55 protein-coding genes and 1 pseudogene are annotated in these 56562 nt (G+C 54.9%); 21 read left to right on the forward strand and 35 right to left on the reverse strand.

Annotated elements, in window-relative coordinates; all coding sequences use genetic code 11:
- Nucleotides 1–234: 234 nt before the first annotated feature.
- Nucleotides 235–1146 carry an oxygen-dependent coproporphyrinogen oxidase gene (gene hemF / locus RT613_RS14870; RefSeq protein ID WP_313616507.1) on the reverse strand — a complete coding sequence of 304 codons (912 nt, stop codon included), beginning with the start codon at nt 1144–1146 and terminating at the stop codon, nt 235–237.
- Nucleotides 1147–1291: 145 nt separating this feature from the next.
- Here hemF and RT613_RS14875 point away from each other — a divergent pair, with 145 nt between their 5' ends.
- Nucleotides 1292–1567: a hypothetical protein gene (locus RT613_RS14875; protein WP_313616508.1), complete on the forward strand. Its 276-nt coding sequence runs from the start codon at nt 1292–1294 to the stop codon at nt 1565–1567.
- A gap of 15 nt (nt 1568–1582) precedes the next feature.
- On the opposite strand, the gene RT613_RS14880 is transcribed toward RT613_RS14875, so the two are convergent.
- Nucleotides 1583–2041, reverse strand: coding sequence for a tRNA (cytidine(34)-2'-O)-methyltransferase (locus RT613_RS14880; protein ID WP_313616510.1), 459 nt, complete (start codon nt 2039–2041; stop codon nt 1583–1585).
- Between the two features lie 380 nt (nt 2042–2421).
- On the opposite strand from RT613_RS14880, the gene RT613_RS14885 reads away from it, so the two are divergent.
- Together RT613_RS14885 and RT613_RS14890 are read left to right on the forward strand one after the other, a co-directional pair.
- Nucleotides 2422–4287 (forward strand): ABC transporter ATP-binding protein, encoded by a 1866-nt coding sequence (locus RT613_RS14885; RefSeq protein ID WP_313616512.1) that lies wholly within the window; start codon nt 2422–2424, stop codon nt 4285–4287.
- A gap of 120 nt (nt 4288–4407) precedes the next feature.
- Nucleotides 4408–6270: an ABC transporter ATP-binding protein gene (locus RT613_RS14890; protein WP_313616514.1), complete on the forward strand. Its 1863-nt coding sequence runs from the start codon at nt 4408–4410 to the stop codon at nt 6268–6270.
- Between the two features lie 32 nt (nt 6271–6302).
- On the opposite strand, the gene RT613_RS14895 is transcribed toward RT613_RS14890, so the two are convergent.
- Nucleotides 6303–7238: an endonuclease/exonuclease/phosphatase family protein gene (locus RT613_RS14895; RefSeq protein ID WP_313616516.1), complete on the reverse strand. Its 936-nt coding sequence runs from the start codon at nt 7236–7238 to the stop codon at nt 6303–6305.
- A gap of 344 nt (nt 7239–7582) precedes the next feature.
- On the opposite strand from RT613_RS14895, the gene petA reads away from it, so the two are divergent.
- The 5 genes from petA to RT613_RS14920 all read left to right on the forward strand — a co-directional run bounded on the left by petA (nt 7583) and on the right by RT613_RS14920 (nt 11531).
- Nucleotides 7583–8161: a ubiquinol-cytochrome c reductase iron-sulfur subunit gene (petA, locus tag RT613_RS14900; RefSeq protein WP_313616517.1), complete on the forward strand. Its 579-nt coding sequence runs from the start codon at nt 7583–7585 to the stop codon at nt 8159–8161.
- A gap of 14 nt (nt 8162–8175) precedes the next feature.
- Nucleotides 8176–9456 (forward strand): cytochrome b, encoded by a 1281-nt coding sequence (locus RT613_RS14905; protein WP_313616519.1) that lies wholly within the window; start codon nt 8176–8178, stop codon nt 9454–9456.
- A 27-nt stretch (nt 9457–9483) separates the two neighbouring features.
- Nucleotides 9484–10344 (forward strand): cytochrome c1, encoded by an 861-nt coding sequence (locus RT613_RS14910; RefSeq protein ID WP_313616521.1) that lies wholly within the window; start codon nt 9484–9486, stop codon nt 10342–10344.
- A gap of 140 nt (nt 10345–10484) precedes the next feature.
- Complete coding sequence (locus RT613_RS14915; protein ID WP_313616523.1) at nt 10485–10874, forward strand: GFA family protein; 390 nt, start codon at nt 10485–10487, stop codon at nt 10872–10874.
- Between the two features lie 114 nt (nt 10875–10988).
- Nucleotides 10989–11531, forward strand: a complete 543-nt coding sequence (locus RT613_RS14920) for an adenine phosphoribosyltransferase (RefSeq protein WP_313616524.1) — start codon at nt 10989–10991, stop codon at nt 11529–11531.
- A gap of 39 nt (nt 11532–11570) precedes the next feature.
- Here RT613_RS14920 and RT613_RS14925 read toward each other — a convergent pair whose 3' ends face one another.
- From RT613_RS14925 to RT613_RS14935, 3 genes are read right to left on the reverse strand one after another with little or no spacing between them, the layout of a single operon-like run.
- Nucleotides 11571–12188: a class I SAM-dependent methyltransferase gene (locus tag RT613_RS14925; protein ID WP_313616526.1), complete on the reverse strand. Its 618-nt coding sequence runs from the start codon at nt 12186–12188 to the stop codon at nt 11571–11573.
- 58 nt (nt 12189–12246) lie between these two features.
- Nucleotides 12247–12714: a MaoC family dehydratase gene (locus tag RT613_RS14930; RefSeq protein WP_313616528.1), complete on the reverse strand. Its 468-nt coding sequence runs from the start codon at nt 12712–12714 to the stop codon at nt 12247–12249.
- Nucleotides 12711–13169: a MaoC family dehydratase gene (locus RT613_RS14935; protein WP_313616529.1), complete on the reverse strand. Its 459-nt coding sequence runs from the start codon at nt 13167–13169 to the stop codon at nt 12711–12713. The genes RT613_RS14930 and RT613_RS14935 overlap by 4 nt, the downstream gene beginning before the upstream one ends.
- Nucleotides 13170–13342: 173 nt before the next feature.
- On the opposite strand from RT613_RS14935, the gene RT613_RS14940 reads away from it, so the two are divergent.
- Nucleotides 13343–14488, forward strand: a complete 1146-nt coding sequence (locus RT613_RS14940; protein WP_313616530.1) for a hypothetical protein — start codon at nt 13343–13345, stop codon at nt 14486–14488.
- A gap of 77 nt (nt 14489–14565) precedes the next feature.
- On the opposite strand, the gene ychF is transcribed toward RT613_RS14940, so the two are convergent.
- The 5 genes from ychF to RT613_RS14965 all read right to left on the reverse strand — a co-directional run bounded on the left by ychF (nt 14566) and on the right by RT613_RS14965 (nt 20701).
- Entirely contained in the window at nt 14566–15669 is a 1104-nt protein-coding gene (gene ychF / locus RT613_RS14945; RefSeq protein WP_313616531.1) for a redox-regulated ATPase YchF, read from the reverse strand.
- Between the two features lie 140 nt (nt 15670–15809).
- Complete coding sequence (gene pth / locus RT613_RS14950) at nt 15810–16529, reverse strand: aminoacyl-tRNA hydrolase (RefSeq protein ID WP_313616533.1); 720 nt, start codon at nt 16527–16529, stop codon at nt 15810–15812.
- A 68-nt stretch (nt 16530–16597) separates the two neighbouring features.
- A complete protein-coding gene (locus RT613_RS14955; RefSeq protein ID WP_313616535.1) occupies nt 16598–17347 on the reverse strand; it encodes a substrate-binding periplasmic protein in 750 nt (249 codons plus the stop codon).
- A gap of 20 nt (nt 17348–17367) precedes the next feature.
- On the reverse strand, nt 17368–19755 hold the full coding sequence (locus tag RT613_RS14960; protein WP_313616537.1) for an EAL domain-containing protein: 2388 nt from the start codon (nt 19753–19755) through the stop codon (nt 17368–17370).
- A gap of 343 nt (nt 19756–20098) precedes the next feature.
- The gene (locus RT613_RS14965) at nt 20099–20701 is read right to left on the reverse strand and encodes a 50S ribosomal protein L25/general stress protein Ctc (RefSeq protein ID WP_313616539.1); all 603 of its coding nucleotides are present in this window, start codon (nt 20699–20701) and stop codon (nt 20099–20101) included.
- 281 nt (nt 20702–20982) lie between these two features.
- Between RT613_RS14965 and RT613_RS14970 the strand changes: the two genes are divergently transcribed.
- A complete protein-coding gene (locus RT613_RS14970) occupies nt 20983–21942 on the forward strand; it encodes a helix-turn-helix domain-containing protein (protein WP_313616540.1) in 960 nt (319 codons plus the stop codon).
- Between the two features lie 210 nt (nt 21943–22152).
- Nucleotides 22153–23667 carry an aldehyde dehydrogenase family protein gene (locus RT613_RS14975; RefSeq protein WP_313616541.1) on the forward strand — a complete coding sequence of 505 codons (1515 nt, stop codon included), beginning with the start codon at nt 22153–22155 and terminating at the stop codon, nt 23665–23667.
- Nucleotides 23668–23904: 237 nt separating this feature from the next.
- Here the strand turns inward: RT613_RS14975 and RT613_RS14980 are convergent, their stop codons facing one another.
- The 7 genes from RT613_RS14980 to lgt form a co-directional block, all read right to left on the reverse strand.
- Nucleotides 23905–26175 (reverse strand): methyl-accepting chemotaxis protein, encoded by a 2271-nt coding sequence (locus tag RT613_RS14980; RefSeq protein WP_313616543.1) that lies wholly within the window; start codon nt 26173–26175, stop codon nt 23905–23907.
- 152 nt (nt 26176–26327) lie between these two features.
- Nucleotides 26328–27260 (reverse strand): ribose-phosphate pyrophosphokinase, encoded by a 933-nt coding sequence (locus RT613_RS14985; RefSeq protein WP_313616545.1) that lies wholly within the window; start codon nt 27258–27260, stop codon nt 26328–26330.
- Between the two features lie 208 nt (nt 27261–27468).
- Nucleotides 27469–28251, reverse strand: a complete 783-nt coding sequence (locus RT613_RS14990) for a hypothetical protein (RefSeq protein WP_313616547.1) — start codon at nt 28249–28251, stop codon at nt 27469–27471.
- Between the two features lie 102 nt (nt 28252–28353).
- Nucleotides 28354–29505 carry a Xaa-Pro peptidase family protein gene (locus RT613_RS14995; protein ID WP_313616549.1) on the reverse strand — a complete coding sequence of 384 codons (1152 nt, stop codon included), beginning with the start codon at nt 29503–29505 and terminating at the stop codon, nt 28354–28356.
- Nucleotides 29506–29507: 2 nt separating this feature from the next.
- Entirely contained in the window at nt 29508–30302 is a 795-nt protein-coding gene (gene pgeF, locus RT613_RS15000; protein WP_313616550.1) for a peptidoglycan editing factor PgeF, read from the reverse strand.
- Nucleotides 30303–30447: 145 nt separating this feature from the next.
- Nucleotides 30448–31548 (reverse strand): class I SAM-dependent methyltransferase, encoded by a 1101-nt coding sequence (locus tag RT613_RS15005; protein WP_313616601.1) that lies wholly within the window; start codon nt 31546–31548, stop codon nt 30448–30450.
- A gap of 15 nt (nt 31549–31563) precedes the next feature.
- Nucleotides 31564–32412 carry a prolipoprotein diacylglyceryl transferase gene (gene lgt / locus RT613_RS15010; RefSeq protein ID WP_313616552.1) on the reverse strand — a complete coding sequence of 283 codons (849 nt, stop codon included), beginning with the start codon at nt 32410–32412 and terminating at the stop codon, nt 31564–31566.
- Between the two features lie 237 nt (nt 32413–32649).
- On the opposite strand from lgt, the gene RT613_RS15015 reads away from it, so the two are divergent.
- From RT613_RS15015 to RT613_RS15030, 4 genes are all read left to right on the forward strand, one after another.
- Nucleotides 32650–32910 (forward strand): accessory factor UbiK family protein, encoded by a 261-nt coding sequence (locus tag RT613_RS15015; RefSeq protein ID WP_313616554.1) that lies wholly within the window; start codon nt 32650–32652, stop codon nt 32908–32910.
- A gap of 464 nt (nt 32911–33374) precedes the next feature.
- On the forward strand, nt 33375–33875 hold the full coding sequence (locus RT613_RS15020) for a YbjN domain-containing protein (protein WP_313616556.1): 501 nt from the start codon (nt 33375–33377) through the stop codon (nt 33873–33875).
- A gap of 1 nt (nt 33876) precedes the next feature.
- Nucleotides 33877–34695, forward strand: a complete 819-nt coding sequence (proC, locus tag RT613_RS15025) for a pyrroline-5-carboxylate reductase (RefSeq protein ID WP_313616558.1) — start codon at nt 33877–33879, stop codon at nt 34693–34695.
- Nucleotides 34696–34761: 66 nt separating this feature from the next.
- Nucleotides 34762–35103: a tRNA-binding protein gene (locus RT613_RS15030; protein ID WP_313616560.1), complete on the forward strand. Its 342-nt coding sequence runs from the start codon at nt 34762–34764 to the stop codon at nt 35101–35103.
- A gap of 65 nt (nt 35104–35168) precedes the next feature.
- On the opposite strand, the gene RT613_RS15035 is transcribed toward RT613_RS15030, so the two are convergent.
- The 4 genes from RT613_RS15035 to RT613_RS15050 form a co-directional block, all read right to left on the reverse strand.
- The gene (locus RT613_RS15035) at nt 35169–36548 is read right to left on the reverse strand and encodes an ATP-binding protein (RefSeq protein WP_313616603.1); all 1380 of its coding nucleotides are present in this window, start codon (nt 36546–36548) and stop codon (nt 35169–35171) included.
- Nucleotides 36549–36606: 58 nt separating this feature from the next.
- Nucleotides 36607–37320, reverse strand: a complete 714-nt coding sequence (locus tag RT613_RS15040; RefSeq protein WP_313616562.1) for a response regulator transcription factor — start codon at nt 37318–37320, stop codon at nt 36607–36609.
- A 1-nt stretch (nt 37321) separates the two neighbouring features.
- Entirely contained in the window at nt 37322–37819 is a 498-nt protein-coding gene (locus RT613_RS15045) for a MarR family transcriptional regulator (protein WP_313616564.1), read from the reverse strand.
- Nucleotides 37820–38064: 245 nt separating this feature from the next.
- Nucleotides 38065–38676 carry a DUF1236 domain-containing protein gene (locus tag RT613_RS15050; protein ID WP_313616566.1) on the reverse strand — a complete coding sequence of 204 codons (612 nt, stop codon included), beginning with the start codon at nt 38674–38676 and terminating at the stop codon, nt 38065–38067.
- 213 nt (nt 38677–38889) lie between these two features.
- Between RT613_RS15050 and RT613_RS15055 the strand changes: the two genes are divergently transcribed.
- Nucleotides 38890–39534 carry an MBL fold metallo-hydrolase gene (locus RT613_RS15055; protein WP_313616569.1) on the forward strand — a complete coding sequence of 215 codons (645 nt, stop codon included), beginning with the start codon at nt 38890–38892 and terminating at the stop codon, nt 39532–39534.
- A 235-nt stretch (nt 39535–39769) separates the two neighbouring features.
- On the opposite strand, the gene RT613_RS15060 is transcribed toward RT613_RS15055, so the two are convergent.
- From RT613_RS15060 to RT613_RS15080, 5 genes are all read right to left on the reverse strand, one after another.
- Nucleotides 39770–39985: a cold-shock protein gene (locus RT613_RS15060; protein WP_003494703.1), complete on the reverse strand. Its 216-nt coding sequence runs from the start codon at nt 39983–39985 to the stop codon at nt 39770–39772.
- 444 nt (nt 39986–40429) lie between these two features.
- Nucleotides 40430–41326: a DMT family transporter gene (locus RT613_RS15065; protein WP_313616571.1), complete on the reverse strand. Its 897-nt coding sequence runs from the start codon at nt 41324–41326 to the stop codon at nt 40430–40432.
- 237 nt (nt 41327–41563) lie between these two features.
- Nucleotides 41564–42757 carry a PQQ-dependent sugar dehydrogenase gene (locus RT613_RS15070; RefSeq protein WP_313616572.1) on the reverse strand — a complete coding sequence of 398 codons (1194 nt, stop codon included), beginning with the start codon at nt 42755–42757 and terminating at the stop codon, nt 41564–41566.
- Between the two features lie 189 nt (nt 42758–42946).
- Complete coding sequence (locus RT613_RS15075) at nt 42947–43267, reverse strand: hypothetical protein (protein WP_313616574.1); 321 nt, start codon at nt 43265–43267, stop codon at nt 42947–42949.
- Nucleotides 43268–43398: 131 nt separating this feature from the next.
- Nucleotides 43399–44325 carry an EAL domain-containing protein gene (locus RT613_RS15080; protein WP_313616575.1) on the reverse strand — a complete coding sequence of 309 codons (927 nt, stop codon included), beginning with the start codon at nt 44323–44325 and terminating at the stop codon, nt 43399–43401.
- Between the two features lie 252 nt (nt 44326–44577).
- Between RT613_RS15080 and RT613_RS15085 the strand changes: the two genes are divergently transcribed.
- Together RT613_RS15085 and RT613_RS15090 are read left to right on the forward strand one after the other, a co-directional pair.
- Complete coding sequence (locus RT613_RS15085) at nt 44578–45780, forward strand: pyridoxal phosphate-dependent aminotransferase (RefSeq protein ID WP_313616577.1); 1203 nt, start codon at nt 44578–44580, stop codon at nt 45778–45780.
- A gap of 206 nt (nt 45781–45986) precedes the next feature.
- The gene (locus tag RT613_RS15090) at nt 45987–46253 is read left to right on the forward strand and encodes a DUF2188 domain-containing protein (protein WP_313616579.1); all 267 of its coding nucleotides are present in this window, start codon (nt 45987–45989) and stop codon (nt 46251–46253) included.
- A 46-nt stretch (nt 46254–46299) separates the two neighbouring features.
- On the opposite strand, the gene RT613_RS15095 is transcribed toward RT613_RS15090, so the two are convergent.
- The 5 genes from RT613_RS15095 to trxB all read right to left on the reverse strand — a co-directional run bounded on the left by RT613_RS15095 (nt 46300) and on the right by trxB (nt 51294).
- Nucleotides 46300–47241, reverse strand: a complete 942-nt coding sequence (locus tag RT613_RS15095; RefSeq protein WP_313616581.1) for a LysR family transcriptional regulator — start codon at nt 47239–47241, stop codon at nt 46300–46302.
- 154 nt (nt 47242–47395) lie between these two features.
- A complete protein-coding gene (locus RT613_RS15100; RefSeq protein ID WP_313616583.1) occupies nt 47396–48508 on the reverse strand; it encodes an alkene reductase in 1113 nt (370 codons plus the stop codon).
- Nucleotides 48509–48521: 13 nt separating this feature from the next.
- A complete protein-coding gene (locus RT613_RS15105) occupies nt 48522–48815 on the reverse strand; it encodes a metalloregulator ArsR/SmtB family transcription factor (RefSeq protein ID WP_313616584.1) in 294 nt (97 codons plus the stop codon).
- Nucleotides 48816–49397: 582 nt separating this feature from the next.
- Nucleotides 49398–50294 (reverse strand): LysR family transcriptional regulator VtlR, encoded by an 897-nt coding sequence (locus tag RT613_RS15110; RefSeq protein WP_313616605.1) that lies wholly within the window; start codon nt 50292–50294, stop codon nt 49398–49400.
- Between the two features lie 31 nt (nt 50295–50325).
- On the reverse strand, nt 50326–51294 hold the full coding sequence (trxB, locus tag RT613_RS15115; RefSeq protein ID WP_313616586.1) for a thioredoxin-disulfide reductase: 969 nt from the start codon (nt 51292–51294) through the stop codon (nt 50326–50328).
- A 243-nt stretch (nt 51295–51537) separates the two neighbouring features.
- Between trxB and RT613_RS15120 the strand changes: the two genes are divergently transcribed.
- Nucleotides 51538–52005 (forward strand): Lrp/AsnC family transcriptional regulator, encoded by a 468-nt coding sequence (locus RT613_RS15120; RefSeq protein WP_192488443.1) that lies wholly within the window; start codon nt 51538–51540, stop codon nt 52003–52005.
- A gap of 51 nt (nt 52006–52056) precedes the next feature.
- Here RT613_RS15120 and RT613_RS15125 read toward each other — a convergent pair whose 3' ends face one another.
- The 3 genes from RT613_RS15125 to greA are packed head-to-tail and all read right to left on the reverse strand — an operon-like array spanning nt 52057 to nt 54838.
- Complete coding sequence (locus RT613_RS15125; protein WP_313616589.1) at nt 52057–53265, reverse strand: nitrogen fixation protein FixF; 1209 nt, start codon at nt 53263–53265, stop codon at nt 52057–52059.
- Nucleotides 53252–54331 (reverse strand): glycosyltransferase family 4 protein, encoded by a 1080-nt coding sequence (locus RT613_RS15130; RefSeq protein ID WP_313616591.1) that lies wholly within the window; start codon nt 54329–54331, stop codon nt 53252–53254. Before RT613_RS15130 ends, RT613_RS15125 begins: the two co-directional genes overlap by 14 nt.
- Nucleotides 54332–54361: 30 nt before the next feature.
- Nucleotides 54362–54838: a transcription elongation factor GreA gene (greA, locus tag RT613_RS15135; protein WP_313616593.1), complete on the reverse strand. Its 477-nt coding sequence runs from the start codon at nt 54836–54838 to the stop codon at nt 54362–54364.
- Nucleotides 54839–55059: 221 nt separating this feature from the next.
- On the opposite strand from greA, the gene RT613_RS15140 reads away from it, so the two are divergent.
- A complete protein-coding gene (locus RT613_RS15140; protein WP_313616594.1) occupies nt 55060–56292 on the forward strand; it encodes a putative DNA modification/repair radical SAM protein in 1233 nt (410 codons plus the stop codon).
- Nucleotides 56292–56562, forward strand: a pseudogene (locus tag RT613_RS15145) (uracil-DNA glycosylase); the annotation flags it as partial. The gene RT613_RS15140 and the pseudogene RT613_RS15145, both read left to right, overlap by 1 nt.

The raw sequence follows: 56562 nt of genomic DNA on the forward strand, positions 1-56562 counted from the left end.
CGCTCTCGCTGCGACCGTTATCTTCTGGCTATGAGCAATGAGTCCTGACCCTAGGGGTTAGGCTGAAATATTCGTGAGGCTTAACATATATCAATGGTTGTGAAATCCTGTCGCACCATTTTGGGCCTGTTGAACGCAAAAGGGCTGCCGAAGCAGCCCTGAAATTTTACGCGCAAATGCTCTGTTTTATGCCTCCGGCTCGTCTCTTTCTGCCAAAGACTTGCCGTCACTGCGTCAAGGCCAGCGTACAACCGGTGGGAGTGATGATAGAATGGACTCGACATTGCCGCCGGTTTTCAGGCCAAACAGTGTGCCTCGGTCATAAAGAAGGTTGAATTCGACGTAACGTCCGCGCTGGATCAACTGCTCATCACGGTCATTTTCGGTCCATGGCGTATTAAAATTGCTGCGGACAATCTTCGGGTAAACCATGTTGAAGGCGCGACCGACATCCTGGACAAAGGCGAAGTTGGCGTTCCAGTCACCACGTTCTTCATCCGGGTGCAGCCAGTCGAAAAAGATGCCGCCAATACCGCGTGGCTCATTGCGATGTTTGACGAAGAAATAGTCGTCACACCATTTTTTATAATTGATGTAATCGGCAACCGGGTGACGACGGCAGGTGATTTCCATGGCTTTGTGGAACAGCTGGCTGTCGCCATCCTCCTGCGTGCGGCGGCGTGCCAGCATCGGCGTGAGGTCTGCCCCGCCACCGAACCAGTGGCTCGATGTGACCACCATGCGGGTGTTCATATGCACTGTCGGCACATTGGGATTGACCGGGTGAGCAATCAGAGAAATGCCGGATGCCCAGAAGGTCGGGTCTTCTTCAGCACCTGGTATCTGCGAGCGGAAATCGGGCGAAAACTCGCCATGCACTGTTGAGGTGTGCACGCCAACCTTTTCAAACACACGGCCTTCCATCATCGACATGCGCCCGCCACCGCCGGCCCCACCATCGCGTTTCCAGTCCTTGGCGACGAAATAGCCGGGCTCCTGATCGGACAGTGGTCCTTGAAGATCCCGTTCCAGATTTTCAAAAGAGGCGCAGATCGTGTCGCGCAGGCTTTCAAACCAGGCGCGGGCCGCTTCCTTCTTGTCCTCAATGTCTTCTGGCAAGCCCTTGGGCATTTGCGGCCGGTCCATGTCCGCTCTCCTGCATGTTTTGCGCGCGAACGCCTGACGTTGATTCGCCATTAGTGTCGCCGCTTTATCAGGCGCGAGGCTTGCGCACAATTTCGACTCGCCAATCGGCTATTGGCAGAATATCGTAGCGGCAGAGGTGAATGTCATGACGAAATTTACCGGACCGCCACCGCTGGACGGCCTGAAACGGCGTATCAATGCCCACCGCAGGGAACAAGCCCTTGTCGGGGAGGGCGCAAAAAAACACGGAATGTTCGTGCGTCAGACATTTTGTCTCACCCGCGAGGATGCACGTGCAAAGGCGCGGGAATGGTTCGACCGTTTTCCCAAGGCTGCTTACTGGACCGAAGTGGAAAGCTGGCGACAGCTCGAGGGTGATCGCATCGAATTTACCATGCGCCGCCTGCCATCCGCCGACTGAGAGCCCAAAACAGATTTAGAAGCCCACCTGCCGCAGCACTTCGCCCGTAATCATTGCCGCTGACATTGCGACATTGATAGAGCGTTGTCCTTCGACCATAGGAATGATGATACGTTCATCGGCCTTTTCATGCACATGATCAGGCACGCCAGCACTTTCACGTCCAAACAGTAGAATGTCATCTTGACGGTAGGTCACGTCAGTATAGGGCAGGGCGGCCTTGGTGGAGGCCAGAACCAGCCTGCGTCCGGTTGTTGCGCGCCACTCTTCAAAATGTGTCCAGCTTATGTGTCGTGTCAGGGCGGCAACGGCCAGATAATCCATGCCGGCGCGTTTCAGATTGCGGTCGGAAATATCAAAACCGGCCGGTTCAATGATGTCGACGGCAATGCCGAGACAGGCCGACAATCTGAGGATCGTGCCGGTGTTGCCGGGAATATCGGGTTGATAAAGAGCAATCCTGATGTCGGGCATGTCGTTTTCCAAAAGGCGATAAAGGCCACGCGGTTACCACGGTAAATTGTGCCTGAAAAGTCACAACGATGGTTCAGGGCGGTGTCATATTCTCAAAGGTTGTATTCTGGCCCCTAGGCAGAGAACGTTTTTTGATCTAAAAGGTCGCATCTTCAACGCCAAAAAGGGAGGATCATCATGAATATGTCTATTCGCCGTTTCCTCCCGTTTCCTGTGGGCTTTATTCGAGCCTGAGGCGTTAACGCGGGACTTACGCGGTTTCTCTCTCTTTTCAGTATCGTCATGTGGCTGTTGCGGCCGCATTCCATGATTTTCCCGTCCGCGAATCCGGCTTGGTCCGTGGTTTCGCATTTCGGGTGCATTTTCTTCGGAGCTTGGCCATGTTCGGCTGGTTTGAAAAACGTCTTGATCCATTTCCTTCTTCGACGCCGGTTGCGCCGGCCCCGAAGTTGCTGCCCTTCCTGTGGCATTACACGAAACCGGCTGCACCCTGGTTGCTGCTGCTTGGTCTGATGTCCATGGGCATCGCCATTGCCGAAGTCATGCTCTACCAGTTTCTCGGCAATATCGTGGACTGGCTGTCGACGGCAAATCGCGAAACATTTCTGCAGGATGAGGGCTGGCATCTGATTGCCATGGCCGCGCTTGTTCTGGTGGCCCTGCCACTGATGGGCGCGCTGCACACCATGACGATGCACCAGACGCTGGCTGGCAATTTTGGCATGATTGCCCGTTGGCAGATGCACCGGTTTCTGCTGCGTCATTCGATGACCTTTTTTGCCAATGAGTTTGCCGGACGTGTGTCCACCAAGGTGATGCAGACGGCGCTTGCCATTCGTGAAGTGGCGCTCAAGGTTATCGACGTGTTCGTCTATGCGATCAGCTTTGTGGGTTCGATGCTGTTTCTTGTGGCGGCAGCCGACCTCAGGCTGGTGGTGCCGCTGCTGTTATGGCTTTGTTTTTATCTGCTTATCCTGACCTATTTTGTGCCGAAACTTGGACGTCTGGCCAAGGAGCAGGCCGATGCGCGCTCGTTGATGACGGGTCGTATCGTTGACAGCTACACCAATATCTCGACCATCAAGCTGTTTTCGCATGCGGGACGCGAAGAGGTATATGCGCGTGACGGGATGAACATGTTTCTGGAAACCGTGCATCGCCAGATGCGCAAGATTTCTGGTTTCAACATCCTGATCGATATCAACAACGCATTCGTGCTGTTTTCGACCTCGGCGCTTGGCCTCTATTTCTGGCTGAACGGTTCGGTGACGACGGGTGCGGTTGCTGTGGCGATTGGTCTTTCCATGCGCGTCAACGGCATGTCGCAGTGGATCATGTGGGAAGTCACGTCGCTGTTTGAAAACATCGGTACCGTTTATGACGGCATGGGCATGATGACCAAAGCGCATGATATCGTCGACAAGGTAGACGCACCTGCACTGGCAGCACCACGCGGTGCAATCAGCTACGACCGTGTTCAGTTCCACTATGGCAAGACACGGGTGGCTGGTGCGAAAGGCGTGATCGACAATCTGACGCTGGATATCAGTGCCGGTGAAAAGGTTGGTCTGGTTGGTCGCTCCGGTGCTGGCAAGACCACGCTGATGAACCTGCTTTTGCGGTTCTATGATCTCGAAGACGGGCGTATCACCATTGACGGACAGGACATTTCCACCGTCTCGCAAGATAGCCTTCGTTCGCTGATCGGCGTGGTGACGCAGGATACCTCGCTTCTGCATCGTTCGATCCGAGACAACATTGCTTACGGTCATCCCGAGGCAACGGATGCGCAGATCATCGAGGCGGCCAAACGCGCCAATGCATGGGACTTCATCGAAACGCTGGAGGACATGCATGGTCGCAAGGGTCTGGATGCGCAGGTGGGTGAGCGCGGTGTCAAGCTTTCGGGTGGTCAGCGCCAGCGTATCGCCATTGCCCGTGTGTTCCTGAAAGACGCACCGATCCTCATTCTGGACGAAGCAACTTCGGCGCTGGATTCGGAGGTGGAGGCAGCCATTCAGGAAAACCTGTTTGCGCTGATGCAGGGCAAGACGGTGATTGCGATTGCCCACCGGCTGTCGACGCTGACGGAAATGGACCGGCTGATCATCATGGATCGTGGCCACATCGTGGAAGCCGGTTCGCACAGTGAACTGGTCGAAAAGGGCGGCATCTATGCCGATCTGTGGCATCGCCAGTCCGGCGGCTTCATCGCCGACAATGAAGATGATGTTGCAGCTGAGTGATTTTCGTCAAGACTATGAAAAGGGCGGGGTGTTTCCTCGCCCTTTTTCTTTTTGATCATTACCAAAATATAAGGTGGCAGGCCGCTTTGCCTGCCGGTTGAAAAAGCCTATATCCGAAACATGGTGATTTCGAAGCTCTTCAACTTTTTCGAGAACTGGATTCAGCCTTTTGCCCGCAAGGACGATTTAAGGCCACCCGAGAGCACATCCGGTTTCATCTGGTTTTATATTTCTCAGGCTAAGGCACCCTTTATCGCGATGCTGGTGCTGGGAGGCATGACGGCGGCCATTGAGGCTGCACTCTTCTGGTTCGTTGGCCGGCTTGTTGACGTGCTTGCCACGGTCAAGCCCGGTGATGGCTGGGCCGGCCTGTTGAGCCAGCATGGCCCTGAACTGGTTGGCATGCTGATCCTGATCGCCGTTGTCCGATTTGTGGTGGCGCTGCTGACAGCGCTCACCGATCAACAGATCATCACACCCGGTTTCTACAACCTGGTGCGTTGGCAGTCCTACATGCATGTGGCACGGCAATCGCTGAGCTTCTTCCAGAATGATTTTTCCGGCCGCATCGTCACCAAGGTGTGGTCCGGCGGGCAGGCCACCGGCGACCTGGTGACATCGCTGATGGAAAGCGTGTGGTTTGTCGGCATTTATTCGGTTTCGACACTGTTCCTGATCGGCGGGCTGGACTGGCGCCTTGCGGGGGTGATTTTTGTCTGGGTGGGGATTTTCTCGCTGCTGGCACGTTATTTCGTGCCGCGTATTCGCTACCATTCCAAGGAAACGGCCGAAGCCGCCTCCATGTTGAGTGGTCGCATGGTGGATGCCTATAGTAACATCCAGACGCTGCGCCTGTTTGGCCGTGATGATGCCAATGACCGCTATATGCGGCAGGGTTTTGATATTTTCCAGCAGACCACTTTGACCTTTACCCGGTTCATCACCGGCGTGCGCGCTTCCATGGCGCTGCTGTCGGGTGTGATGATCACCTCGATGGCGGCTCTGTGTATCGACCTTTGGCTGGATGGCCGGATAAGCTCTGGGGCTGTTGCATTCACTTTGGCGCTGGTGCTGCGCCTCAACTTCCTGCTTGGCCGCCTGATGACGCAATTTAATGGCATCATGCGCAATTTCGGCACCGTGCAAAATGCCGCCGAACTTATTTCCAAGCCGATTGATCTTGTTGATGCGCCCAAGGCCGCTGATCTGGTGGTGCGTAAACCACAGATCCGCTTTGACAATGTCTGCTTCCATTATGGAAGTGGCAAGTCGGTGATCGACAATCTCAATCTATCTATCGCAGCGGGTGAGAAAGTCGGCATCGTTGGGCGTTCCGGTGCGGGCAAGTCGACGCTTGTCAATCTTCTGCTGCGCTTTTACGACGTCGAAAGTGGCCGCATTCTGATCGATGGGCAAGATATTGCCGAGGTGACGCAGGAAAGCCTGCGGGCCCATATCGGCATGGTGACACAGGATACCTCGCTTCTGCACCGTTCCATCCGGGAAAACATCATGTTTGGACGGACGGATGCTTCCGAGGTACAATTGCAAGAAGCGGTGCGTCGCGCAAAGTCAGATGATTTTATTGCGAGACTGGAGGACCAGCGCGGTCGGCGCGGTTTTGACGCCCATGTCGGCGAACGCGGTGTCAAACTGTCCGGTGGGCAGCGTCAGCGTATCGCCATTGCCCGGGTGATGTTGAAGGATGCGCCAATCCTCGTTCTGGATGAGGCCACATCAGCCCTCGATTCTGAAGTAGAGGCTGCCATTCAGAGCAATCTCGACGAGTTGATGCAGGGCAAGACCGTCCTTGCCATTGCACACCGCTTGTCGACCATCGCAGCCCTCGACCGGCTGATTGTGATGGACAATGGCCGCATCGTGGAGCAGGGAACCCATAACCAGCTGATCGGGCAGGGCGGTCTTTACGCCAGCCTCTGGCAGCGCCAGTCCGGCGGTTTCCTGGCCGCAGATGTGATGTGATAGTTTGCTTCTAGCGCTGCTGGCTCACCGCTTTACTGCCTTTGAATGTTAAATTCAGCCTCAAGACCATAATGGTTGGAGCCCATGGCATCCGGCAGGCGTGTCAGACTGGTCATGGTCGCCGGCATGCGCGAAAAAACATGGTCGATTGGTATTCCGAAATGTCCAGCTTCGATGGGCCAGGTTGCCGGCTCGAAATTCGAGACATGCAAGTTGTTGCGTTGCTGAAAACGGCGCATGTCCGGTGCGATGGCTGATGAATTGAAATCACCACCAACGATCAGTGGGCCCTGCAGAGCACGCATGATGCGTGATGCAACGTGCAATTCCTCTTCATGATAATCATCAAAATACGGTTTGGTCACATGCAATGCGACAAGATTGATGGTGGTGTCAGCTGCGGTGACTTTGGCTACAGCCATACGGTCACGGCGCAAGTCGCTCAAGGTCACGAACCTTGCGTCTTCCAGCGGATATTTTGAAAAGACCAGCAGGTCGCACGTTTCCGTCGCCACCATGCAGCCGATCCTGTGTGGATAGGCTTCTGCGATACGAGCGAGATAAGGGGCGAGTGGCGCACCTTCCATGACATAGACCACATCAGCGCCGGAGCGGGCGATGAAGTCCGCTATACGTGCGCCGTTGACGTAATTATCGCCCAGCACATTAAACGATATCAATTTGAATGGATGTCCAGTGACGGCTTCTCCTGCAGGCGACACGAATTCATAGCGAAGCATTGTTGCGTGGGCCGACAGTGCTATGGCCCAGGCAAGCAGAAACAGCATGTAACGGCTGCGCAGAACCAGAAAAAAAATGATGGCGGCCACAGCGCCGGTAATGCCTATGTGAAGCTGGAAGCTGTAGGTGAAGGAAAAAAGCCAGAAGTCCTTGATGTAACGAAGGCTTCCCGCACCTAAAAACAATGTCAGTAAAACAGAAAAAATACAAATTAACCGCGTTTTCATCAATCATTCCGAGCCGGTGCGCCAAGCGACTGTTGTTAACATGGGGTATGCATGGGCACAATCAAAGCCAGCAGATGTGACGCGTCTGATTCGTTTGGCGCGCACTCCAGCAATGGCATGAGAACGACACTGTCCCAAATAATACGCTGTGAGCGTTTAATTACGGCCGGATTATGGTGTTCCCTCTTGCCAAAGGCTGGGATATTTTGCGATCAAACAATTATGCGTGAATTCGATTAGCGCATATTGGCCAGGACTTTTTGGGATGGAGTTGTCTTGGATCAAATAGCAGTGGGAGGAATCATGCGATTTTCGGCACATTTAGCGCAGAGGATGGTGTAGCGGTGAGCGAACACGTAACAAATAATCATGCGTCGGGTGAACCTACTCGTCGCGATTTTCTTTATCTAGCAACTGGTATGGCGGGTGTTGTCGGGGCTGCGGCTGTTGCATGGCCGTTTATTGATCAGATGCGTCCAGATGCATCGACGTTGGCTCTTGCTTCGATTGAAGTCGATGTGTCCAGTCTCGAACCTGGCATGTCGCTGACCGTCAAGTGGCGCGGCAAGCCTGTGTTCATCCGCAACCGTACGGAAAAGGAAATTGAAGAGGCAAAGGCCGTTGCGCTTGCTGACCTCAAGGATCCTGTTGCGCGTAATGCCAACGTTGCCGCCGATGCGCAGGCGACAGACGTTGACCGATCTGCCGGTGAAGGCAAGGAAAACTGGATCGTCATGATCGGCTCCTGCACCCACCTCGGTTGCGTTCCGCTCGGCCAGGCCGGCGATTTCGGCGGATGGTTCTGTCCCTGCCATGGTTCTCACTACGATACGGCTGGCCGTATCCGTAAAGGCCCTGCGCCCGAGAACCTGCATATTCCGACGTTTGCTTTTGCATCCGATACCGTCATCAAGATCGGATAAAGGGACAGAATATAATGAGTGGTCATTCCAGTTACCAACCGTCCACCGGTTTAGAAAGATGGATCGATTCCCGGCTCCCGCTGCCGCGCATGATCTATGACAGTTTTGTCGCCTATCCGGTTCCGCGCAACCTGAACTACGCCTACACCTTCGGTGCCATGCTGTCGGTGATGCTGATCGTGCAGATCCTGACCGGCGTTGTGCTGGCCATGCATTATGCGGCGGAAACAACGGTTGCCTTCAACTCGGTCGAGAAGATCATGCGTGACGTCAACCATGGTTGGCTGTTGCGTTACATGCACGCCAATGGCGCGTCGTTCTTCTTCATTGCGGTTTACCTGCATATTGGCCGTGGTCTTTATTACGGCTCCTACAAGGCGCCACGCGAAATCCTCTGGATCCTCGGCTGTGTCATCTACCTCCTGATGATGGCAACCGGCTTCATGGGTTACGTGCTACCCTGGGGTCAGATGTCATTCTGGGGTGCAACTGTTATCACCGGCTTCTTCTCGGCGTTCCCGTGGGTCGGCGAATGGTTGCAGCAGTTCCTGCTGGGCGGCTTTGCCGTTGATCAGCCAACCCTGAACCGTTTCTTTGCTCTGCACTACCTGCTGCCGTTCATGATTGCCGGTGTCGTTATCCTGCATATCTGGGCACTGCATGTGACCGGTCAGACCAACCCAACCGGTGTTGAGGTCAAAAGCAAGACGGACACCGTTCCCTTTACCCCTTATGCAACACTCAAGGATGCATTCGGCGTATCGGTATTCCTGATCGTTTATGCATGGTTCGTATTCTACATGCCGAACTATCTCGGCCACCCGGACAACTACATCCCGGCGGATGCCCTGAAGACCCCGGCACATATCGTTCCTGAATGGTACTACCTGCCATTCTACGCCATGCTGCGCGCCATCACCTTCAACATCGGCCCCATCGATTCCAAGCTCGGTGGTGTTCTGGTGATGTTCGGTGCGATCATCGTTCTGTTCTTCCTGCCATGGCTGGATACCTCAAAGGTTCGTTCCGCTGTTTATCGCCCATGGTACAAGCTGTTCTTCTGGATCTTCGTTGTTAACGCCATCCTGCTCGGCTGGCTTGGCTCGCGTCCGGCAGAAGGCCTGTATGTTGTCATGTCGCAGCTTGGAACGCTTTATTACTTCGGCTTCTTCCTGGTCATCATGCCGATCCTGGGACTTGTCGAAACACCAAGGCGTATTCCGAACTCGATTACCGAAGCGGTGCTGGAAAAGAGTGGCAAGTCTGCTGCTGCCCCTGCATCTGCCAAGGCGTAACGGTGACGACAGAGAGGAATTGAAATCATGAAAAAGCTTGTATCAAGCGTCCTGTCGTTGACCCTAGCTGTTGGACTTGGCTTTGGTGCCGCCTTTGCGGCGGAAGAAGGACATGAAGAGGGTGGCACGCCGCATTACCCAATTCACAAGCCTCGCAATGTCGACTGGAGCTTTGCCGGACCATTTGGCAAATATGACAAGGGACAGCTTCAGCGTGGCCTCAAGGTTTACAAGGAAGTCTGTTCCGCCTGCCATTCCATGAGCCTTGTGTCTTTCCGCACACTGGAAGATCTGGGCTATTCGGATGATCAGGTGAAGGCATTTGCCAGCGAATATGAAGTGGAGGATGGCCCCAATGGTGATGGTGAAATGTTCACCCGCAAGGCTGTTCCATCGGATCACTTCCCGTCGCCTTACCCGAACAAGGAGGCAGCTGCTGCTTCCAACAACGGTGCGGCACCGCCTGACATGTCTCTGCTTGCCAAGGCACGAGGAGTCGAGCGCGGCTTCCCAACCTTCATCTTCGATATCTTCACGCAGTACCAGGAAGGCGGACCGGATTATATCTATTCGCTGCTGACGGGTTATGTGGAGCCACCTCAGGGTGTCGAAGTGGCTGAGGGCACACACTACAACCCATATTTTGCCAATGCTGCGGCCCTTGCCATGGCACCGCCGATCTCTGACGATCAGGTGACCTATGACGATGGTACGCCGCAGACGCTTGACCAGTATTCCAAGGACGTTTCGGCATTCCTGATGTGGGCTGCCGAACCACATCTGGAAGACCGCAAGCGCACTGGCTTCATGGTCATGGTGTTCCTGGCGATCTTTACAGCCCTTATTTACCTGACAAAGAAGTCGGTTTACGCCAACAAGGAACACTAAGCTCGATAGAGCAGGTGCAAAGACATCAAAGCCCCCATGGTCCACAGGACTATGGGGGCTTTTTCTTTGCGACCAATTGGACGATTGGATTTGTCGCCAGAATCGGGCAGGGCATTGCTTGCAAATTGATGGAGGATGATATGGCGAAGGTTTTTTTGGGTGGATGCCTGTGTGGCGCAGTGCGTTTTGAAGCGCAGGGAGAACCACAAAACCCGCACACATGTTCGTGTGACTGCTGCCAGCGCCATTCCGGTGCAGCGAGCCTGAGCTGGGTGGAGTTTTCACGTGATGATGTGCGCTGGACAGGTCCAGCAGGGCAGCCTTCCGTGTTTCGATCCTCAGATTATTCGTCTCGCGCGTTTTGCGCGACATGTGGCAGCACGCTTGGTGCCATTGATGATGCACCGACCGTTGCGCTGGTATTTGGTGCCTTCGATGACAAGGCGGATACCGCTTTGAAACCAACCGCTCATTCGTTTGAGGATGTCTGCCCATCCTGGGCCAAGATTGAGGGCATGGCTGCGCAGTGATCTGCATGTGCCATGGCTAAAACCTGCACACGCCCTTTTTAGTTGGTTCGGCCGCATTGAGTTGATAATGTGCGGCCAGTTTTTCGATCAATCTCCCATTCAACTGGACTTGTCATGACCGTCATCGCTTCGGAGCTTACTGCTGCCATTCGTTCCATTCCCGACTATCCGAAGCCGGGCATCATTTTCCGCGATATCACCACGTTGCTGGGTAACCCGCGCGCTTTCCGCCGCGCTGTTGATGAGCTGGTACAGCCCTATGCTGGCACCAAGATCGACAAGATCGCCGGTATGGAAGCGCGCGGTTTCATTCTCGGTGGCGCTGTTGCCCACCAGCTCTCTGCCGGTTTTGTGCCTATTCGCAAAAAGGGCAAGCTGCCACACACCACGGTTCGCGTGGCCTATAGCCTGGAATATGGCGTGGACGAGATGGAAATGCATGTCGATGCCGTTCAGCCCGGTGAAAAGGTTATTCTGGTGGATGACCTGATTGCCACCGGCGGCACGGCTGAAGGCGCGATAAAACTTCTGCGCCAGATGGGTGCTGAAATCGTCTCCGCCTGCTTCGTGATAGACCTGCCGGACCTTGGTGGTCGCAAGAAACTCGAAGATCTTGGCGTTGATGTTCGCACGCTGGTCGAGTTCTCCGGTCACTGATATCTCTTCAATGACCGGCCTGTCACGGCGACGGGCCGGTCATTTGCAAGGCAAGCCCATTTGCAAGGCAAGCCATGTCCAGTGCACGCCGAGTGCGACATTTCCGGCTTGAATGGACCCGGTTTCAATCCGTCTGATGAGGTTGAAACCAAGACCTTCCGCAGAGTTGATGGTGTCGTCCGGCGCGATTGGAAAGACGGGACGATCCGCCGGTGCCGGGCCATGGCGCAAAGACATGACCAGCAAACCGTAGGGTTTGATCATCCCGGCAAGGTTGGCCATCGCCAGTGGGCGGCTGGCTTCATTGATATGCTGCCACACACCACACAATGTCATCATGTCAAAAGGCTCGTGACCACGTGCTTTTTCAAGCCCTGGTAAACTGTCATCCAGCCATTCGATCTGTGCAGATGTGTGTTGGCGAATGCCGGCGTCCCGAAGTTCCTTGACCGGTTCTACGGCAAGAACTGTGTGTCCTTTCGCAGCAAACCAGGCGGCATCGCGACCGGTTCCCGCACCTATGTCAGCGATGCGGGATGGTGTGGTGGGCAGAAGATCAAGAACCGGTGCATAGACCTCTGCGCAATCCAGCGCATTGTAGCGGGCGATCAATTCCGGCGTCGCGGCCTTGGCGTAACCCTTGAGGATGTCGTTCATGGATGTCCTCTTGCGGGTTTTGCCGCCGGCAGGTTTATCTTACCCGGACACCTTATCGTTATTCGAACTCCAGCACATTGCTTTCAAAACAAATGACTGTCTCACCCTTCTGGTTCACGCCTTCATTAAAGGTGGTGTTGAGCAGCAGCCCCGGGCGGGACGCCAGAGGCCGGGTTTCGACAAGTGTGACAAAATAGGTGATGTCATCACCGGCATAGACAGGTTTTATCCATTTCAGTTTTCTAAAGCCGGGTGAGGGGCCAAGTTTCGGCGGTTCTATGCCCTCTGCCTTGAGACGTTTTGTTTCCTTGGCCCAAAAAGCCAGGAAAGACTTCATCCAGCCTGATCCGGTATGCCAGCCGGAGGCACACAGGCCGCCGAGTACGGAATTTCGTGCGGCCTCGGCATCGAGGTGAAAGGGCTGCGGATCAAACCTGGAGGCAAAACGGATGATGTCTTCTGCTGAAAAATGCAGTGTTTCCAGTTCAATGCGTGTTCCAGTCGGGGAAAGTTCGGCCAGTCTCATGCGATCTTGCTCCCTTTGTCACGCATGCCGAACATCACGACATGTTCGCCCTGACAAACGATTTCACCGCGCTGGTTTGTCAGCTCATTGCGGAATTTGACGAGACCGATTCCCGGACGGGATGCCAGTGTGCGGTTTTCAATCACCGTTGAATGGCCAGACAGGGTATCACCGGCCAGCACAGGCCGTTTCCAATCCAGAAATTCGATGCCGGGCGAACCTTGGGACGTTGAGTTGGAAATATAGCTGTCACACATCATGCGCATGGAAAGGGCGCAGGTGTGCCACCCTGACGCCGCCAGTCCGCCCAGAATGCTGGCGCGACCAGCTTCTTCCGACAAATGCATGGGCTGCGGGTCAAACTCCGAGGCAAATTCGACGATCTCCTCAGCACTGACAGTCACCGGTGCGAATGGGAACACCCGCTGCGGCGTGAAATCTTCGTAGGCATACATCACTGCTAACACCCTTCCGTCATTATGCGGTCGATATAAATGCATTTTTCCTTTTACGTAAAGGTAATATTGCCCTTTGCAAACTTGACGGAGCTAGTCTGGATTGCTGGTTGTTTATGCAATAGAGCTTTCAGCGGCAGGTTTTGCGTGGTGAGCATCAGCTTGGAAGGCTGTTGCTCAATCTCACGAACCTGCTGGTGGTGGATCAATACGCAGGGCACACAGTGAGCGAACAGGTTCTTTCAGGTATCAAGCGGGCCACAGACGATGGTGTGATTTCAAATGCGCAGGCCGACAGGTTGTTGCCGTATCTTGTCGCAGACAAAAATGCCGGTGCATTTTTCCGTGATGGCGGCGAGGGACATCTGCCTGCCCATTCGGATACGGAAACACCCCGTTTCGTTCGTGGTTTTCACGATATTCTGATCACAATCGGTGTTGTGGTTGTTCTCTTGGGTCTAGGTGGAATTGGATCAGTATTTGCTTTATTCCCGGCAATCATAGTGCTTGCGGAAATTCTTGTGCGCCGCCAACGTTTGGCTTTGCCGGCTGTGGCATTGACGATAGCAACCGCCGTTTCTATTGGCGCTGTTAATGCCGCTCTCTATGATTATTTTGTATCCAGTATCCCCAGGGAAGCCCTTCAAATCTTCCTGATGGTATTGTTGTTTCCGCCTATCATGGCATTATTCTACTGGCGATACAGGGTGCCGCTGGCGTTGGCTGGCCTGTTTGTTGTCGCCGCACTGCTTGCCCTGACGGGCATTTTTGTGGTGATGGAGCAGGTTACGGGCTCGGCAAATGTGGTGAGTGATTATCGCTTGGCGTCGCTGATGATTTTCCTCATCGCAGCACTGAGCCTGTTTGCGCTCGCCATGCGCTACGATCTGTCGGATCGCTACCGTGTGACGCGACGCTCAGACATTGCCTTCTGGCTGCATCTCGCGACGGCACCTGCCTTGCTTTATGCGCTGTTGGCATTTGTTTTCATTCGGTCTGGCGGCAGTCTGTTTCTGGAAGAAGGAAATGGGCTCTACAGCAGCGCTGCCCTGGTCGTCTGCGTCGTCGTTTTGCTGATGCTGATTGGCATTATCATCGACCGGAGAGCCTTCGTTACATCAGGTCTCGTGTCGTTGATTGCCACTGTTGTGGCTGTGCTGCGGCAGGGTGAAATTTCTGGCGGTAATGCCACATTCGCCGCGTTGTTTGCGGTTGGTGTTTTTGTGCTGGTGATTGGTATCGGCTGGTCGTCGTTGCGCCGTGTCATCGTCGCGCAGCTGCCGTCTGGCCTGCAGGAAAAACTGCCACCAGTCATCTGACCCAAGGTCAATGCCATGGAAAAAGCCCGGACCTTTGAGGTGCCGGGCTTTTTAATGCGACCGAATTCGGTATTGCCTCAGGTGTTGAAGCGGAAGTGGATCACGTCGCCATCGTTGACGATGTATTCCTTGCCTTCGTCACGACCCTTGCCGGCTTCCTTGGCGCCAACTTCACCCTTGAAGGCAACATAGTCGTCATAACCAATGGTGAAGGCGCGGATGAAGCCGCGTTCAAAATCCGTATGGATGACGCCGGCAGCCTGTGGAGCCTTGGTGCCACGAACAATGGTCCAGGCGCGGCATTCCTTTGGACCGACCGTGAAATAGGTGATCAGGTCAAGCAGGTGGTAACCGGCGCGGATCAGACGGTCCAGACCGGCTTCTTCCAGGCCAAGCGCTCCAAGGAATTCCTTGGCTTCTTCTTCCGGAAGTTGTGCGACTTCGGATTCTATGGCCGCGGAAATGATGACGCATTCCGCACCCTGTGCCTTTGCCATTTCGGCAACGGCCTTGGTGTGTTCATTGCCGTCAACAGCGTCGGCTTCGGCGACGTTGCAGACGTAGAGAACCGGGTGCGACGTCAGGAGGTTGAGGCTCTTCAGCACTTCGATTTCATCGGCTGCCAGCGTCTTGAGCAGCAGGCGTGCAGGCTTGCCGTCGGTCAGAAGCTTGATGACGGCTTCCATGACCGGCAACTGCGCCAGCGAATCCTTGTCCTTCAAGGTGGCGCGCTTGCGGGTCTGCTCAACGCGGCGCTCAAGGCTTTCAAGGTCAGCCAGCATCAGTTCGGTTTCAATCGTGTCGGCATCGCCAACCGGATTGATACGGCCTTCAACGTGGGTGATGTCATCATCTTCAAAGCAGCGCAACACGTGGACCACGGCGTCCACTTCGCGAATGTTGGCCAGGAACTTGTTGCCGAGGCCTTCGCCCTTGGAGGCACCACGCACCAGACCGGCGATGTCCACGAAGGAGATGCGGGTCGGGATGATTTCCTTGGAACCGGCAATATCGGCCAGCACCTTCATGCGGGCGTCTGGCACGGCAACTTCGCCGGTGTTCGGCTCGATGGTGCAGAACGGGTAGTTGGCGGCCTGAGCCGCTGCTGTTTTTGTCAGTGCGTTGAAGAGCGTGGACTTGCCGACATTTGGCAATCCAACAATACCGCATTTGAAGCCCATGGCTTGAACCTGTCTCTTTTAAGAATTCCGTTGCCCTGCTTTTGCTGAAACGGCACGGCAAGGTCAAGCCTTGTCGCCGCAAACAGCGCCACGGTCGCCCAATTAGGCTGCTTTTGATGATCTGATGGCCACTTGGCGGCTCAGTCCTTCTTGCCGCCGAACATCTTTTTCAGCATCTCGGCCATCGGGCCGGTCTCGGGCAGCTTCATGGGCTGGGCGTGGTTGCGCGCCTGATGAATGTGGGACTTTGCAGCAGGCTTTGCCGGCTTGGACGGTTTTTCTGCCTCAACCTTGCTTCCAGTTGCCAAGGCAAGTTTGTTCATCAGTTGCGAATCTTCGCCCTTGACCAGCATGCTTGCATTGTCGGCAATGGCATCGAGAAGCGGCTCCAGCCAAACCTTGTCGGCTTTCGCAAAATCACCCAGAACGTGGCCATGCACACGCTCCTTGTCGCCGGGATGGCCAATGCCAAGCCGCAGGCGGCGATAATCCTTGCCGCAATGGGCATCGAGAGATTTGAGGCCATTGTGGCCGCCGTGACCGCCAGCGGTCTTGATGCGCACGCGACCGGCCGGCAGATCCAGTTCATCATGGATGGCGATGATGTTGGATGGCCCGAGCTTGTAAAATCGCATGGCTTCGCCAACCGCTTCGCCTGACAGGTTCATGTAGGTCAGCGGCTTCATCAGCAGAACCTTTTCGCCGGCTATTTCACCTTCGGAAGTTTCTGATTTGAATTTTTTCGACCAGGGCGAAAAAGAGGGAAGGCGCTGCAATGCGTCGACAGCCATGAAGCCGATATTGTGGCGGTTTCCAGCATATTGGTTGCCGGGGTTGCCGAGGCCCGCGATGATGATCATTGTTGTCTCATAGTCCGATGATCACGGGCTACAAATGAGCCGGTGAAATGAATGCGATGCGCAAAGTCTTAGGGCGTCTGGGCCGGAAGATGAAGATCGTTGTGAATAATCAGGCCATATTTTTCATAAATCTTGCGCTGCGTGCCGTCGGCAATCAAGTCATCCAAGCGCTTTTGTAGTCGGGCAATGGTGCTGTCCGGCACCGATTTGTTGCAGGCTACACCCAAGGTCTGCTCTGACAGCGTGAAGACTTTTTCGAAGACCGGTGTGCCTTTGGCGATCTTGTTGAAGGTGCTTTCGGACATCGGCATCATGTCAATGCGTCCGGCAAACAGCTTGTTCAAGGTCAGGTTGAAATCGGCGCTGAGGTCGACATTCGGGAATCCCTTTTGGCGCAAAACCGTTTCAGTATAGTCATTGCGTTGGGTGCCAATCCGGTAACTGAACCCTTCACTGATGTGGTTGATTCGGATTTTGGATGATTTGAGTGCAATCAGCACGTTGCGGTCCGTGTGCAGCGGCACGATCCATTTAAACCTGTTTTCGCGCTCGGCGGTTCTGGCTGCGGCAAATACGCAGTGCATGGACTGGGTTTCGGCAAGTGCAATCGCTCGTGCCCAAGGCATGACGGTTGCCTTATAGTCCATGCCCTCCTTGGCCATCATGATTTCCAGTTGCTCCATGAAGACGCCGCCGGGATTGCCTTTGGCATCGGAGAAAGTGTAGGGCGGGTAGTCCTCGGTCGAAAAGGTAAGACTTTCGGAATGCGCAACGTTGGCGAATGCGAATAAAGACAGACAAACAAGCAATCGTTTCATACCGTCCCCCACATTGATCTCTACACTCCTGCACCGATTGTCGGAATCATGGCCGCGGTTTGTGCCGTAAACATCGGCATCAGAGAGGTCATCGGCTGTGGCCGTGCAAAGAGATAACCCTGACCACAATCAACGCCAATTGCCATCAACAACTCCTGCTGTTCACGGGTCTCGATGCCTTCGGCGATTACCGAACAGTTCATCTTGTGCGAGATGGTGCTGATGCCTTCGACCAACATATGGCTTTTTTGGCTGATATCGGCCTCTGGATCCATGATCGATTTGGTGAAGGACTGGTCGATCTTGACGATATCGACCGGGAAACGGTTGAGGTAGCTGAGCGACGAATAACCTGTTCCGAAATCATCCAGCGCAATACGGCATCCAAAATCATGGATGGTATTGAGGATGGTCCTGATCTGCGGATCGTCATTCATCAATACCGCTTCGGTGATTTCAATCACCAGCCGGCTGGCCTGAATGTTGTAACGATAGAGAAGTCCGGCGATGCGGGTTGGCAGGCCCGGCTCGAATTGTTGCGCCGAGAAGTTCACGGCGACATAACAATCCGACAGGTGCGGAATGTTTGTAATTTCCGCCAGATTGGCCAGTGAGTGCTCGAGAATGAGGTTGCCAATCCGGTTGATGGTGCCGGTTTCCTCTGCCACATTGATGATGCCCGCGGGAGGCAGAATGCCCTTGGTAGGGTGGTTGAGGCGCATCAAGGCTTCAAAACCGATGATTTCGCCGCTCTCAAGCCGGACAATCGGCTGAAGATACGCGTCGAACCAGTCATTGGCAATGGCTTGCTCGATGTCGCTTTCGATCTCGGCGCGCTCACGAGCCTTGTCGGTGATCGACGGGTCGAACATCTGAGCGCCATTCTTGCCGCCGCGTTTTCGGCTATACATCGCCATGTCAGAGTTCTGCAGCAGTTCGGCTGCATTGGACGCATGAGTTGGGTAAAGCGCCAGACCGATACTGGCGCTCAGACGCACATTGTTGCCGTGAGTCGAGAAGGGCAGGTTGAAGATGTCGCTGATCTTTTCGCAGAATGCGGTCGCGCGCAGCTCGGTGTTTTCACCAGCCAGAAGAATGGCGAATTCGTCACCGCCGAGGCGCGATGCGCTGTCGTTGGCGTCCAGCAGCGGTTTGATACGCTCTACAAATTCCTGCAGAACCTCATCACCGGCGGCATGGCCCAAACTGTCATTGATTGTTTTGAAACGATCCAGATCGATGAACAGACAGGCGAGTTCGGTGCGGTTCTCATCGGCCTCACGGATTTTTTCATCCAGCATTGCCTCAAAACCCTGACGGTTTAGCAAGCCGGTGAGGTGATCCGAAATGGCCTGATGTTTGTTGCGTTTCTCGGATTGGCGCAGTTCCGTTACGTCGGTCATAACGCTGAGCGATGCCGTGTGGCGACCGGCTTCGATCGAGGTCAGCGACTTTTCCTGGATGAGGACATCCATGGTTTTGCCATCAGCACATTTGAAACGGATGGTAATGTCCGATGCATTCTCGGCAGACGAGGCTGACAGCTTGCGCAAGATGAAGGTCTTGCGATCTTCATCGTCAACAAGATCGGCAAAAGGTTTGCCGATGATGTCGTCCCTGTCATAACCGGTTCTCTGGCTCCAGTAGTCACTGACGGCTGAAATGCGATCGACCTTGTCGAGTGAAAACAACATGGCGGGCGTCAGATTGTAGATCTCCGTGGTGCGTTTATGCGCCTTCTTGATCTCACGCTCTTCCCGTTCAAGCTGGATCTGCATTTCATTGAAGCTTTTGGCAAGGCGGCCCATTTCATCGCTGGAGCGCCAGTCGACATGATGGCGCGAGCCGAGCTGGCGTGTCGCTTCAATGGCGGCTGTCAAACGCAGCAAAGGCTTGATGATCATCAGGCGGTTGCCAACGATGGCGGTGACGAACACCGTCAGGATGGCCAGAATGAATATCGAGATAAAGGCCACTTCGATGCGGCTGAGCGATGAGAAAATGTTGATCGAGGCGTAGTAGATCGTGACGCTGCCGACCGTTTCCATGCCGTTCAGGGTTTTGTAGCTGATGCTTCGGGTGACGGTTTCCGGCTCTTCCGGCACACCTGTGCCAGCGGTCTGTACCAGGTCAAGCTGGCCCGAGGTGTCCTGCACGCGCACCATACGAATGACGGGGTCGGACACCAATGTACCGGTGATCTGGTTGATCGTGTCGTCGTCCATGTCCCAAAGGGGACGGCTGAGTGCCTGCGAGTTTGCGGCCAGAAGGATTTCGATGTGATCGCGCTGGCTTTTGATCGCTTCCTGATAGGACAGGGCGAGCAACAGAGTAAAAAGCGGAGCGACCACAGCCAGCAAGGCTCCAGAGACGATCGCGATGAAACGACTTTCTACCGAATGGGTCATTTTGTTGTATCCAACCCCCGCAACCCCTTGCAATACCGGCTTCCTCCTAACCGGTTGTTCGTCAGATATAAGTACCCCCCAAGCATGTGCTTAAAAATTCCTTTTCATTTTCAAGCATTCAACTTGATGAAAAATGGCTGTCTTAAAATCTTCCGATCATAGTTCCACATAATCATTAAATGATACTGAAATAACTATATTAAAGGTTGATTGAACGCGCTCTGATTGTTGATTTTTTTCTGATCAATATTGGCGTGTATTGTATAATGTTGCCCTGAAACGAAAACACCCTGCTTTCTCGCGAAAGCAGGGTGCTCAATCTGTCAGAAACAGATACGGCCGATTATTCTTCGGACGCAGCTTCTTCTTCAGCGATGCCAGCGGCAGGAGCAACTATGGTTGCAATCGTGAAGTCACGATCGCCGATAACCGGTGTTGCACCCTTTGGAAGCTTCACAGCAGAGATGTGCAGGCTGTCGCCAACCTTGGCGCCAGCGAGGTCAACTGTGAGGAATTCCGGAATGTCGTTGGCAGGAACGTTCAGTTCAACTTCGTGACGAACGATGTTGAGAACAGCGCCGGTCTTGATCGCGGACTTGTCTTCGTTGATGAAGTGAACCGGAACCTGGACGTTGACGGCAGTGTTGCCCGAAACGCGCAGGAAGTCGACGTGCATGGTGAAGTCGCGGACTGGATCAAGCTGGTAAACCTTTGGGAGTACCTTGATCTTCTTGCCGTCGACGTCGATAGTTGCAATCGTCGTCATGAAGCCGCCAGCGTGGATACGCTTGGTTACTTCGTTGGTCGAGAGCGCGATAGAAATTGGGGCCTGCTTGTCACCATAGATGACAGCTGGGATCAAACCGTTGCGGCGAAGTTCACGGGAGGACCCCTTACCGACCCGTTCGCGCGCCTCGGCCTTGAGCTCGTAAGATTCCTTGCTCATGGCTATTCCTTTCGAGGTTGTATGGAGAGTTCCAGGTTGCCAATGCCGCCTGAAACTGGAAACATCAGTGATGTTTCATCCGTGTTGCCTCCAAGGGTGTCTACACGGACAGCGCGCCTATAGTACAAAGCATGTTGAAAGGCAAGCGAAGTGCGGGTTTATTGCACATTGTCCGATATGTTTACGCCGGTGCTGATGACGTTTTCGCGATATCATGTATTTTAGCGTTGAAAGATGATTTCTCTGCATGCACGATCAAGAAGCTTTGGGAGGAGCGAACAATGCAAAATGCCATAGCTCATGCAGACAGGGTCTATGAAAGTGCACGTCAACGTTCTGCTGCAGCAAGTTCACCCATCGTTGCATCCTGGCGCCGCTGCATGACGATGCATCGGCTGGCGCCGGAAGAGGCGCATAAACCGTTGTTTCTGATCGATTCGGAGTTTCAGCAGGCACGACTTGCCGCGGCTGACCTTCTGGTTGAGAGCGCTGATGAGCTGGACCGAATTTTTCAGGCGGTTGGCAAGGCGGGGTGCTGCCTGATGTTGACGGATGCCAAGGGCGTTGCGCTGGAGCGGCGCGGCGCGGCCGGTGACGACAAGGAATTTCGTGAGCTCGGTCTGTGGTCCGGTGCGATCTGGAGCGAAGCGAGCGTCGGCACCAATGGCATTGGTACGGCACTGGCGGATGAACGGGCTGTTGTCGTCTACCGTGACCAGCATTTTTTCACGTCCAACATCGGCCTTTCCTGCACCACTGCGCCAATACGCGATCATATGGGCCACATTGCCGGGGCGCTTGATATTTCGACCTGCCGCGATGACGTCAACGAATTGACGGTGTCCATTCTCACGCAGACGGTGCGTGATGCTGCCCAACGTATCGAAGGCAACTTGTTCCGTCGGGCATTTCCCGAGGCGAGAATCATCATCGTGCCAAATGCCGGCTCGGCAGCGCTGTCGCTGATTGCCGTTGACCATGATGACATCATTCTCGGTGCAACCCGCGCTGCGCGCCAGGTGCTGCGCCTTGATGATGCGCTGATTGCGCAAGGTGTTCCGGCTGTTGATGCGCTTCAGGAGCAACGCGGTGATACACGATCCGACCTTTTGGAGGCGGAGAGGGCGGCTGTACGGCGTGTGCTTTCGCGCGCCAATGGCAATGTGTCCCATGCCGCGACGCTGCTTGGAATAAGCCGGGCAACCTTGCACCGGAAACTGAAAAAGCTCGAAATTCATTAAATCCAAACCGGTTTGGATGGTGAAACTGTGCTTTTGGTGCCTTCGTGACTTGAACGACGAATTCGGGGTAATCCAGCATCTGCTATTGTAGCAGATATGAAACAGTGTGCGGTGCGATATGCGGTGCATCCCCTATCGTGACATGATTTTCAGGCTCATTCTCTCTGCATCGGTTTGTGAGAGCCGCTTTCATCAGGGAGGATGAACTCAATGAATATCCAGGTTCAAAAGATCACCGATAGTCCGTTTAAAACAAAGTACGGCAATTATATCGGCGGAAAATGGGTTGAGCCCAAATCCGGAAAATACATGGACAACCTTTCGCCCGTCACCGGGCAGAAGCTTTGCGAGGTTGCCCGTTCCAATGCTGCGGATATCGAACTTGCAGTTGATGCTGCCCATAAGGCGCGCGCCGCATGGGGCAGAACCAGTGTCGCCGAACGCTCCAATATTCTTTTGAAAATTGCCCAGCGTATCGAAGACAATCTCGACACGATTGCCCGCGCTGAAACATGGGACAATGGCAAGCCGCTTCGTGAAACGACGAATGCCGATATTCCGCTGACCATCGACCATTTCCGTTACTTCGCGGGCTGCATTCGTGCTCAGGAAGGCTCAATCGGCCAGATCGACAATGACACGGTTGCCTATCATTTCCATGAGCCGCTCGGTGTGGTCGGCCAGATCATTCCATGGAACTTCCCGATTCTGATGGCTGCGTGGAAACTGGCTCCTGCACTGGCTGCAGGCAACTGCGTGGTGCTGAAACCCGCTGAGCAGACACCGGCCTCCATCCTCGTGGTGATGGAGTTGATCGAAGATCTGCTGCCTGCCGGTGTGGTCAACATCGTCAACGGCCTCGGCACGGAAGCCGGCAAGCCGCTGGCGCAAAGCAACCGCATTGCCAAGATTGCCTTTACCGGTTCGACCTCTGTCGGCAAGGAAATCATGCGTTATGCTGCTGACAACGTCACCAACATCACGCTGGAACTGGGTGGCAAATCGCCCAACATCTTCTTTGCCGATGTGATGAATGAAGACGACGCATTCCTCGATAAGGCACTCGAAGGTTTTGCATTCTTTGCGCTGAACCAGGGTGAAGTCTGCACATGCCCATCGCGCGCCCTGGTGCATGAATCGATCTATGACCGCTTCATGGAAAAGGCCGTCAAACGCGTTGAGGCCATCAGCCAGAACGATCCGCTTGATCCATCGACGATGATTGGCGCACAGGCCTCTCAGGAGCAGTTCGACAAGATCATGGGTTATCTTGAAATTGGTCGCAAGGAAGGCGCCAAGGTGCTGACCGGTGGGGACAAGAAGTCTCTGCCTGGCAACCTCAAGGACGGATATTATATTCAACCGACGATCTTTGAAGGCAACAACAAGATGCGGGTTTTCCAGGAGGAAATCTTCGGTCCTGTTGTGTCGGTTACCACCTTCAAGACAGTGGAAGAGGCAATCGAGATTGCAAATGACACGGTCTATGGTCTGGGTGCCGGTGTGTGGAGCCGTGATACCAATCTCGCATACCGCGCTGGTCGTGGCATCGAGGCTGGCCGCGTATGGACCAATTGCTACCATGCCTATCCGGCTGGCGCAGCATTTGGTGGCTACAAACAGTCGGGTATCGGTCGTGAGACACACAAGATGATGCTCGACCACTACCAGCAGACCAAGAACCTTCTGGTCTCCTACAGCCCGAACAAGCTTGGGTTCTTCTAAAACCCGCAGACCAGAAGCACGTTGCGTCGCCTTTCAGGTTACGCAACGTGCAGAATATCCTCCCCGGAAGCCGGTGGCGTCCCCACCGGCGTGCCGCCGGAGATTGCGGTCTCCGGCAGCCCGGTCCAGACCTACGGATCGACAGAGGTTCGTGGTGTGGCAAGAGGACATGTTTCAATGCAAAAAGGCCGGAGTGGATGCTCCGGCCTTTTTGCTGATTGGTCTTCTGATCGCGTTTTATGCCGCGTAACGGCTTTCGTTCTGAGCCTGACGACGCACGGAGAACTGGCTGATCTGGGCGTTGAGGTTATCTGCCTCATTGGCCAGGGCAAAGGCCGACGCCGTTGTTTCTTCAACCATGGCCGCGTTCTGCTGGGTTACCTGATCGAGAGAGTTGACGGAGGCGTTGATCTCGCCCAGACGCAGTGACTGGTCACGCGATGCGGTGGCAATGGCGCCGATATGATCGTTGACCGACTGGATGCGACCCTGAATGTGTTCAAGGCTTTCACCGGTTTTCAGAACCAGCGCCACGCCACCTTCAACGTCCTGAGCGGAGGCCGCAATCAGTTGCGTGATGTCGCGTGCAGCAGCGGCAGACTTCTGCGCCAATTCGCGCACTTCCTGTGCCACCACGGCAAAGCCCTTGCCAGCTTCACCAGCGCGTGCAGCCTCTACACCGGCATTGAGTGCCAGAAGGTTGGTCTGGAAGGCGATCTGGTCGATCACATCGATGATCTGGCGGATCTTGGAGGATGAGGATTCAATGCGTTCCATCGCGACAATGGCTTCACGTACCACTTCGGTCGACTTGTGCGCACCATCCATGGTTTCTGCCGTTGCCTCAACGGCAATGTTGCAGCGGTTGAGGGCGTCATTGACGGCCTGGGTCATGTCACCCAGTGCAGCTGCAGCTTCTTCGAGGGCAGCAGCCTGACGTTCCGTTCTGTGCGACAGATCCTGCGAAGCGCTTTTCAGTTCGCCGGAGCCGGCATGAATGGTGTTTGCGCTGCTGCCAATATTGGCAATGGTGGCTTCAAGACCCGCAACCGAGTTATTGAAGTCGACACGCAGGTGATCGAGAGATGGAACGAATGGGCGGTCGATGCGCAGATCAAGCTTGCCATTGGCAAGGTTGGCAAGGCCGGTTGCCAATGCGGACACGGCATCTTCCAGTTCCTTGGCACTGCGCGCCTTTTCGGTTTCGCGCTGCTGGCGTTCTTCATCCAGTTCTTCGCTCTTGCGGGCCGAATCTTCTTCCATGCGTTCTTTTTCGATCAGACCCTGACGGAAGGATTCGAGTGCCTTGGCCATCACGCCGATTTCATCACCGCGAGAAACGGCCTTGATGTCGATGGACTTGTCACCTTCGTTCAGACGGTTCATCAGCTTTGCAAGCTCGGTCAACGGCTTGGTGAGGCCGGACGACACGAGAATGCCGACAAGGGTCATGATGCCAAGCACGGCCAGTGTGGCGATGAAGGCAGAGAAGGCGAGATGGTTGGCGGAGGCCAGAACCTTGCTTTCTGCCTGACCGGTTGCCAGCAGGTGCTTCTCACCAAAAATGGTGACGGGCGCATAGGCATAGAAGGTGTGATTTTTGCCGTTGCTGGCAAAGACAGAGCCTGTTTCGCCGCTTGCTGCAGCTGTGACCAGTTCCTGCGGTACGGATGCGTCCGCGCCACCTGAGAGAATGCCGGAGCGGAAGGCGCCCTTGTCGTTCAGCAGGAATGCGTCATCGATCGAGGTGCCGATGCCATCCGGTGTAACGACGGAGGCAACACGATCAGCCGAAATGCGAACGATGACGATGCCTTTGCGCAGAACCTGTCCCCAGGACGAGATGGCCAGTGGCATGCCGATGTAGGTGGAGGCTTCAGGGCCAGTGCCGCTGAATGTCGATCTGTGAACGACGCCATCCTGACCGGCGGCGATACGATCATGCAGTTCCTTGATCGCCTCATTGCCCGGTTCGGAAATGTTGGTGAGGAAGTTCTTTTCCTTGGCGACTGAGTAGATGATCAGACCATTCTTGTCGATGACATAGATATCGCTGACCTTGGCATTGCGCCAATTGCTGGCTACGGTGCCGTTGATGGTTGCGTGCTGGATGCCGTAGAGCAGCTTCAGCTTCTCGCCATCGAAAGCAACGCGCTCTTCAACGGGGATGTCGGTACGGCGGAAGGATTTGATGACATCATCACGCTCGGTGGTGATGATGTTGGTCATCGTTTCTGCGGCCTGCGCCAATGCACTGTTCTGGGCAAGTTCGGCAAGCGTCTGTTCTACACGGTCTGTGTAGGCGGCAAGCTGTTTGGCCTGATTTTGCTCGACGGTTTCGAGGCGCAATTTGCTTGCATCAATCAGGCCCGCCTTACCAGTCTGGTAGGACAAAAGGCCGACCGAAAGACAAGAAACCAGCGTTGCACCCGTCACCAATGCTGCAAATTTCGTCTTGATAGACAAGGATTTGCGCTTAGCAGACCCCAGCGATGTGCCAACAGGCATGAACTAACCCCTCCAGTGAGAACACGATAGGGCAAGTCTTGGCAGTAATTGCTTTCGAGTGCGTTAAATAATGCTATATGGTATGATAATTATTCGCCTTTTACGCGAAGGTGCACGCAATGCGCGCACCTTGCGCAAGGATTTAGCTGGTATCAGTCGAACAGGCCGGAAACCGATTGTTCCTGCGCGGTTCTGTTGATTGCTTCACCGAGAAGGCTTGCTGTCGTGACAACGCGGATATTGTGGGCAGACTGCACGGCTGTTGTTGGCTGAATGCTGTCGGTGATGACAAGTTCACGCAGCTTTGAAGACGAAATGCGGGCAACAGCACCGCCAGAGAGAACGCCGTGGGTGATGTAGGCTGTTACGCTTGTTGCGCCGTTTTTGAGGAGCGCTTCGGCCGCGTTGCACAGTGTGCCGCCGGAATCGACGATGTCGTCGATCAGGATACAGTCTTTGCCGGTCACATCACCGATGACGTTCATGACCTCGGATTCGCCTGGACGGTCGCGACGCTTGTCAACGATTGCCAGCAGACAGTCGAGACGTTTTGCCAGAGAGCGGGCGCGAACCACGCCCCCTACGTCAGGGGAAACGACCATGACGTTCTTCAGATCGTAACGTTCCTTCACATCGCGTGCGAGGATCGGAACAGCGAACAGATTGTCCGTCGGAATGTCGAAGAAGCCCTGGATCTGACCTGCATGCAGATCAAGCGTCAAAACTCGGTCAGCGCCAGCTTCGGTAATGAGGTTGGCAACGAGCTTTGCGGAGATCGGTGTCCGGGGACCAGCTTTGCGATCCTGGCGGGCGTAACCAAAATAGGGAAGAACCGCCGTGATGCGCTTTGCCGACGAACGGCGCATCGCATCGATCATGATGAGAAGTTCCATCAGGTGGTCGTTCGCGGGGAACGATGTCGCCTGAACGATGAACACGTCCTCGCCGCGCACATTCTCGCTGATTTCGACGAAAATTTCCTGATCAGCAAACCGCCTTACAGTGGCATTTCCGAGAGGAACATTAAGATACTTGCAGATCGCTTCGGCCAGATGCCGGTTCGAATTGCCTGCGAAAACCTTCATTGCGGCCCGCCTGTTACCATGCCATCGCGTGAAAGATCATGAGGGTATACCTCGTGACCGGTGCGTTATTCAAGGGAAGGGATACCCGGCTCCAAAACGCCGCCGGACATGCCTTATTGCCATGGGCGCCTTAATAGCGCCGTTGCTCATGAATGCAAGAGGTGAAGCGGAATTGCTCACGATTTTCATGAAATCTTTTTGACAAACCTCATCCAGCGTTCGCATTGCGCCATGCCATGTACTCATTCAGTGTCCGATTGGCGATTTTTTCCATGGCGGCCGGCGTGACCGCAGCCCATGGATCACTGCCTTTACCGGGCATGCTCTCCTGTCCTTGCAGACGGTGAAGGCGCGCACCACTGTTATCCAGCACATCCCAGACAAAAACAATGGTGACCTTGCCGCTATCGGGGAAGGCGGAGAAGTATCCTTTGAGGATGTGGTCACTGCTGGTGTCGGTGGAACTGCGGATCGTCAAACCCTGGGCGCGGGCTTCCGCACCCAACTGGCGTGACAGTGGGGTGACAGCCTGAACCGGTGCGCCAATGATCGGCAAAAAGCGGATACTGCCAGTTGACGATGCCGGCGCAAGGGATGCGCTTTCCTGTGGTGCCTGCATCTGTGGGGCTGGCTGTGCCTGTTGCATTGGCGGCGCCTCGGCAATCGGTTGCGACTGCACCATGGGCTGCTGATACTGTCCGGCACCAGTTGCCAGAGCATGCGCCTGCGCATCGAGCGTGTTTTGTGGGCGGTAGGTCTGGACGTGTTGCGGCTGATAGGCTGTCTGAGTGTCTGCGGCAGCAGACGCGCGATCGAGATCGTTTTGTGTCAGGGGAGAAGACGCCGGCTGTAGGCCTTCGCCAATACCGACCTGCGGCGTGAGTGCGTCTGATGTATTGCAGGCTGCAAGAGCGCATGTAAGGCCGGGAATGGCCAACAGGGTCGTCAGCCGCCTCATACGCGGTTTTTCCTCATCGTCTGTCTCCGTCATCTTTGCTTCGGCGGATACTGGTGAAGATATCGCAACGAAGCACATCAGCCCGGCGGCAATGTAGGTGTGTCGGGCCGGCTATGTCAAATCGGCAAGTTGTTGTCACACCGCAATCAGGTCCAGCTTGTGGCGGGACAGCGATATCGGAGCATCGGTGGTCGTCAGATAGGTCTGGCCCAGCGTCATTGCCGTTCCGCTGTCGGAATCCATAATGATCATGTGCACGAACAGGGTCATGTCGGGCAGGATTTCCTGGGTGTTTCCGGCATGGAACATCTGGTGTTCCATCCAGGAAGGCGAGAAGCGGGCGCCGACCGAATAACCGCAGGCATTAAGGCGGTGGCGTGTCAGGCCACGCTCATCCATGATGCGGGCATGGGTATCAAAAACATCGCCAAAGGTTTTGCCGGGACGCAACACCTCTTCAATGGCAATGATGTTTTCGTACGAGGCGCTGTAAAGCTCCTTCTGGCGGAAATCGGGTGTTCCGATGACGATGGTGCGCATCATGGCCGCGTGATAATGCGCGCTCACCCCGGCCCACTCCAGCGTCAACTGGTCTTTTTCTTCCAGCGTCCTGCGTCCGGCCTTGTAACGGCACAAAAGTGCATCCTGTCCTGAACCGATAATGAACTCGTTGGCAGGGTAGTCGCCACCACCAGCGAAGACGGCACCCTGCATGGCAGCCAGAATGGCAGCTTCATTGCCGCCGGCACGGATCAGCGGCAGGGCTGCATCCAGTGCGTCATCGGCCAGTTCGCCGGCGCGTTTGGCATAAACGACTTCCTCGGCGCTTTTGACCAGACGCAGACCGCTGACCAGATAGGACGCGTCGCTGATCTGGCAGAAGGTGGCAAGCTGGTTGTCGAGCAGTTTTGCCACGCGTCCGGTCATGCCATGGGTGTCATATTCGATGCCGATTTTTGCACCGAGCAGGTCCATTTCGCTCAGCAGGTTTTTCAGATCAAGCGTCGGGTCGGCATTCAGCCTGTCGACCCAGATGGTAATGTTTTCGATGTTGGAGGTCTGGCGGGCCTGACGCAGATCTGCCGAACGGGTCAGCAGCGTCATGGTGCCATCGGATTTCACTATCAGGGTCTGGAAAAAGCAATACCCGAACGTGTCGTACCCGGTCAGCCAATACATGCTTTCCTGCGCAAACAGCAGAAGCGCATCGAGATTTTCCTCCTTCATCCGCTCAATGAGGCGGTTGCGGCGGTTTTCGAATTCCCCTGTCGTGAAATGCAGTGCCATGATTAGCTCTCCGTGATTGCAATTGCGGAAATCTGCCGGCCGTAATCCGGTTCGGCGGCATGTGTCGTGCGGCGATAGGAAAAGAACCGTTCCGCATCGGGATAGGTGCAGATACCAAGGGAATGGGCCTTCACACCGGCATTCAATAGCCTGTCGACCGTCAGCCTCTGCAGATCGAACATGGCGTGGCCGGTGTTGTGCGATTCTGCAAAATAGGTCTGGTAGGCCGGATCGAAGCTGAGGAAACGGTCAATGAATTCCGGACCGACTTCGTAATTTGCCTGGCTGATGGAGGGGCCAAGGCAGGCCATGATATGCTCACGCCGGGCCCCCAGCTTCTCCATGGCCTCAATGGTGTTTTCCAGAACGCCACCTAGCGCACCTTTCCAGCCGGCATGGGCAGCACCAATAACGCCAGCCTCCGGATCGGAAAACAGTATGGGTCCGCAATCGGCGCTGAGCACACCCAGAACGATGCCAGGTGTGCGGGTGACCAGTGCGTCGCACTGGGGGCGAGCGCCATCATAATTGCTCTCAACCGTGGTCACGTCAGGGGAGTGGATCTGATGCACCGTGGCCAGTCGCTCAAGCGGCAGACCAAACCAGTTGGCAACGCGTGTGCGGTTCTCAGTGACGGCATCTTGGTCGTCATTCGAGCCAATCCCGACGTTCAGCCCCCGATAGATGCCCTGTGAGACGCCACCTTGTCGCGTAAAGAAACCATGGCGTATGACGCCGTTCGACCCTTGCCAGAGCAGGGGGCTTTCTATCGGCAGCGGCATATGCTCATCCTGCATGATATCGGATTTCCTTGATTGAATGCGATTGAAACGGGATGGGGTGACCCGGTGATGACAAAACTCCCTGAAATAACCCTGGCGGGTTCTTGTGCAGCTTTTACTGCTTCGTTGTGGCGATGTTGACCAGCGCGCGCCCTGACTGTCAATCCACCGCGCGGAATGGAAGCAGATGAAGGCCTGGGCTTGAAATGGCGAGAACCTTGAACAGCTCTCCCATTTTTCCGGCGCCTTCGCCTGCCAGACGCGATACGGATTCGGTGATCGCTGTTGCCTGCTCGGGCGTTGCGCTGCGCGCCAGTGCCGAGGCGCGTTCAGCCAAGCCTAGCCCATAGAGAAAGTCGCCCTGATGCAGGCAGCCATTGATATGGACACCAAGATCGCGGGCGGTCTGCGCCAGATGCTGGAAGTCGACATGGCTTGTCAGATCGGCTTCGCCGGGATGGGCAAGGGGTGGGTCGAACTCATGCATGCGCAGTGCCTGCAAGGTATCACCAAAGCCTGTGATCATATGGCCGTAATCGATGATCAGTGCTGTGCCATTATCTCGCTTCAAGCGTTCGCAGATGGTGATCATCACGCTTTCGCGGGCTGGCGAATATTCAAAAATTGAACCGGTGGGTTCTTTTTCCGGTGCGGGTGGCAAAAGATCAGGATCAATGCCCGCAGCGCCAATCGTGAAGGCAAGATTGTCTTCCGTATCCAGGCCGACAAGCCGTTCCCGGAAACCGTGAGCGGTTTTAATGAACTGGCGGATCGGAATGGCATCGAACAATTCATTGGCGGCAATAAGCGTGTAACCGGCGGGCACCTCATCAAAACTGTTGTGCCAATTGACCTTGCCGTCATGGGCCTGCAGGGTTTGCTGCTGGATCTCGGTGAGCCGTGGACTTGTTTCCACCAGATGAACCGTGCAGGTCTCGTAAAGCGGTGGCGCTATGCGGGAAATGACACGCAGCATATCCGCCATCATCGTGCCGCGCCCAGGGCCAATTTCAATCAGTCGCACATTGGCCGGCGTGCCGTGTCTCTGCCAGGCATGCACCATGAACACACCAAGCATTTCACCAAAAAGCTGGCTGATTTCGGGGGCGGTAACGAAGTCGCCGGTCGGCCCAAAGGGTTCACGGGTCTTGTAGTAGCCATATTGCGGATCGGCCAGGCACAGCGAAAAATAATCCGTTACGCTCAACGGGCCGCTCATGCGGATCATGGACTTCAGGCGCTCTGCGAGTTGCGTCATCAGTTCTGCCTTTCCGCTTCACACGTTGGCCGTTGCCAGACGTGCGCGCAAGATGGCCCAGATGCCGAGTGCCACCATGGGTGTGGAAAGAACCATGCCCATGGTCAACCAGTTCCCTGCGAGATAACCGAGTTGCGCATCCGGTTCGCGGAAGAACTCGACGAGGATACGCGAAAGGCCGTAACCGGTGACGAAGATGCCAGTGACGATGCCCGGGCGTTTCAGGGCTTTAAAGCCATGGATGGCAATCACCAGCACGATAAACAACACGAGTCCTTCGAGAGCCGCTTCGTAAAGCTGGCTTGGGTGGCGCGCAAAGGGTCCACCGGTCGGGAAAACAACCGCCCAGGGGGCGTCGCTCAATCGGCCCCACAATTCGCCATTGATGAAATTGGCGATGCGTCCGAAAAACAGACCAATCGGTGCAGCGGCGGCAATGATGTCGAACATGCTCCAGACGGGGATCTTGTTGCGCCGTGCAAACAGGAACATGGCAATGGTCGTGCCGGTCAGGCCGCCATGGAAGGACATGCCGCCATTCCATATCTCGAAAGCACGCAAGGGATTGGCTGCAACCGACGGAAAATCATAGACCAATATGTATCCGAGGCGACCCCCAAGGACGATGCCTGCCGTTGCCCAGACAATAAAGTCATCAAGGTGGGTGATGGTGATTGGTGAGGTGTCGCCAGGCCACAAGTTGTTCTTGCGGGTGAGGTGGCGTGCATAAAGCCAGCCAAGCATGATGCCGACGACATAAGCCAGCCCGTACCAGTGGATGGCCAAAGGTCCTATGGAGATAGCAATCGGGTCAATCTGCGGAAACGGCATGATCGAAAGTGATGTCACGGCTGGATACAATATCATGTCCCATCAATTTGTTATTGTGCGGCAGATTACCTGCGTGGAAGTGCATCCATCTGCCGGGAGCCGGAAGATGGCGATTGAATAGGAACGGGTCAAGGCGATTTTTGGGCACAGGTTTTCCGTGATGAGGAACCGTGTTGCACCTTTCGATTTTACTTGCATAGCGGCATGGGAGTGCCTACCTGAAATTCATGGTTTTTGCTGGCCGCTGCGGCCCGGAAGGAAGGATGTTTCGCCATGAGTACAGGACCGAATCGTATTGTGGATGAATTCGCCAAGCTGGTGACGGATGCTGCCGGTGCAGCGCAGAGCGTCCGCAAGGAAGTCGAGACCGCGTTCCATGCGCAGGCTGATCGCTGGTTGAGCAGCCTCGATCTCGTCAAGCGCGAAGAGTTCGATGCCGTGCGCGAAATGGCCATCAAGGCACGCGATGAAAATGACGCTTTGCAGGCGCGCATCGAAGCGCTTGAAGCGAAAATCGCAGAGCTGTCCAAATAGTCCCTTCGAGTCATTACTTGTTGATTCTGTTGAATGCCGGGCCGTTTTGGGTCCGGCATTTTTGATTCAAGGTGCCTTTGACGCGGGGCGAAGTGTGCCGTTTTGACATTCGAATCTGTCATTTGCCGTCAATAGAGAAAAAATTATGAAAATTTTCGGGTCTGTGGACATTGGCGAAAAGTTCAATTTCCAGAGTCGGTTATGACTCTGAACTGATATTGCGTCACAACTTCTATCCACTGCCTATTCCGCAAATTGGCAAACGAGGGGGTGGCAGCCGGACTCGGTCGTTATACACTGATTTTAAATGATGATTCGAAACGAACCTGGTAAGCTCCAGACAGGGTGACTGCGTTATTCTGGCGGCGTCGGGCAATCGTCCCAAATGTTGTGTCGGGTGTATGTGTGAGTTTTGTTCCTTGTGTACGAAACTGCGCAATCCATTCCGGTTGAGAAGGTGCCGTATGAGCCTAGTGGAAATTGAAGCTGAACGTCAGACGAACCCGGTTGATATGATCGAGTTCGTCGCCTCCTTGAACGACTGGTCGTTCGAGCGATCCGGTGAAGACGAGATTGCCATGACGGTGGAAGGACGCTGGACGGATTATCACGTCTCGTTCTCGTGGATGGAGCACTTTGAAGCGCTGCACCTTGCCTGCGCTTTCGACATCAAGGTGCCTGAGAAGCGTATCAATGAAGTCATTCGTCTGTTGTCACTGGTCAACGGTCAGACATTGATGGGTCACTTCGATTTGTGGCGTCAGGAAGATGTGGTCATCTTCCGTCAGTCGCTGTTGCTTGCTGGCGGCGCCGAGCCGACCAACCAGCAGGTTGAAGTGCTGCTGTCGAGCGCGCTTGATGCATGCGAAGCCTATTTCCAGGCGTTCCAGTTCGTTGTGTGGTCCGGCATGGACGCCAAGCAGGCCATGGATGTGGCCCTGTTCGAAACGGTTGGAGAAGCCTGATATGGTAACGGCGGCAAACAGCCCTCTGGTTCTTGTTGGGGCAGGCAATATGGGCGGTGCGATGCTGTCCGGCTGGCTCAAGAAGGGTGTGGCAGGGGCATCTGTCGTCGTTGTCGATCCCAATCCATCCGATGCCATGAAGCTGATGATTGCCGAGGCAGGTGCAACCCATGCGGTTACGCCGCCCGATGGCATGACGGCCGGTATTGTTTTTCTTGCGGTCAAGCCGCAATTGATGGATGCCGTTCTGCCGGCGCTGAAAAAGCTGGTGGGTGCTGAGACGGTGGTTGTTTCAATCGCTGCCGGCAAGACATTGTCCTATCTCGAAGCGCAACTGGGTGCCGCCGCCATGGTGCGCGCGATGCCCAATACGCCTGCCATGGTCGGACGTGGCGTGACCGGCGCTTATGCCAACGCTGCCGTTAGCGAAGAGCAGCGCGCGCAAGTTCACAATCTTCTGAAGGTCAGCGGCCCGGTTGAATGGGTTGCTGCCGAGGGCGATATCGATGCGGTCACTGCCGTCTCAGGCAGTGGTCCGGCCTATGTGTTTTATCTCGTGGAATGCATGGCGGAGGCTGGTCGAAAACTTGGCCTGCCTGCGGACCTCGCCATGCGTCTTGCGCGAGAGACTGTCGCGGGGGCTGGTGAACTTCTTCATCAGTCCCCCGAAGACGCTTCCCGTCTGAGACAGAACGTAACATCGCCGGGCGGCACGACCGCTGCTGCCTTGTCTGTTCTGATGGCGCCTGAGGGCATGCAGCCGTTGTTCGATGAAGCTATCGCCGCTGCCCGCAAACGGGCCGAAGAACTGGCCAACTAAAAAGCTGCCTCAACCCAGCCTTGGCGAGGGCGCGTTTTTGCCGTGAAGTATTTGGACCCAGATTTCATGTCTCAAGAGATAAGTTACGCAGATTTTGAAAAGGTCGATATTCGCGTCGGGACCATTGTTGAGGCAGAGCCGTTTCCCGAAGCGCGCAAACCGGCATTCAAGCTGAAAATAGATTTTGGCACCGAGATCGGCATCAAGAAGTCGTCGGCGCAGATCACCGTGCATTACACTTTGGAGAGCCTTGTCGGTCGGCAGGTACTGGCGGTGGTCAATTTTCCGCCGCGTCAGATTGGCCCGGTACGCTCCGAGGTGTTGACGCTTGGATTCGCCGATGCCAATGGCGACATCGTGCTGGCTGCGGTTGAGCAGCCGGTGCCGAATGGCCAGAAGATGTGCTGAGGCACATTAGAGCGCGTTTACAAATCACGCGTCCATGTCGACGGCAGCTGCGGCGCAGGTCCGGGTCAGGCCGGTATTCTGACGATCACGCGAAGGCCGCCGAGTGGGCTTTTGTCCAGCGTGATGTCACCGCCATGGCTGATGGCAATATCCTTGACGATTGACAGGCCAAGTCCTGTCCCAGATGAGTTGAGATTGCGTGCCTCATCAAGCCGGAAAAACGGTTTGAACACGTCTTCTCGCAATTCGTCGGGAATGCCGGGGCCATCATCATCAAAGGTCAAAATGACGGATTTTGGCGCGTGCCTGACATCGACATGCAAAGTGTTGGCATAACGCTGGGCATTGGCGGCGATGTTGCCTATCAGTCGTGCAAAGGCGTTTGGGCGGGCGGCAATGACGTCGTTGCCATAGATATTGTAGGTCATGACTTTGTCGTGCAATTCGAAATCGACACGCAGCTTTTCCAGCACCTGCGGTAGAGCCAGCGTGCCGAAATCTTCTTCCGCGCCGTCCCTTGCGAAGGCGAGATAGGCTTCCAGCATGGATTGCATGTCATCGACATCGCGGTCCAGCTCTTCCAGCCCGGCACTTTCGCCAGCCAATGCCAGTTGCAGCTTGAAGCGGGTCAGAATGGTGCGCAGGTCGTGGCTGACACCGTTCAGCATCGCTGTTCGCTGTTCAAGCTGACGCTCAATGCGTTCCCGCATCAGAATGAAGGCAAGGCCAGCGCGGCGTACTTCATCAGCTCCACGCGGCGTGTACTGGGTAATCTTCTGTCCCTTGCCGAAACTTTCTGCAGCCTGTGCCAGCGACAGGATCGGCCTGATCTGACCGCGCAGGAACAGCACCGAAATGCCAACCAGAACCAGCGAGGCGCCAACCATCCAGACAATGAAGATATGGGTGTTGGAGGCGTAGGCTTGATTGCGGCGTGTGAACACGCGCAAGGTATGGTCTTCGAGCTGGATGCGGATCTCGACCAGCGAGCCATTGCCATAGGTGTCGATCCAGAATGGTTTACCGATCTGCAATGTGATCTGGTCTTCCAGGATATTGTCGAGAATGGAAAAATACTGACGCGGCAGAGGAGCGGGCAGTTCCTGCTTCGGTTCTATATAGATGCTGAGGTCCAGCTTCTCCCGGGCGATGCGCACAATGCGCGCTTCGTCGGCCTCATCCTCTTCGGTTTCCAGTATTTCGATAATGGCGGCAATATCGCGCGTGACAGCAGCAGACAGGCGCTCTGTTACCATTTGCCAGTGTCGCTCCATGACAAGCGTCACGACAACGGCTTGCAACAGGATCATTGGTAGAAGGATGATCAACAGCGAGCGGGTATAAAGCCCCGTCGGTAGCCAGTGTCGCAACCAGCGGGCGGCAAAACGCCACCACGACCAGATATTGCTGTTTTGAACCTTGCTGAGAAAATCCATGCTCGCCATGGTCGTCATAACCTTTCCGGCGTTCAGATAGGACTGGCGTCGAGGGCCGGTCTGTCTGTCAATCGATGCTCAAACGATAACCGATACCACGCACGGTCTGCAAATAGACGGGATTGGCCGGATCGTCCTCGATCTTGCGACGCAGACGGTTGATCTGCACGTCGATCGTGCGCTCTCCGACATCGGCATCGGTATCGACCAGCTCGTGACGCGGAATGGTTTCTCCAGAGCGCAATGCAAACAGCAGCATGATGTCCTGTTCGCGATCGGTCAGCCTGATGGTTTCCGGTCCACGGCGCAGTTCCTTGCGCGGAATGGAGAAGCTGTAAGGACCGAACATTACCTGTTCGATCTTTGGTGTATCGGGTGTCGCGTTGCGACGCAGGATGTTGTTGATGCGCAGCACCAGTTCACGCGGGTCGAAGGGCTTGGCAAGATAATCATCCGCGCCTGCTTCAAGGCCTGCAATACGGGCATCGGCTTCAGACCGAGCCGTCAAAAGAATAACCGGTACGGACTTGTTTTCATTGAGAGAACGGGTAAGGGAAAGACCGTTCTCACCCGGCATCATCACGTCGAGGATCAGAAGGTCGAAGCGGATGCCGTCCATCTTGCGCCGGGCTTCTGCAGCATCTGCCGCCACCGTGACACGGTAGCCTTTTTCGCCGAGGAAACGCTGAAGCAGTTCGCGGATGCGGGCATCGTCATCGACGATCAGCAAATGGGCTGCATCGTCGGCTGCTAAGTGCTGCTTTTGCTCGGCCTTCGGCATGTCATTCCTCCGCTGCTGTCGGCGCTTGTGTCCGCATGCGTTTCAGAAACTCACGTATGAAGGTGCGTGCTTCCGGCTTCATTCCATCAAGGGCGTGATCGATCCGGCGCGATTGCGGTTCGCTGAGCGCAAGGGCCAGCTCCCGTCCCGTCAGGGTTGGGTAGAGCCTGCGCTGGCGGCGATCTTCCGGCCCGGTCATCTGGCGAATATAACCGTCGTCAATCAGTTGTTTGAGGACGCGCGCAAGACTTTGCTTGGTAATCTGCAGCGTGTCGAGCAGATCGGCAACCGTCATGCCCGGATGGCGGCTGACGAAATAGACGACCCGGTGATGGGCGCGTCCATAATCCAGTTTTTCCAGAATTGCGTCAGGGTCCGACACGAAGTCCCTATAGGCAAAAAACAAAGCCTCGATCGTTTCAAAGTCGATTTTGCCTTCATCCACACTTGGAAGTTTATGTATTTCCTTGGCGGCTTTTTTCAGCGACTGCGGTGGCACCGTATTTCCTTACATGTCCGATCTTTCGAATCCCGGCAATAGTAGCTGAAATCCGATGTTTGCGGGAGGATGCAATCAATCATTTTGTATTGCCGTGCATAATATGCGGTTTCAACCACATCAATCTGTTATGCAACATTTTCCGACTGCGTTTTCCTCTTCGGCCACTCCGGTCGAACAAACGAACCATGCGGAAAGAGCGCGATCTCTCGCGCTCTTTGGAAATGGATCGAATTGCTGTGAGGTTACTGGTAGATATAGACGATACGACGGCTTTCAGGCTCGACCAGAACAGGCACATCATTCACCCGGACATATCGATACTGGTAGTCGGGGATGGCAATCAACTGTGCTTCCGCCGGTACGGCGCTGCCGATGACCACATCACCCTGCACCTGAACTGCCTGTGCGGGATGTTCATCCATATAGGTGATGATGTTTTCAGGCGGCTCGATGGCGTCAATATCCTCGACACGGCCCAGCTTTTCGTCGCCAGGACCTGGCTGCGGTACATTGATGCTGCCGGTTTTTTCAAAAGCGACAACAGGCACCTGCAGTTCGGACATGTGCTGTTCCAGAACCACCGGTGAACCCTCATACATTACATTGAGTTGTTCAGCGTAGACCCAGCCGCGCATGCCATTAATGTCCATGCGGCACCAGCTGCTGCCTTCAAGGCATCCGTCGAGCACACCACTGCTGCCACGGGTGGCGAGGCCCACTTCTTCATATTCTTCGCCGGGGCCGGAACGCACCGAAATATCATCGGCGGTGGTGGCAACCATTGCGGCACTGGCTCCACCAGCCATCAGCGCCAAAAAGCTGCCGGCGATGAGTAGTTTGAGCTTATGCGTCATCATTATCACTCCGTTTAAGACTGGGAATAGAACGCCCCTATGTTGTGCCTGTTCCTGAAAGCGGGGCAATTTTTTGATAAGGTTCTGTTTTGGCAAGGTTCTTTTTATCCATGGAATAGGGCAATTCTGCGCGTTCCGCTTATACGCATTGTGCGCAGGGAACGCGCTCTCTATAAAAAGGAGCAACGCTGCCCAGACGATTTGGAGACGATAATGGGAAAACTTCAGGCCGGAATTATTCCGGTTACGCCATTCCAGCAAAACTGCACGGTTCTGTTCGATATGGACACCAAAGAGGGCGTGATTGTCGATCCGGGCGGTGATGTTGAGGTTATCGTTCAGACGATTGAGGAAAACGGCATCAAGCTGAAAGAAATCTGGCTGACGCATGGTCATCTCGACCATGCCGGCGGAGCCAAGGAACTCAAGGAAAAGCTGTCGCTGGAGATCGTTGGGCCACACAAGGACGATCTTCCGCTGTTGGAGCGTATCGAAACACAAGCCGCGACCTATGGTATTGAAGGTCTGCAAAATGTTCTGCCAGACCGCTGGCTGGAGGAGGGGCAGACCGTTTCATTTGGTGAGCATGTGTTTGAGGTCTATCACACACCGGGCCACGCACCGGGTCACGTGATCTACTTCAATCGCGAGCAGGCTTTTGCACATGTGGGAGATGTGTTGTTTTCCGGTTCCGTCGGACGCACAGATCTGCCCGGCGGCAACCATGACCAGTTGATGGCGTCGATCCGTGACAAGCTGTTTCCGCTGGGTGACGAGGTTGGCTTCATCTGCGGGCATGGACCAGGTGGCCGCATTGGCGAAGAACGTCGCACGAACCCTTACCTGAGCGGCCTTTGAGACAGCCAGGTCTCTGACGCTGAAGGCCGTGAGTTGTGAAAGACTGTTTCCAGTGCCTCCCAAGAGTTTTGGGGAGGCACATTTTGGACGCTGAACAAGGGTGCGAATAGATGTATGGCAACGTTTGAGCCACGTGTCGATGACGTGCTGCGGTGTTCAATTGATGTGTAATTCGACATAAAAAAACCCGGCATTCCTGCCGGGCTTCAACTGGACGGGAAAGTCGTCCTTTGGCTCAGCCGGCAATCTGAAGATTGACTGCTTTTGGGCCTTTGCCGCGACGATCAGGTTCCGTGTCGAAGCTCACTTTCTGGTTTTCTGAAAGACCGGACAGGCCAGAAGCCTGTACAGCAGAGATGTGTACAAAGATATCAGCGCCACCATTGTCTGGCTTGATGAAGCCGAAGCCTTTGTCAGTATTGAAGAATTTTACGGTGCCAGTCTCGGCCATGCATCAGGTCCTTTTCGCTCTGCCTGTGTTCAGCGTCAGGCAGCATTTCAGTTTTGCCCATAGGGCGTACGGCAGGCAGTTCTTGAATGGTGAGAAAAGGGACCTCTGCTCACGAGAAATATCTTTGAAGGTTTTCGTCCTTTAATCATTCCCCGTCCGGAGTTTTGACGCCTCCGGTTCGTTTATTATTAGGTCTTCCCATGCTCGCAAATTGCCCGAACCGCAGTAGAGTGCTGTGTTTATCGAAAATTGGCAAGCAAAAGTTTTTATGAGTGGTTTATTCGGTTGCAGGCGCTCGTCGCCTACAGAATAGGCGCGTGAGGCATTTTTTCCATGTTTACGCTAACATCGGAAAAATCATCGCTTTTGTGGCGATTTTTTATAATTTTACGCGCAAAAAGCGTAGTTTCACCCAAAAAATCGGAAAATTACTAAAATACACTTTTATTGCGTGTATATGGCCGATTTTTGTCGCGTGAACTCCGGCACAAGTTCCACCAGAAGGATGGTGACGAAAATCAGACCGCAGCCAATATAACCGATGTAGGTCAAGGTTTCGCCAAGGAAGGCAGCTGCAAACATGGCAGCAAACAGTGCCTCGGAGGATAGGAAGATCGCCGCCTGTGGCGCTGTCGTGTAACGCTGACCGATAACCTGCAGCACAAAGGCAAGACCCGATGATACCAACCCGACATAGACGATTTCACGCCAGGCAGTGAAAATCGCATTTAGTGAAAACGGCTCCATGACGGTTGCCATCAAACAGCATGACATGGAGCATACGGCAAACTGCACGCAGGACAAGGCGAGCGGTCTGTTGCTCGCGGTCACGAATTTGCCGGCCAGCGTGATCTGGATTGCCCAGAAAAACGCGCAGATGATCGAGAAGATATCGCCGCCATTCAGCTTGCTGAACGTGCCGCCGGACAACAGGAAAATACCGCCCAGCATCATCAGTGCACCGGGCCAGACTATCCAATGTGGAAAACGGCGGTAAACCACGACTGCAATCACTGGAACGAAGATCACGTAAAGACCAGTCAGAAAACCGCTATTGGTAACCGTGGTGGTGACGAGGCCAATCTGCTGGGTGATGGCACCGCCCAGAAGGGCAAGGCCAACCATGCTAAAACCGGAAAGCTCCTTGCCGGTTGGCATGCTGTTCATCTTGCGGGCTTCCATCAAGGCGAAGGGCAATACGGCGAGAGCTGCAATGCCAAACCGCAGGCCGACAAACCAGAACGGTCCGATATTCTGCATGGCAGTTGATTGCGCAACAAAACCGCCGCCCCAGATTGCAGCTGCCAAAAGCAGAATAAGATTAGCCTGAACGCGTGTCATGATTGCCCAAACGATCCCTTACGTGCGGCAACCCTTGAGGCGGCATTCAGCACATAGACATAGCAGATCTGTGATGTGATGGTGTGGCTCTAGCAGGTCGCAGTGCAACCGGCAAGCATGTGACAGTATAAAGAGCGTTGCATCTTGGCGGAAGGAGGGCTCTTGCCAGGGCGTGGGCGTCCTGCAGCGTGGACGTTTCCCGAAAACGGGATCGTCTTCGGGAAACCTAGGTCATGATCAGGATGCGTTGGCGCGCGACACGCGCAACAGGGCACCGTCGCTTTCATCGGTCAAGATAAGCAAAGCGCCGTCAGGGGCAACCACCACATCACGCATGCGCCCGTATTCGCCTTTGAGCATTCGTTCTTCTGAGGTGATCTTGCCGCTGTCATCGCGCTCGAGGCGCACGAGCAACTGATATTTCAACGCCGTGACAAACAGATTTCCATCCCATTCCGGAAACATGCTGCCGCGATAAACAGCGATCGCGCCGGGTGCGATCGACGGATCCCAATAATATTCAGGCTGTATCATACCATCCTGCGAGGTGCCGCCGGGAAAGTCCTGTCCGGAATAGTGTTTGCCATAAGAAATGACCGGCCAGCCGAAATTACCCTTTGGCTGCGGGATATTGATTTCATCGCCGCCACGCGCGCCATGTTCGACGGTGAACAGCGTACCGTCCTTGCTGTCGAATGCCAGACCTTGCGGGTTTCTGTGGCCAATGGACCAGATTTCTGTAGCGCCTTCACCCCCCGCTCCATACGGATTGTCGGACGGTATCTTGCCGTCTTTCTCGATCCGCAGGATGGAGCCGGCATGATCGTCCGGATCTTGAGCGCGCTCACCATTGCCTCGGTCACCAATGCCGAAAAACAATTTTCCATCGGTGGATATCGCGAGGCGCGAACCGAAGTGTTGACCGGTACCGGTAAACTTATTCATCGCAAAAATGCGCTCAGTGCCTTCGAGCCGTGAGCCATCCTCAGCCAGTTGCGCACGAAACACCGCAGTGCCACGGCCGCCATCGCCGGTGATCGACGCGGTAAAATAAAGCGTTCTGTTGCTATCGAATTGCGGGTCGAGCGCGATATCGAGAAGGCCACCCTGACCACCTGCGGAGATGGCAGGCAACCCGCCAAGCGGCGCGGACAGCTTGCTGTCCTTGACGATACGCATGCGGCCAGCGCGTTCCGTCACAATATAGGCGCCATCCGGCAACGCTTCCACCGACCATGGATTTTCCAGACCCGATGCCAGCACCTGCACGTTGATATCGGCTCTTTCCGTTTTTTCCTGTCTTACCTCTTCATCGGATTGCGCGAGGGCAGGAAAAAGAAAAACTGCGCTTGCAAGAAACGCGGTCAAACGCGAAAGGCGCACAGGGGATTTGTTCGATATCGCGCAGGAGCGATGGCGGGCATCCGTCATGAAGTATCTCCGTTCAGCGCATGATCTCTTCCCAGGGCGAAACCGGCATGATCTTGCTGCAGATAAAGCTTGAGCGCCATTCGTTTCTAAAAGCCCGAACGGCGCTCCATGAATTGTAACCGAGATAAATGTGCACTGCTGACAAAAGGTTGCAACCGTGTGGTGTTCACGTCTTGCTGATCGAGAACATCAGGTACGGCCGTTGATGTGGTCCTTTGCCACGTCTTTCAGGCTTCTGCGGGCTAGAGCGGCAGTGCCGCTCATCATCAGCAGGAATGATGCAACGAGTGCGATCATCAACACAAGGCGGTCATTGAGACCGTCGAACAGAGTGGTCTGGGCAGAGGTTGCCGCTTGGATCATCATTGGAAGTTCGGAGGCATGGGCTGATGTGGCAAGGCCAGCCGCCATGGTGAAAATCACCGTCAGGGCTGCAATTGCCATCCACAACGAAAACAATATTCTGCTGGTTCTAACGCGCTGCGCTGTTGCCTGATCTTCGATGAACATGTTTCGATTCCCTCTGTTTTATGGAGAGAATAAAAGGCTCGGATGTGGACTGCTTGGCGACCGAATTGGGACTTTAACCCGCAATTATCATGGTCATATTGTGGCAAGTGGATTTTGCCGCTCAAACAAGGTCAATTCTTGCGTTTTCCAAAGGTGCGAGCCGGCCGCAGGATGCGGTTTTCAAGCGGTGTGACATCGCGGTAAAGATGCTGAACCTGTTTGGCTGCGCTGCCGGAATAAAGCGTGCGGCCATGCTCATCCAGTTCGGGGAAGCGTTCGTCAAAGGTTGTCGGGGCAATTTCCGGCCGTGCCAGAACATAACCCTGCATCAGATTGACGCCGAGATCACCGCACAGTTCCACCTGCCAGCTTTCTTCCAGGGCTTCGAACACCGGCTCTATGCCGTCGTCCGCAAACTGTCTGACAATAACCCGCAACAGGGCTGCGCCTGCAGAGTTGTTCATGAAATCGCGCACCCAGCCTGCCTCGAACTTCACATAGTCAGGTTTGACCAGCTTCACGCGCTCTATGTCAGAATCGCCAGCACCGTAGTCATCGACTGCCACACGGAAACCGATGTCATGCATGTGGTGGGCAAAATCAGCAATAAGCTGAGTTTCTTCAGCCTTCTTGTCGGAAAATTCGCACACAATGCGATCCGGTGTCATGCCAGCCTCATGGGCAGCAAGGCGCATGCGTTCGACTTCCTGACGCATCTTCCCCGGTGTGCGGAAAAGGCCCGGATGAAAGTTGACGAAGATGCGCGCCTGGCTGCGGTCCAGATGGCCCGTATTGAGAATGTGCAAGGTGCGCAGCAGGCTGTCGATGGCCTCGATGTCGACCGGATTCACCTGCGGGAAAAATTCGGCAGGTGAAACCGCTTCATTCGCCCGGTAGGGGCGAACAAGACCTTCAAAGGAATCGATGTTTAATCGTCCGTTCCCAACCCGTCGGAAAATGGGCTGGAGTGCGGATTTCAGCACGAAGGGACCATAGACTGTTGTCCAGGTGCCATCCGGTTCTCTGGCAAGATTCGAGAAAATGCTCTTTGGGGTCATCGGCCGCTACAATATCAGTTAATATTCGCTTCCGCGCTGGATTGTATATACGATATCGCTAAAGCGTTACTTGGCCGTTAAGCAGCAAAAGAACTGCGATGCCATTATGAGGCATGGTGTCGAAAATGACGCCAACCGGTCATATTCCGGTGCTTTTGCGCTTGAAAGCCGGGCAGTCTTTCGACATACAACATCCCGCAAAGGTGACTTGAAGAGCCTCTGCCGATGTCAACTTCAATAGGACCGATAAAAATGGCCTTCCTTGCCGACATTCTCTCCCGTGTAAAGCCATCCGCAACAATCGCAGTTTCGCAGAAAGCCCGTGAGCTTAAAGCACAGGGCCGCGACGTTATTGGCCTTGGCGCAGGCGAGCCGGATTTCGATACACCTGACAATATCAAGGAAGCTGCCATTGACGCGATTAAACGCGGCGAAACCAAATATACGCCTGTTTCCGGTATTCCTGAATTGCGCAAGGCAATAGCCGAAAAGTTCAAGCGCGAAAACGGCCTTGACTACAAGCCTGAGCAGACAATCGTTGGTACCGGCGGAAAGCAGATTCTTTTCAACGCGTTCATGGCCACACTTAATGCTGGCGATGAAGTCGTTATCCCTGCACCTTACTGGGTCAGCTACCCTGAAATGGTTTCCATTTGCGGTGGCACGCCAGTATTCGTCAGCACCACGCTGGAAGACAATTTCAAACTGAAGCCGGAAGCCCTGGAAAAGGCGATTACGCCGAAGACCAAGTGGTTCATCTTCAACTCCCCGTCTAACCCATCGGGCGCTGCTTACAGCCACGCCGAGCTGAAGGCTCTGACCGACGTGCTGGTCAAGCATCCGCATGTCTGGGTGCTGACCGACGACATGTATGAGCACCTGACCTATGGTGACTTCAAGTTTGTGACGCCGGTTGAAGTTGAGCCTTCGCTCTATGACCGCACACTGACCATGAATGGTGTTTCCAAGGCCTATGCCATGACCGGTTGGCGCATTGGTTACGCTGCAGGCCCGCTGCAGCTTATCAAGGCTATGGACATGATCCAGGGTCAGCAGACCTCGGGTGCGAGCTCGATTGCACAGTGGGCTGCAGTTGAGGCGCTCAACGGTACGCAGGACTTCATTCCGGCCAACAAGAAGATCTTTGAAGGTCGCCGTGATCTCGTCGTATCCATGCTCAACCAGGCAAAGGGTATTAATTGCCCATCACCGGAAGGTGCATTCTATGTCTATCCGTCCTGCGCTGGCCTGATCGGCAAGACCGCACCTTCGGGCAAGGTCATCGAAACCGATGAGGATTTCGTATCGGAACTTCTGGAAACGGAAGGCGTTGCCGTGGTTCACGGTTCGGCTTTCGGTCTTGGCCCGAACTTCCGCATTTCCTATGCGACATCGGAAGCCCTGCTTGAAGAAGCCTGCAAGCGCATTCAGCGCTTCTGCGCAGCCTGCAAGTAAGTCACTCCGCACTATTTGAGAACGCCCGGCCTTTGCGCCGGGCTTTTTCGTTTCTGGCTGATGCATATCAAGCGGTGTTTGCACTTTTGGCTATTTAATAGGATAGTACCGTCCCAAGGACACATGCCGCCACGCCGCGACGCCATGTCCTTTGTATCATCCTCGCGGCCAGCGACATGCCCTTCAAAAAACAGGAGGAAATGCGCATGACGAAAGTGGTGTACGAGATTGTGCCGCATGATGGCGGTTGGGCTTACAGGATGAATGGTGCCTGGTCAGAAGCCTTTCCAAGCCACGCGGATGCGCTGGCTGCTGCCAGCATTGTGGTGCAAGAGCAGCAGGTTGGCGGCGACGGCGAAGAAATCAGCTATCAGGACGAACGCGGCCGCTGGCACGAAGAGTACAGTGATGGTGGCGACCGGCCTGAAGCTGTCATTGTCGACAAAACCCAGCAGGCAATGCCCAATTCCTAGGGATCAAGGCATCGTGAGACAGTGGCGTGAGCGACGCGCTCAGACTTCAAGGTTTGTGCGTCAATGCATCCGGGTCCGTGAGTTTCAGATGGTTTTTCAAGCCATCGACGAGCGCGCTGAAAACGGCGCGACACTTGGGCGACGTTCTGAGGTTTTCATGCATCGCTACCCAGGTGTAGAGCGGAATTTCGATCTCCGGCAGAATGCGCACCAGTTCCTGATGTCTCTTGGCAATGCCGATCTGACAGACACCTATGCCTGCACCGGCGCGGATCATTGAGAGCTGTGCGAGATTGCTGTCAGCCCTGACGGAAAAGCCGATTGCTTCGGCGTCTGGAATGTTCGGATTGTCCTTGCGCATTTTCTGCAGCAGGCTGCGAATGAAGGGCGTTTTCCTGTCGAAGCCAATCAGGTGATGATTGTCCAGATCCTGTTTCACTTGAGGAGTGCCTGCCTTGGCGAGGTAGGACTTATTGCCGTGAAAGCCGAGGCGCATATTGCCGACATAACGGATCACCAATGCTTCCTGCAACGGTTCAGTCATGCGGATGGCGATATCGGCCTCGCGGCGCAGCAGATCCTCAATGGTGTCGGACAGTGACAGTTCAATTTCAAGCCGCGGATACCTCTCCTGTAATGCCGTGATGATATCGGGCAATATTTCCACGCCGATCATGTCGGCGGCGCTGATACGCACCGATCCCTCTACCTTGCCGACTTCGCCGGATGCGGCGCGCAGAAGGGCCGAGGCCGTGGCCGCCAGGTTCTCGGCATAGGGTCTGAGAGCAAGTGCTGCCTCGGTCGGCATCAGGCCATGCGGGGAGCGAATGAAAAGCTGGTAACCCAAAGCCTCTTCCAGCGCACCGATATGACGACCGGCGGTTGGTTGGGTAATGCCCAGTTCACGGGCGGCTGCCGATAGCGAGCCATCGCGCAGAACGCTGAGGAATGTGCGGTAGAAATCCCAGCTTGGTTCGATCGTGTTCATAAAAATCCGTATGGGCGCGCAAGGAATGCAATCAATTTTGTATAGCGGGATTTTTATGCGCCTTCCAGTTTGAAGGCAGGTGTTGTCGCAGTTGTGATTTTGATTCAGGTCCACTGCGCAACCGTTTGGTTGCGCAGGGTGAATTGTCGATCGCTCAGGCGAGGGCAGGGTAGTCGGTATACCCCTCTGCGCCGCCGCCATAAAGCTTGTCAGGCTGCAGGGCATTCAGCTCAGCATTTTCCTTCAGGCGGCGTACGAGATCAGGATTGGCAATGAAGGGGCGGCCGAAGGCGATGGCATCTGCCTTGCCATTGGCGACAGCCTCGATTGCTGTTTCGCGGGTATAGCCGTTATTGGCAATCCACAGACCCTTGCCGCCAGCGTTGACGTAGGCGGCTCTGAGTGCATCATAGTCAAATGGGCTGCCACTTTCCGAAAGGTCACGCGGGCCGCCTGTTGCGCCCTCAACAACGTGAATGAAGGACAGACCGCGACCGCCAAGCTGCTTGACAACATATTCGTAGAGTGGCTGCGGTGCTGGCTCTGCAATGTCGTTGGCTGGGGTAACCGGGGAGAGGCGAATGCCGGTGCGGCCAGCTCCGATTTCCTTGGTAACGGTGTCCACCACTTCCAGAAGGAAACGGGCGCGGTTTTCAATCGAACCGCCATAGTTGTCGGTGCGTTGGTTGGCGCTGGACTTCAGGAACTGTTCAATGAGGTAGCCGTTGGCGGCATGGATCTCAACGCCATCAAAGCCGGCGTCGATAGCAAAACGGGCTGCCTTGCGGTAATCCTCGAGAATGGCCGAAATGTCTGATGTATCCAGTGCGCGAGGTGCCGATGTTTCTGCAAAGGCACCGCTGCCATCCTCGTTGATGATGTAGGTCTTGGACTTGGCGGTGATGGCCGATGGGGCGACCGGCTTGCCTTCGGCAGGCTGCAGCGACGTATGCGAGATGCGGCCGACATGCCAGATTTGGGCAACGATCTTGCCGCCTTCATCATGCACGGCGTCGGTCACCTTCTTCCAACCAGCAAGCGCTTCCGGCTTGTAGAGGCCTGGAACATGGGCGTAGCCCTGACCCTGCTGTGTGATGGCGGTGCCTTCGCTGACGATGAGGCCGGCACTGGCGCGCTGACGGTAATAGGTGACGTTGAGATCATTCGGTACTTCGCCCGGCGAGCGGTTGCGCGTCAAAGGTGCCATCACGACACGGTTGGCGAGGGCAATATCTCCGGCCTGAGCTGGTTCAAACAGATTGGTCATGTTGCTCAACTTTCTAAAGATTTTCGTTCAGGTAACGTTGAAACTCGGCAATGGTCTCTTCATTGCGTTCATAAAAAATCCACTGTCCGACCTTGCGGGACTTGATCAGTTCCGCCGCCTGCAGGGTGGCAAGGTGGCTGGAGACGGTGGATTGCGACAGACCGCTGACTTCGAACTGCCTGGCGCAAACGCCCATGCTGAAAGGATGCTCCTGACCACAAAAATGGTTTTCCGGGTCTTTAAGCCAGATCAGGAACTTCAACCGCACAGGATGCGATAAAGCCTTCAACACATCCTCATGGTTCATGGTTTACACCCTCATATTTGCGTTTATCGATATGTGTATCGACGTTTATCGATATTCAAGATCAACGCCAGAAAAAATCTCAACGGAAAAAAAGACCAAAAAAATAGGCCGCCAGATTTCTCCGCGGCCTCGAGTTTGAAGGTTAAAACCTCCAGAGGGGAACAGCTAGTGCGCTGGAAAATTCATCAGCACATCAGCTTATCCAAATATGGGAGTTGCGATCTGCAACCGCAAGGGATGATTTTCTAAAAAAACGCGAATTTTTCGAAACAGGCAAAAAAAGAGGGCCGCCGGATCTCTCCAGGGCCCTTATAAGTGTGAAGGTTAAAAAACCTCCAGAGGGGAACAGCTAATGCGGTGGAACTGGGAGGAAAGCCACCGTGTGCATCAGCTGTGTGCGATATGGTGCTTTTTTGGGCATGCGGCAACTCTTTTTTGTGCAGGTCAGGCATGCGCTTGACGCATCGCTTAAGAATTGTGTCTTATTTCTGTGCAAATCTCCAAACGAAAACGGCAGACGATTCGCATCGTCTGCCGTTTAAAACATTGTTTTTATTGATGTCTGTTAATTGTTGAGCGATATCAGAAATTCCAGTTCCGCGCCTTGGCGACAATGAAATCGCGGAAGGCTTTTAGCTTCGCAGCATTCTTCATTTCATCCGGATAGCAGAAATAGGTATCGAAGGACGGAATGTCCGCGCTGATTGGCAACTGGATAAGGCCAGGGTCGCGTCCAACGATATAATCCGGCAAGCAGGCGATGCCGATGCCCAGCAGGCAAGCGCGTTTGATGGAGGTCTGGCTGTTGATCTGCAAATGCGGCGTGCGTGCGTTGTCGGACGACCGTCCGGCATATTCCAGCCAGTTGACGTCCAGAAGGTAGTTTGGTGCAGGTTCGCCGAACGAAATGATGTGGTGGTTATCCAGATCCTCGATCGATTGTGGCTCGCCATGGCGGTTGATGTAGGACGGCGCTGCATAAACGTGCATGTGCACCGTGAACAGCTTGCGCTGGATAAGGTCCGATTGCTGCGGCTGGCGAAGGCGAATTGCGCAGTCCGCATGGCGCATGTTCACATCCAGCTCCTCGTTATCGAGGATCAGCTGGATGGACATTTCAGGGTAAAGTTGCAGAAATTCCTGAATTTTGTCGGTCAACCATCCCTGGCCAAGGCCCACTGTCGTTGTGACACGCAGTTTGCCGCTTGGCTTTTCGGTTGTCTCCGTCAGCTGCATCTTGACGGTTTCAAGCTTCAGCAGAACGTCATGGGCCGTCCGATAGAGCAATTCACCTTGCTCTGTCAGGATAAGACCACGTGCATGGCGGTGGAACAGCTTGACGCCGACGTCCTGCTCCAGCGCGCTCACTTGCCGGCTGATCGCCGACTGGGAGAGGTGAAGTTTGTCGGCTGCGTGTGTGAACGAGCCAGCTTCCGCTGCCGCATGGAAAATGCGCAGTTTATCCCAGTCTAATGGCATGCCCATGCTGTTCCCTTATCGTTGTCTGCTCTTATTCTGCCGCTATTGCTGCGGGTTGATGTCCTGCCAGGAAACGTTCAGCCTCCAGCGCTGCCATGCATCCCATGCCGGCGGCGGTGATTGCCTGTCTGTAAGTATCGTCGGTGACGTCGCCAGCCGCAAAGATGCCTTCGACATTCGTTGCTGTCGAATCCGGTGCCGTCCACATGTAGCCGTTTGGCTTGAGGCGCAGCTTGTCCTTGAACAGTTCGACGGCCGGTGCATGGCCAATGGCCACGAATACGCCGTGCGTTGCGACTTCGGTGATCGCACCGGTGCGGGTGTCCTTCAGTCTTGCGCCTGTGACCGATGGTGGCATTGGCGGTTTGGCCGGTGTGCCGACAATTTCCTCAACGGCCGTATTCCAGAGAACCTTGACGTTTTCCTTGGCGAACAGGCGTTCCTGCAGGATTTTTTCCGAACGGAAGGAATCGCGGCGGTGAACAACCGTCACGGTCTTTGCAATGTTGGAGAGGTAGAGCGCCTCTTCAACGGCCGAATTACCAACCACGATCACGTCCTTGTTACGGTAGAAGAAACCGTCGCAGGTGGCGCAAGCGGACACGCCGAAGCCCTGGAAATGCTGTTCGCTTTCGATGCCCAGCCACTTTGCCTTGGCGCCAGTGGCGATGATCAGCGTGTCAGCAGTCCAGACCGTGCCAGAATCCGTCTTCACCACAAAAGGGCGCGCCGTTGTCTCGACTTCGGTCACGAGGTCGTTGACGATCTCTGCGCCGACATGGGTTGCCTGCTTGAGCATCTGGTCCATCAGCCAGGGGCCCTGGATCGGATCTGCATAGCCTGGATAGTTTTCGACATCGGTGGTGATCATCAACTGCCCACCCTGTTCCATGCCGGCAATGAGCACAGGCTCAAGCATGGCACGGGCAGCGTAAATAGCGGCTGTGTAACCAGCTGGACCGGAACCGATGATGAGAACTTTGGTATGGCGCGCGGACATTGTTTAACTTCCTTTCAATGCGGTTCGGGATGTAGCAGGTGCAATGGACGCAAATGCTCAAACGCCGCCGCCTGTTTTGCCCCGTATTTAAGGGTGTCCAGTGCCTATATTCAAGGGCAGCCGTGCTTTACCAACAGGGCAGTTATGCAGTTATGTAATTTTATGACTTGTTTGCCTCACATTCTTGCGAATCTTACCGTCAGGAGTAGAAGGAATGAAAACCATTACCACGGGAGATAGCCGGTGACTCGCGTAGAACTCGATGCCATCGATCTTAAAATTTTGCGAGAGTTGCAGCGGGACGGTCGTATGACCAACGTCGATCTGGCCGAAAAGGTCGGTATCTCGGCGCCGCCATGCCTTCGACGCGTGCGAAAGCTGGAGGAGGGCGGCGTGATCGAAGGGTATCACGCCATGCTCAATGCCCCCAAGCTCGGTTTTGATCTCGTTGCCTTCTGCATGGTTGGCCTGAAGCGCCAGTCGGAAGCCAACCTTAAGGCCTTTGCGGCTGCCACCGATCGCTGGCAGCTGGTTCGCCAGGCATGGATGGTGTCAGGCGAAAGCGATTTTCTTCTGCACTGTGTGGCTGAAAATCTGACGCAGTTTCAAGATTTCGTTATTGAAGTGCTGACCGCCGATGAAAACGTCGACACGGTCAGAACCATGCTGACAATTCGTCAAGTCAAGCGTATCGGCCTCGTCGAAGTCTGAGTTCTGATGTGACACTCTCCCGTCAATAACAACATTGTCGGGAGACCCTGGTCAGGCAACGCTGCCCTTGTCCTGTTGCAAGGCCTGATATTCAGCCAGCAGTTGTGAATGTTGGTCTGCGCCGTTGCCGCGTTTCCTTATCCTGTCGACCAGTTCCGCATCGACGGCCTTGAAACTACCCGGCAGCAGGAAGATGTTGTAGACATAACGCAGGAACACTTGCCGCAGGGTTTCATCCGGCTGCCAGTCGTTCAGCCCTTGCAGTGCCGTTTGCAGCTGGTCGATGGAACGGGCGGAGGTAACCAGTTCCGGCATCTCATAAGGCGCATCTCCCAACACGACGACTTTTTTGCCGATGCTGATGGCTTCAAGACCGACGGTCGAGTTGATGGTGATCACTGCGGATGCACCTTCAATCAGTTTGCGGGTCTCATTGTGATTGGCAAAAATGATGCGTGGATGTGGCTGAATGTGCTTTTTGATGGAAAGCGGGAAGCTGGGGTGTTCCTTGATGACGAAATGCCTGTCGGGCATTGTCTCCGCCAGTTGGTAAAGCACTTCATAGAAGTGTTTCATGTCTTTGATCCACGGCGAATAGGCCAGGATCTGCATGTCGCTTGGTACTTGGAAAGGTACGAATATGTAATCAGCCGGCAGGTTGGTGAGTTCTTCGCCCTTTTGTTTGCTGCTGCGTTTGACGAGTGTCTGCGGCAGCTCTCCGGCAATCCGTGGTGCTACCCAGCGATAGAATTCTGCATCCCTTGGCAGGGTGCTGCCGAAGTTGATGCCCTTGGTGTCGCATTGGATCGTCTCTGGAAAGAAGCCGTTTTCCATCATCACCATCGGCCGTGACCGCTGGATGGCTGCTTCCATCAGCAGGGACGCCGGCATCATGAAACCATTAAAAATCAGCGCGCTTGCATCGGGATAGGCGTTCAGTCGGTCTTCGATCAAAATGGCCGACAGACGTGATCTGATGGCAGTGGTTGCCCGGTAAAAGGCAATGGACAGCGGATTGGAATACAGCGCGGGCAGGCGGATTTGGCGTCGCAGCAGATTGTGCTCGATGCTGGGACGGATATCGATCGAACATCCCTTGTCGCTGAACAGACGGCCCAGTTCACCAATGCCGTGGGTGCGGAAGAACTCTTTCAACCCGTCTTTCAGCTTGAAGGGCGCGCAATCCAGCCTCAGGCCGAGGACGGCCTTGAGGGGGTCATAATTGTTTCGCTGAGAGTAAATGAACTCAACGTCTGCCATTGGGGTTTCCGCCTTTTTGGGCTACGCGCTCGTAAATCTTTTGCAGCGCACGTGCCTCACCCTGAAGTTCAAAAGTGTTGAGCATGTGGCTGCGTCCTGTCTCTCCCCATTCCAGGGTCTCGGCAGGGTTCTCAAGACGATTTTTTATAGCGTTTCTAAGGGCATCGCCATCACCGGCGGCAACAACCGTGCCTGTTTTGCCAGCCAGCACCATTTCCTCATAGGCGCCGGCATCGCTGGTCACCACTGCCGTTTGCGAGGCCATCGCCTCAAGCGGGGTGAGGCCGAAACCTTCATTGCGGGACGGGGCAACATAGAGGTTCAGACGGCGATACCAGGGTTTGATATCGTCCACTTCACCGAGGAAAACGATGCGATCTGAAAGGCTGGCCTTGTTGATGTCGGCTTTCAGCTTATCGGCGAAGGACTTGTGTTCCGGTGTGATGCGGCCGCTGATGACGGCCGTCCAGTCCGGGTAAGCGGGCAGAAGATCAATCATCGCCTGCACGAAGAGATCAGTGCCTTTTTGGTGACGCACGCGGCCAAAGCAGCCGACCAGATATTTTCCCGGCAGGCCGGTTGCTGCAATCGTGTCATCTGGTGTCTGCGGCGGATGAAACAGCTCGGTGTCGACGCCATGCATGATGACGGTGTGGGGCACTTCAAGAAAGGAGCCGGAACGGGCGCTGGTGGCCACCACCTCATCCATCTGGGCAATGAGCTTGCGGGTGTAGGCTGAGTGCTTGCGCTGCGCCGCAGAGGTGAAAACCAGTTTCACCTTCATGCGAAGGACATCACGCAAGAAAATGCCGGGCAGCATTTCCAGGTTGCGCCGCGCATGCCAGACGCGCGGACCACCACCGGGAGCCTGCTGCCAAAGCCGCCATAAATCGCGAAAGCGAATATGGGGCAGGGCTTCTGGCAGGCCGGGGCCCAAGGTTGCTACCTTCTGCCCCAGCTTGTTTTGTACGGGTACCAGCTGGATTATCGTCGAGGTGACGCCGGATAAACGTTTCTTGAAGTTCGGGGCAATGACCCGAACATTGTTTAAATCGACCTGTGCCACGTCTTACTCCGCAAAAGATGAATGTAGAAATTACATCCAGTTTACGGAGAGGATTTCATAACCCTTGGAGCCGCCAGGTGCGACGACTTCGATGCTGTCGCCAACTTCCTTGCCGATCAGCGCACGTGCAATCGGCGAGGAAATGGAAATGCGGCCAGCCTTGACGTCTGCCTCCTGATCGCCAACGATCTGGTAGGTTCTCTCCTCGTCCGTGTCCTCATCAACCAGCTTTACGGTTGCGCCGAACTTGATCTTCGAGCCGGACATCTTGGACAGGTCGATGACTTCTGCACGCGCCGTCAGATCTTCCAGTTCGGAGATGCGACCTTCATTGTGGCTCTGTGCTTCCTTCGCAGCGTGGTACTCCGCGTTTTCAGACAAATCGCCATGGGCACGTGCTTCCGAGATAGCCTCGATGATGCGTGGGCGTTCCTCTTGTTGACGCCAGCGCAGCTCCTCCTGCAACTTGGTGTAACCGCCTTGAGTCATCGGCACTTTCTCTACCATTTCCTATTCCTTCGCATTCCATCCGCTTCCCGCAGACACAAAAAGAAACAGGTTCCGAAGCAAAACTTCGGAACCATGCCAAAAATAACAATTCGGACCACTATATCAGAAGACCACCTTAAATTGCCAGAAGATTTGATCGTGACACAATTTGTGAGGTTTCTGAGCTGTTTCCGGCTGGAAAATTGACAAATCGAAATAGAACATATAGTGAACATTGCATGGGAAAGTCAATCAAGGAACGACTCGCTGTTTTGTCAGATGCAGCGAAATATGATGCGTCTTGCGCCTCCAGCGGAACCACAAAGCGAAGCTCTGCGGCAAGCGGCGGTTTGGGTTCGACGGAGGGGTCTGGCATTTGCCATGCCTATGCGCCGGACGGTCGCTGTATCTCGCTGTTAAAAATCCTGTTGACCAATTTTTGCATCTATGACTGCGCCTATTGCATCAACCGTTCATCCAGCAATGTGGAGCGCGCGCGCTTTACCGTGGAAGAGGTGGTGTGGCTGACACTGGAGTTTTATCGGCGCAATTACATTGAAGGACTGTTCCTGTCGTCGGGTATTATCCGCTCGTCCGATCACACGATGGAAGAGCTTGTCCGCGTTGCGCGCGAATTGCGGGTCACGCATGGTTTCAGGGGATACATCCACCTCAAATCCATTCCAGAAGCATCGGCCCATCTGGTGGAGGAGGCGGGGCTTTATGCTGACCGCCTGTCGATCAACATCGAATTGCCAACCGATAGTGGTATCGGCCGTTTTGCGCCAGAAAAACAGCCGGGCAATATCAGAAAGTCGATGGCTGATATCCGGCTGAAAATCGAGGAGGCGGGAGAGCCGACCTTAAAGACAAAACGGGTCAAGAAATTTGCTCCGGCCGGACAAAGCACGCAGATGATTGTCGGTGCCGACGGGGCAAATGACAGCACGATCCTGTCCTCCAGCGCGCGGCTTTACGGCAGTTATGGTTTGAGGCGTGTCTATTATTCCGCCTTCAGCCCCATCCCGGATTCGTCAAAAAACCTGCCGTTGATCAAGCCGCCATTGATGCGTGAGCACCGCCTTTATCAGGCTGACTGGCTTTATCGTTTTTACGGTTTCGATATTGGCGAGATCACCTCGACGCAGAAGGATGGTATGCTCGATCTGGATATCGATCCGAAGCTTGCCTGGGCGCTGGCCAATCGACAGAGTTTTCCTGTCAATGTGAACACGGCAGACAGGGAAATGCTGTTGCGTGTTCCCGGTTTCGGCACAAAAACCGTCAACTCCGTGCTGTCGTCACGCCGGTTTCGAAAGCTGCGTCTAGAAGATCTGGCGCGGTTTGGCGTGTCACTGAAAAAGGTGAAAGCCTTTGTGGTAACGGAGGGTTGGACACCAGGCAAACTCACGGAACGTCCTGATTTACGTGACATGTTTGCGCCGCAACCAGAACAATTGTCGTTGCTGTGATGTACCGGATTGCGCTGGAGGGCCGGGGAGATTTTGCCGAGTGGCGTGATGCAGCACGGGCCTGCCTTGCTGCAAAAGTAGCGCCGCAGGATATCGACTGGGGGCTGCGTCAAGACAGAGAAAGCCTGTTTGGTTTTGAGGAAACGTCTCAACTTCCCGATGGGCCGCGCGATGCCCCCGTCAATGTGCCGGCCGCCTTCATGCCCTTGGCGCAAGCAGCGATCTGCCATAGCGATCCGTCCAGATTTGCGCTGCTCTACCGGTTGTTAT

This window comes from Agrobacterium sp. (assembly GCF_032092815.1).
GTDB lineage: Bacteria > Pseudomonadota > Alphaproteobacteria > Rhizobiales > Rhizobiaceae > Agrobacterium.

Bases quoted from the DNA above. Each gene is read 5' to 3' on its own strand.
- hemF (WP_313616507.1), bottom strand. From the start codon at position 1,146: ATGGACCGGCCGCAAATGCCCAAGGGCTTGCCAGAAGACATTGAGGAC.
- RT613_RS14875 (WP_313616508.1), top strand. From the start codon at position 1,292: ATGACGAAATTTACCGGACCGCCACCGCTGGACGGCCTGAAACGGCGT.
- RT613_RS14880 (WP_313616510.1), bottom strand. From the start codon at position 2,041: ATGCCCGACATCAGGATTGCTCTTTATCAACCCGATATTCCCGGCAAC.
- RT613_RS14885 (WP_313616512.1), top strand. From the start codon at position 2,422: ATGTTCGGCTGGTTTGAAAAACGTCTTGATCCATTTCCTTCTTCGACG.
- RT613_RS14890 (WP_313616514.1), top strand. From the start codon at position 4,408: ATGGTGATTTCGAAGCTCTTCAACTTTTTCGAGAACTGGATTCAGCCT.
- RT613_RS14895 (WP_313616516.1), bottom strand. From the start codon at position 7,238: ATGAAAACGCGGTTAATTTGTATTTTTTCTGTTTTACTGACATTGTTT.
- RT613_RS14905 (WP_313616519.1), top strand. From the start codon at position 8,176: ATGAGTGGTCATTCCAGTTACCAACCGTCCACCGGTTTAGAAAGATGG.
- RT613_RS14910 (WP_313616521.1), top strand. From the start codon at position 9,484: ATGAAAAAGCTTGTATCAAGCGTCCTGTCGTTGACCCTAGCTGTTGGA.
- RT613_RS14915 (WP_313616523.1), top strand. From the start codon at position 10,485: ATGGCGAAGGTTTTTTTGGGTGGATGCCTGTGTGGCGCAGTGCGTTTT.
- RT613_RS14920 (WP_313616524.1), top strand. From the start codon at position 10,989: ATGACCGTCATCGCTTCGGAGCTTACTGCTGCCATTCGTTCCATTCCC.
- RT613_RS14925 (WP_313616526.1), bottom strand. From the start codon at position 12,188: ATGAACGACATCCTCAAGGGTTACGCCAAGGCCGCGACGCCGGAATTG.
- RT613_RS14930 (WP_313616528.1), bottom strand. From the start codon at position 12,714: ATGAGACTGGCCGAACTTTCCCCGACTGGAACACGCATTGAACTGGAA.
- RT613_RS14935 (WP_313616529.1), bottom strand. From the start codon at position 13,169: ATGTATGCCTACGAAGATTTCACGCCGCAGCGGGTGTTCCCATTCGCA.
- ychF (WP_313616531.1), bottom strand. From the start codon at position 15,669: ATGGGCTTCAAATGCGGTATTGTTGGATTGCCAAATGTCGGCAAGTCC.
- pth (WP_313616533.1), bottom strand. From the start codon at position 16,529: ATGATCATCATCGCGGGCCTCGGCAACCCCGGCAACCAATATGCTGGA.
- RT613_RS14955 (WP_313616535.1), bottom strand. From the start codon at position 17,347: ATGAAACGATTGCTTGTTTGTCTGTCTTTATTCGCATTCGCCAACGTT.
- RT613_RS14960 (WP_313616537.1), bottom strand. From the start codon at position 19,755: ATGACCCATTCGGTAGAAAGTCGTTTCATCGCGATCGTCTCTGGAGCC.
- RT613_RS14965 (WP_313616539.1), bottom strand. From the start codon at position 20,701: ATGAGCAAGGAATCTTACGAGCTCAAGGCCGAGGCGCGCGAACGGGTC.
- RT613_RS14970 (WP_313616540.1), top strand. From the start codon at position 20,983: ATGCAAAATGCCATAGCTCATGCAGACAGGGTCTATGAAAGTGCACGT.
- RT613_RS14975 (WP_313616541.1), top strand. From the start codon at position 22,153: ATGAATATCCAGGTTCAAAAGATCACCGATAGTCCGTTTAAAACAAAG.
- RT613_RS14980 (WP_313616543.1), bottom strand. From the start codon at position 26,175: ATGCCTGTTGGCACATCGCTGGGGTCTGCTAAGCGCAAATCCTTGTCT.
- RT613_RS14985 (WP_313616545.1), bottom strand. From the start codon at position 27,260: ATGAAGGTTTTCGCAGGCAATTCGAACCGGCATCTGGCCGAAGCGATC.
- RT613_RS14990 (WP_313616547.1), bottom strand. From the start codon at position 28,251: ATGACGGAGACAGACGATGAGGAAAAACCGCGTATGAGGCGGCTGACG.
- RT613_RS14995 (WP_313616549.1), bottom strand. From the start codon at position 29,505: ATGGCACTGCATTTCACGACAGGGGAATTCGAAAACCGCCGCAACCGC.
- pgeF (WP_313616550.1), bottom strand. From the start codon at position 30,302: ATGCAGGATGAGCATATGCCGCTGCCGATAGAAAGCCCCCTGCTCTGG.
- lgt (WP_313616552.1), bottom strand. From the start codon at position 32,412: ATGATATTGTATCCAGCCGTGACATCACTTTCGATCATGCCGTTTCCG.
- RT613_RS15015 (WP_313616554.1), top strand. From the start codon at position 32,650: ATGAGTACAGGACCGAATCGTATTGTGGATGAATTCGCCAAGCTGGTG.
- RT613_RS15020 (WP_313616556.1), top strand. From the start codon at position 33,375: ATGAGCCTAGTGGAAATTGAAGCTGAACGTCAGACGAACCCGGTTGAT.
- proC (WP_313616558.1), top strand. From the start codon at position 33,877: ATGGTAACGGCGGCAAACAGCCCTCTGGTTCTTGTTGGGGCAGGCAAT.
- RT613_RS15030 (WP_313616560.1), top strand. From the start codon at position 34,762: ATGTCTCAAGAGATAAGTTACGCAGATTTTGAAAAGGTCGATATTCGC.
- RT613_RS15035 (WP_313616603.1), bottom strand. From the start codon at position 36,548: ATGGCGAGCATGGATTTTCTCAGCAAGGTTCAAAACAGCAATATCTGG.
- RT613_RS15040 (WP_313616562.1), bottom strand. From the start codon at position 37,320: ATGCCGAAGGCCGAGCAAAAGCAGCACTTAGCAGCCGACGATGCAGCC.
- RT613_RS15050 (WP_313616566.1), bottom strand. From the start codon at position 38,676: ATGACGCATAAGCTCAAACTACTCATCGCCGGCAGCTTTTTGGCGCTG.
- RT613_RS15055 (WP_313616569.1), top strand. From the start codon at position 38,890: ATGGGAAAACTTCAGGCCGGAATTATTCCGGTTACGCCATTCCAGCAA.
- RT613_RS15060 (WP_003494703.1), bottom strand. From the start codon at position 39,985: ATGGCCGAGACTGGCACCGTAAAATTCTTCAATACTGACAAAGGCTTC.
- RT613_RS15065 (WP_313616571.1), bottom strand. From the start codon at position 41,326: ATGACACGCGTTCAGGCTAATCTTATTCTGCTTTTGGCAGCTGCAATC.
- RT613_RS15070 (WP_313616572.1), bottom strand. From the start codon at position 42,757: ATGACGGATGCCCGCCATCGCTCCTGCGCGATATCGAACAAATCCCCT.
- RT613_RS15075 (WP_313616574.1), bottom strand. From the start codon at position 43,267: ATGTTCATCGAAGATCAGGCAACAGCGCAGCGCGTTAGAACCAGCAGA.
- RT613_RS15080 (WP_313616575.1), bottom strand. From the start codon at position 44,325: ATGACCCCAAAGAGCATTTTCTCGAATCTTGCCAGAGAACCGGATGGC.
- RT613_RS15085 (WP_313616577.1), top strand. From the start codon at position 44,578: ATGGCCTTCCTTGCCGACATTCTCTCCCGTGTAAAGCCATCCGCAACA.
- RT613_RS15090 (WP_313616579.1), top strand. From the start codon at position 45,987: ATGACGAAAGTGGTGTACGAGATTGTGCCGCATGATGGCGGTTGGGCT.
- RT613_RS15095 (WP_313616581.1), bottom strand. From the start codon at position 47,241: ATGAACACGATCGAACCAAGCTGGGATTTCTACCGCACATTCCTCAGC.
- RT613_RS15100 (WP_313616583.1), bottom strand. From the start codon at position 48,508: ATGACCAATCTGTTTGAACCAGCTCAGGCCGGAGATATTGCCCTCGCC.
- RT613_RS15105 (WP_313616584.1), bottom strand. From the start codon at position 48,815: ATGAACCATGAGGATGTGTTGAAGGCTTTATCGCATCCTGTGCGGTTG.
- RT613_RS15110 (WP_313616605.1), bottom strand. From the start codon at position 50,294: ATGCCATTAGACTGGGATAAACTGCGCATTTTCCATGCGGCAGCGGAA.
- trxB (WP_313616586.1), bottom strand. From the start codon at position 51,294: ATGTCCGCGCGCCATACCAAAGTTCTCATCATCGGTTCCGGTCCAGCT.
- RT613_RS15125 (WP_313616589.1), bottom strand. From the start codon at position 53,265: ATGGCAGACGTTGAGTTCATTTACTCTCAGCGAAACAATTATGACCCC.
- greA (WP_313616593.1), bottom strand. From the start codon at position 54,838: ATGGTAGAGAAAGTGCCGATGACTCAAGGCGGTTACACCAAGTTGCAG.
- RT613_RS15140 (WP_313616594.1), top strand. From the start codon at position 55,060: ATGGGAAAGTCAATCAAGGAACGACTCGCTGTTTTGTCAGATGCAGCG.